We start from the raw sequence: 57,671 nt of genomic DNA, 5'->3' as shown, positions 1-57,671 counted from the left end.
CGGCTATGTGACCAGTACGGGACCCTGTTTTGCGGATATGGGTTATGATCTCAAAACGGGTTGGCTTCTCCGTGGCAAGGGAACCAACGTGGCTTACGAGTTGGACGGGCGTCGTCAACAGGCCATCGCCGAGCTGATGGGTGGCGTTTTGGCCATCGTCATTACGGCTCTTTTTATGAATATGCACTTTAAACTGGATATGATCCCTCCTGTCAGCAAAGTTTTCGCGACCACTATCCAGGCGGGGATCCAACCAAGCATATTGCCTCAACTGATCGGGGGCGCCGTTTTCGGGGCATTGCTCCAATTTATCGGAGGCGCCAAGAAAGCGCTGGGCATCCTTTTCGCAACGGGTCTCTTGATCAATAATCCCGTTTACGGCATCGGATTGCTCGTCGCTCTTTTGATTCGTTGGCCGCTGGAGAAAAAGTACAAGGCAGGGCTGGAACTTTACGGCGGCGGTTTTGTGGCGGGAGATGGCATCTATGGCTTCATCAACGCCCTCATCCGTAGCTTTTCGTAGTCCGCACACCGCATTTTGACTTGCGGTAACCCAACGCTGATATAGTAGAGATATAGGAGTATAGGTATATACCTGTTGGGCTATCCGATTGGGCTATCCGATGGAAAGGCATGGAATAGGTGTTGATGTAGGAATTAAGGAAACAGCTACGGTTTCTAAGCATCAGATTTTTAGCAATATATAGCAATACAAACAAAGCATCCAGAGTTAAGAAATTAAAACGCGGGCTTAAACGAGAGCAACGTAAATTTTTTCGAAAAATTAATTCTTGACGGCTGTTGATCGAAATCTGTTGATAAAAAATAGAAAGAAGGTGAAACCTGCTACTGTAAAATTTGCGAACCGCGATTTGAACGCGGCTATAAACCTATAGTGTAATGTTATGTACCGTGGGCTACACGGAAATTTAAGCTTTTGGACTTCCGTATAAACTTGAGTAGCTTTGGCGAAAGAGGGAAGGATGAAGCAGGAAAAATAAGGATAAGGAAAAATAAGGATGAAGAAGGAAAAATCTGGACTATTACACATTTGCATAGGTTTTCAGTAGCAGAAGAAAATATGTCCATGAAATACACGATTGAAGCATATGAATTGCTGGATAGCCGTTCCGTCTCCGGGGAAAGCGTCAAAGAATCCCTCGTCGTCGCCGGAGTGGACAAAAACGCCGTGACGGTCAAAACTGTTCAAGGCCCCAAGGGCCGCACGGATTTCGTTAAGATCTGGCTAAAAGGCTCGGAAGGGAAGAAAAACGGCGGCAAGGCCCCAACTTTGGGGATTGTGGGGCGTCTGGGCGGAATCGGAGCGCGACCGGAGCGGGTGGGGATTGTTTCGGACGGTGACGGAGCGATCGCGGCCTTGGCTACGGCCATGAAACTGGGAAAAATGGCTCAGATGGGCGACGCACTGAAAGGAGACGTTTTCATCTCCACTCACATCTGTCCCAACGCTCCAACGTGCCCTCACGATCCCGTTCCCTTCATGGACTCCCCTATCAACATGTCCATTGCCAACGCTGAGGAGATAACCGACGATCTGGACGCCGTGCTTTCCATCGACACGACCCGCGGAAACCGTATAATCAATCACCGTGGTTTCGCTCTATCTCCTACGGTAAAGGAAGGCTACATCTTGAGAATCAGCGAGGACCTGTTGACGCTGATGAGCTACGTCACGGGCCGGGACCCCGTGGTCTTCGCCCTCACAACCCAGGACATCACACCCTACGGCAACGACCTCTATCACCTTAACAGCATTCTTCAACCCTGTACCGCGACAAAGGCCCCGGTGGTTGGCGTGGCCTTGACCGCGGAGTCGGCGGTGCCCGGTTGTGCTACGGGTTCCTCTCAGGTCGTGGACATTGAGCTTGTGGTCCGTTTTTCCATCGAGGTCGCCAAAGCCTTCGGTGAGGGCAAGATTGCGTTTTACGATAAAAAGGAGTTTCAGCGCATCGTCAATTTATACGGCTCAATGGCCCATCTCCAGACCATGGGTACCGGAAAACAAAATGTGAACAAAACGTGATTAATATTTTTTGATGAAAGTCCCCGGATCTTCTGGGGACTACATATAGTATCTGAATAAGCTATAATATATTAATATTCATTAAAATTCATTAAAAGATCGGTCAGGATAGTTCTTCTTGATATTTTCCCCGCACGTTCTTTCGTTCTTCTTCGAGAAGGGCGAGCTTTTTTCGGTATTCCGACGGTGTCGAACCCGTGAATTTTTTGAATTTCTTGCCGAAGTAATGGCCTTCGTGGAAACCCACCGAGGTTGCGATATCCGTTATGGGGTCTTCTGTCTCCTCCAGCGTCCGCTTGGCCGCTTCGAGCCGTTTATGGAGGACATACCGCGAGAAGTTGACCCCAACCTCTTTCTTGAAGAGTCTGCTGAAATAGTAACTGCTGAGAGAAACCACATCTGCCACGGAGTCCAAACTGATGTCCTCGCCATAGTGGGCGTCGATATAGGCCAACGCCAGAGTGATTTCCCGCGACATGATATTGAGGGGGTAAAACTTGAGGTGTTTTTTCATCTTCGCGGGTATGCGCGCACTCGACTTGCCGCGTCCGCCGCGTTTCAGAACGATTTCCCTGATCGTCTCCGCTCGTATTGGCTTCAAAAGGTACTCGGCGATGTTCAGCGGCGTGTGACGTTCGTCCTTGTCCTGAAAGTTATCTTCATCTGCGCTCGTCAGAACGATGACGACGTCTCTGTCTTTCAGGCGGATCCGCGCGGCGGCTTCTAATCCTCCGAAGGCCCCCATGCCGCAATTGAGGAAAACGATGTCTGGCTTCAGCACAGAACAAAGCTCGACAGCCATATCTCCGTTGCCTCCCTCACCGACTACCTCTGTATTTTCGATGCTGCGGAGAACTTTTTTGATAAATTCCCGCTCTAGATATTCATCATCGACTACCACAATACGGCACATTTTTGCCTCACTCGACCTGAGCCGGCTTACGCGCGGCTATTTCCAGCCGGGCTGTCACGCCGCCCTCCGTGTTTTCGGAAAATTGAAGTTTGAAACCATTCTCCCAGAAATACCGCAGCCTTTTACGCAAATTATAGATCCCATCGGCTGAAAAATTCGTGGGCAGGGTATTCAGGTCCCCCATGCCGTTCAATAATGTCAATCGATCTTTGGAGGCGCCCGCCCCGTTGTCGCTCACCTCGAAACAAACCATGCCGTTCTCCTTGAAACCACGCAATCTAACATTAACATAGCCAAGGCCGTTTTTTTTCTCCAGCCCGTGATGCATGGAGTTCTCTACCAACGCCTGAAGGGACATGGAGGGTATGAGGCAATCCCGTATATCGGGCTGGACGTCGAAAGTAAACGAGAGTAGGTCACCAAAACGCACTTTCTGGATGAAGAAATAGTTTTTCACATTTTGCAGTTCTCGTTCCACCGTCACGCGGGGTTCGTCATTTCGCATGAAGTAACGGCACATGTCAGCTAGCGCGTAAATGACGTCTTCCGCCTTCCGCGCGCCCTCCATGTGTGCCTGACGCCCCGCGACGTTGAGCGCGTTGAAAAGAAAATGAGGCGATATTCGCGCGTGGAGCAACATCATCTCCATTTCGTCACGTTGGCGGGTGAGTTCTTCCTGTCGCTTTCTGTCCTCCAAAAAGCGGGTGTCGCGTCTTTGGGAGTAAAATTGTTCCACGATGAAGTTGACGATCCTATTGAGCAACTCGGCTGTTTCTTTGATGCGCCGCACCGGTAGCACGGGTATTTTGTCGTGCAGGGCGCGTAGTTCCGGCCTGTCAGTAAAAATGTCGTCGCTCTGTTCAAGGAGGCGGGTCTTAAGCGCCGTATCGTCGTCGGCTTTCACCTGGCCGCACATGACGGAGGCCATGTACTCGCCATCGACGATAATGGGAACCGCGAAGTCGATCAGGCCCGCGTGACATCGGTGGATGCACAGAGAACCCTTGCGCACGGCTTCGAGCCCTGAGTGGGCGTCGGACTGACAACAATAATAGTGGAAAAACTCGTCCTCTCTTAATTTCAGACAAAATTGTGAAAAATTGCTATATTTTAGAAGCGGTTTTCCTTGAAAGTCGACCGTAATGGCGGCAAACCCAGTAGCAGAGGCAAAGCAGTCTTGAATCTCCTGCAACAGATCAGGTGAAACGATCTCGAACAGCTTCAAAAAATCCACCTCCCTCCGCTTCGAACCCGCCTCGAACCCGCTTCAAAGCAAATTGAAATAAAAGACTTAAAGTTAGAATAGTCAAAGCGATTTCGAGCGTTTGAAATTCCCTGGCAATTGGCTGTGAACTCTCGAAAACTATTATATACTGAATAGCCGCAAGGTACACACATCCCTTAAGCGCGCGTTTGCCCTGATTTGATCTCGCGGATGGAGCGTTGCGCGTGCGCGTGCGCGTGAAATACCCGGCGATGATGTCTTTGGGTGCCGGATAAACTGCGCCTCTGCCCCCAAGCGTCGCGTCTCCGCTGCGGAGCGTAGGGTAGCGCCGCCGTGACGACGCGCTTAACGCGCTTGACGATGGGGCGTTGGTCGGGAACGCGCTCGGGAACGCAGGAGCCCGTATACACTGCCATACCTCGAAAGCCCGCTGCTTGCTCACCTTGTCCACCTTGCGCGGGTCAGGATAGTTCGCCAGTTCCACTGGCTTACTGGCTTTTGTCGGCTTATTGGATTTTATTGACTTTAAAAGGTCCTCGGCTGGGGGGCGCGCAACCGCAGGTTGCGCATATTCTTTTTGCGTAGGAGCAAGAGTAGGAACAAGAGCAAGAGCAAGAGAAGAAGCCGGGGCCGTCGCCGGCGAGTCGCCAGCGTTCGCCGCGCGCGCGCCAGCGTTGACCCCGGCGAGCTCCTGGAGGGTTAGTTCAAAGGTTAGTTCAAGAGTTGGTTCAGGGGTTGGTTTGTTAGCGTTCGCTATCGATGGCACAAACGTATGGTCACGCGTTTCTACGTTCTCGTTTTGCGTCGCCAGAACAGAGTCCTTCCATAGAACAGAGTCCTTCCATGAAGCATAATCTAGAGCATACTCTGAAGCATAATCTAGAGCATACTCCGAAGCATAATCTAGAGCATACTCCGAAGCATACTTTTTATTTAGTCGTGGGAGTATGTCAAATGGAACATAGTCTTTCCATTGTTGATATTCTTCTTTGGAAAGAGAAGTTACTTTAAGCTGTTGAAGTTCTTCATAAGCCGCTCTATTGACTTGCTTCAATTTTCCTAGACGAGAAGCGTTGCTTCGATCATCGGCTCTGGCGGCCCACGGATTATGTTCTATCCAATCGTGTATTGCGTAACGCCCGTTTTCTTCATCGATCCATCCTAAGGCAACCAGGAATTTTATCAGCGTTCCCGGTTCACCTTTCCACTCGGCGGCAATTTCGATGTCCTCGGTATCCAGTCCCCGCAAATCCCCATCAGGACGATTACAGGCAACCCACGCCCAAAGGATCAACAAAGACTTGACGCCTTCGAGTCCAACGCAACGTTCAAGTTTCACTGTTTTGGGATGTCGCCAAAATTCAACGGATATTCTAATATCGGTATTCATGATCACACTCCGAGCTCTCTAGGGCCGTCCTTGTGAACAGCCTTCTCAACTTACAAACACTTTGGTATGATATCTAAAGATACCTTCCGAGGTATGATATCTAAAGAGACCTTCCGATAGAAAACATTATTCGCCATATTGGCGAATACGTCAAGGGGATGAACCGTAAAAATGGCAATAAAAGATCAGCTCTATATTTTGCGAAAATATTTGAAATACAGTCAAAAAGATTTTGCGAAGATTTTAGGCTTGCCCAATAGAACATATTGGCGCTATGAAAAAGAAGAGGGGGATCCACAATCTACCTTCCTTCTTAAGCTTATTGTGCAATATGATGTATCTCCTTCTTGGCTTCTGACTGGAGAGGGAGAAATGTTTAGGACCATAAAAAAAGAGAAATCCCAACATTTATCGAATGTGATATCTGGTGATGTTCGGAACAACGCCTTTATCCAGGCAGGGAATGATAATACCGTCTTCGTCAACAGAGAGAATGAACGCGCGATAACCGAGGAAATTATGGAGTTGACGCGTATCTTTGAATCGTTAGATATGAAGCGGCGTATATCTCTATTCGGGAAGGCTTACGCTCTGGAAGAAGAAATGAATAAATTTCGAACGGTTTAAACGAAGGAGATGAAGAAGAGGCGCGCGCGCAAAGTAGCGCAACCGGTCGATGACCTCTCTCAGAGCTTGTTTTCCGCTTCTATGTTAAAATAAAAAAGTTGTTACAGGTCGCTAACTGTCGCTAACTTAAGGAGGAATCGCGCCATGCCTATGCAAATAGGTCTCGATGAATTGCTTTCCGTACTTTTAGCTCGCGTGGACGGAATCGTTTTGGATGCCGAAAACCAGAAAAACCGTTTCAATATCATGTTCCGCGTTCTCTATAAAAAGGGACTGATTACGGACGAGGACGTTTTCGACTCTGTAAAGGAAGAGTATCGAATCCTGAAAGATTTGGGTATGATCGAGGAGATGCCCGCTCCGGAGGCATTGGAAAACGTCACCCAGAGCCTGCTGCTCTGGCTCAAGGGCGACGCGAAGGCCATTAAAAAAACAATGGAAGATTACCAGAAACGCGCGTCCAACACTATGAACAAGCAACAAAAGCCACGGATCGACGTAGCCCCGGCGGCAGTTCTGAACCAGCTCGACCGAATGGGTGGGCAACAGCAAGGCGGGAAAAAGCTCATCCTTTAATGCTAACTTCTAATGCCAACTTCTAATGTCAACTTCTAATGCTAACCTCTTGACGCCGATTTTTATGGAAGAGCGTTTCAGTGTGAAAAAGAGTTTCAGATAGAAGAGCGTGCCAGTGTGAAAAAGAGTTTTAATATAGAAAAGAGTTTAAATACAGAAAAGAGTTAAAATGCAGAAGAGAGTTTCAATGTGAAAAAGAGTCTTTCATGCGCGACACGTTGAACGAAGTGTTTGATATATGGAAAAATTTGGCGGGACACGGGTTTATCGTGGCACTGTTAGATTTTGTGTTCCTCGCTTTTGCCGCTTACTTAGGTTACGCCATTCGCCTGACGCTTTTCATCCCTCACGTCAGCCTGGTGGACTTGGCGCGTGTGGTGTTTGTTTTCTCCTCTTTGATGGTTTTCGTTTTTTTTCTGGGTGGGCAATATTGGACTCTCTGGACTCAGGCCGGGTTGGAGGATTACGTCCGCTTCGCCCGTCTTTACTTCGCCGGTGCGCTTGTCTTCACGGCTTTCAACTTCTCGACACGCTTCGCTTTTCTGCCTCGCACATCGTTAGCCATCATGCTTTTCGCGGGAATAATTTTTTGTGGGGGGCTCCGTGTCTCCTGGCGGTTGACAACTCCTTCCTCCTATCCTGGACAGACCTCCTATCCTGGACAGGAACAGTTGGAGACCCTGATTGTGGGGGCGGGGGAAACAGGGACCCTATTGGCGCGAGACTTGCTGAGACACTCAGGAAATTTACGCCTCCGGGGGTTTGTCGATGACGACCCACAAAAAGACGGTAAACGCATATCCGGGCTCGAGGTACTGGGAGAGACTAAAGACCTTCCCACCTTGATACGAGAATACCGTGTCAAGGTGGTATTGGTGGCTATGCCCTCGGCGACCGGCCGAAAAATACGCGCCATTTACGACAGATTGGCGCCCTTGGGGGTCAGTGTGCGGGTGCTTCCCAGCCTCCGAGAACTGGCGGACGGCGAGATCTCCGTCAATCGTCTGCGACAAATCCGCCTGGAGGACCTTTTGGGGCGCGAACCCGTGCAGATCGACATCCAGAAAGTCGCCGCTTATTTGAGGGGACGCAGCGTCATGGTCACCGGCGCCGGTGGTTCCATCGGCAGCGAAATCGTTCAACAGATCTTACGGAATGACCCCAAAGAAGTGATCCTTTTAGGTCACGGCGAACAGTCCATTTATCTTCTTCTTGAATCTTTCCGCAAATTGCCGGTTCGCGTTCCCCTGCGTCCCATTGTCGCCGACGTGGCGGACGAGATCGCCATGAGAGCCGCCTTCCAGCGCTGGCAACCCCAAGTGGTTTTTCACGCCGCCGCTCACAAACACGTTCCTTTAATGGAAGACAATCCTCGTGAGGCTCTCCGCGTCAACGCCCTGGGAACCTTGACAATAGCGGAATTGGCGGGAGAGTTTCGCGCCGAAAGGATGGTCTTGATCTCTACCGACAAGGCTGTCAATCCGTCGAGCGTCATGGGAGCCAGCAAGCGGGTGGCGGAACTGCTGTTGGGGGAGACACAGAAGCGCTTTCCTGAGACGATCTACATGGCGGTGCGGTTCGGTAATGTTTTGGGCAGCCGTGGCAGCGTTGTACCGAAGTTCGAGGAACAGATCGCCAGCGGTGGCCCTGTGACCGTCACAGACCCCGCGATGAAACGTTATTTCATGTTAATTCCAGAGGCCGTCAGTCTCGTGATCCAGGCGGGAGCCATCGGCCAAGGAGGCGAGCTATTCGCGTTGGACATGGGAGATCCCATCTCCATCGCCGAAATGGCAGAGATCTTGATTCGCCTGCACGGGTATGAGCCAGGAAGGGATATCGCCATCACCTACACGGGGATGCGCCCTGGAGAAAAGCTGTTTGAAGAGCTTTTTTACGACCCGGACACCGTTCACCCTACGGCGCATCCCAAAGTATTCGCCTCGACTTTGGATACGATCAGCGAAAACGCCGAAACACGCGGCCTTGCGTTGCTTTTGCGGCAGAGCTTGCACAAATCCGATAGCGCGCTCTCCCTACTCCACGAAGCCGTTCCAGAGTACGCCGGTTCTATAGTGAATCAAGATTAAAAACCTAAAGGTGTATTAAAGATTATATAAAAGCCTAAAGGTTGTATAAAAGCCTAAAGGTTATATTGAAGATTAAAGGTTATATTGAAGATTAAAGGTTATATTGAAGATTAAAGGTTATATTGAAGATTAAAGGTTATATTGAAGATTAAAGGTTATATTGAAGATTAAAGGTTGTATTGAAGATTAAAGGTTGTATTGAGGGAGGTTTTTTCATGAACGTAACGGTAGCGGTCGCAAAAGAATTGCGGTTGACGGAAGCTCAGGTATCCGCTGTTCTCGAACTCTTTGAGGAGGGGTGTACAGTCCCTTTCATCGCTCGCTACCGCAAGGAGGCTACGGGTTCCCTGGATGAGACGGTCGTCACGGCCATACGCGACCGCAACGAAAAAATACAGGAGATAGAGAAGCGGAGAACCGCCATACTGGAATCCCTGGTGGAACGGGAGCTTCTGACTGACGAACTCAAGGTGACGATCGATGGAGCTCAGACCATGACAGCCTTGGAGGACGCTTATCTTCCCTATCGCCCCAAGCGCAAAACCCGTGCCTCCGTGGCGATCGAAAAAGGATTGAAACCCTTGGCGGAAAAGTTGCTCGAACAGCTTGACGCTTTCGACCCCGAAAAGGAAGCCGTCCTTTTCTTGTCGGAAGAAAAAGGCGTGGCTTCGGTAGAAGATGCTTTGGCCGGGGCCCAGGATATTCTGGCCGAGCGGTTCAGTGAGGATACGGAGGTCCGTCAGCAAACGCGGAAAGTCTTCGCTCGTAAGGCCATGCTCGCCAGTGCCCGCGCCAAGGCCGGCAGCTCCAAAGAGGATTTGAAAGAGGATTTGAAAGAGGGCGCTAAAGCCACTTCCAAAGAAGACTCCAAGAGCGACAACTACCGGGATTATTTCGAGTGGAGCGAGCCGGTGGTCTCCATGCCCTCCCATCGGGTGCTGGCCATTTTTCGCGGTGAGCGGGAGGGGTTTCTCTCCATATCGGTGGAGCCGCCGGAGGAAGAGTGCCTTTCCCTGCTAAAGCGAATGTTCGTCAGGGGCGTGAATCCAGCGTCTCGTCTGGTGGCTGAGGCCGTCTTGGATGGTTACAAGCGCCTCCTGAAGCCGTCCATGGAAAACGAGCTGCGCAACGCTCTCAAAAAACGGGCGGACGCGGAGGCAATCCGCGTCTTCGCCGGCAACGTGAAGGAGGTCCTGATGGCGGCTCCCATGGGGCAGAAGGCAACTCTGGGCATCGACCCAGGTCTCCGCACGGGTTGCAAGGTGGTTTGCCTGGACGCTCAAGGAAACTTTCTCCACAACGACGTGATTTTCCCTCACACGGGCGAACGGCAGAGGAGCGAGGCCGTGCGAAAGATTGTAGAACTTGTCAAAAAGTACCGGATTCAGGCTATCGCTATTGGAAATGGAACCGCCGGGCGTGAAACGGAAGCCTTCGTTCGGGGGTTGGGCTTGCCTCCTGAGGTGATCGTCGCCTCGGTCAACGAAAGCGGCGCTTCGATCTACTCTGCTTCGGAAGTGGCCCGTAGGGAGTTTCCCGACCAAGACGTGACGGTGAGGGGCGCTGTCTCTATCGGTCGCCGCCTTATGGACCCCATGGCTGAGCTGGTCAAGATCGACCCCAAATCCATTGGAGTGGGGCAATACCAGCACGACGTGGATCAAAAAGAGCTGAAACAGTCCCTGGACGACGTGGTGATGTCCTGCGTCAACGCCGTGGGCGTCGAGGTCAACACCGCCAGTTTGGAGATCCTGTCCTACATTTCCGGCCTGAGCAAGCAGGTGGCGGGGCAATTGATCAAATATCGGGAGACCAACGGCCCTTTCGCATCCCGAGATACACTGAAGAAAGTCCCTCGTCTGGGACCGAAGACCTTCGAGCAGGCGGCGGGGTTCTTGCGCATCCACGGAGGGAAGAATCCCTTGGATGCGTCGGCGGTTCACCCTGAAAACTACTCCACCGTAGAGCGGATGGCGAAAGAATTGAAGTGCACCGTTGCCGATTTGATGGCCTCCTCCGAGCTGAGATCGAAAATCGATTTGGAGCGGTTTGTCTCCGAGAAAGCGGGATTGCCGACCTTGAAGGATATTGTTCAGGAGCTGGCGAAACCGGGACGCGACCCGCGGGTGGCCTTTGAGGCCTTTGCCTTCGACCCTGACGTCCGAGAGATCGGAGACCTACGGGTGGGTATGGTTCTGCCGGGAATCGTGACCAACGTCACGGCCTTCGGGGCTTTCGTGGATCTGGGCGTCCACCAGGACGGATTGGTACACGTCAGCCGCCTGTCCGATAGTTTTGTGGAAAACCCCCAGGCGTTCTTGAAGCCAGGTCAGAAGGTGAAGGTTGCCGTGCTGGAGGTGGACGAACAGCGAAAGCGTGTTTCTCTCTCCATGAGAAAACGGGATCTAGAGGCTGACCCTTCCGAAACGGCTTCGAGGACGGCTTCAGATTTCCCTCGCCCCATTTTCTCTCACTCCATTTTCTCCCACTCCATGGAATCCATGGAAAAAGCGCAAGGCAACCAGCGACGCCAGGGTGGAGAGCAGAATAAAAAACAGGGTGAAGAGAAGAATAAAAAAAATGAGGAAACAATCGACCTATCTCTGGGCTCTCTTTTCAAGCAACAACTGGCGGACGCTGACCTATCCAAAGGTCGCGGGAAACGCTAGCCCGACTGGAGGACTGGAGGAGGAGATGGAGCGTTTCGACACAATCGTGATCGGGGGCGGCCCAGCGGGATTGATGGCGGCGGGCCGGGCTGCGGAGATAGGAGAACGGGTACTTCTAGTGGAAAAGAACGATTCCCTAGGTGTCAAGTTGCTTCTGGCGGGAAAGCGCCGTTGTAACCTCACGAACGCGGAACCGGATATGGAGACGTTTTTGTCGCGTTACGGAAAGAACGGGCGTTTTCTTCACGGGGCCTTTAGCCGCTTTGAGCCTCGCGAGATTCGGGCTTTTTTCGACCGGCAGGGAATCCGAACCAAGGTGGAGCGGGGTAACCGGGTGTTCCCCGATCTGCCGCCGGAGGAGGCGACGCAAGGAGCTCAGAAAGTCCTGAATTGCCTTTTGCTTTATTGTAAGAAAGGAAAGGTTCGTATCCTGCGCAAGTCGCCAGTTCAGGCGATGAAATTGAAAAACGGCCGCGTGGATCGTCTTGTCACCGCCGTCGAGGAGCTTACTGCCGACCGCTATATCCTGGCGACGGGGGGGCAATCTTACCCTAAGACGGGCTCCACCGGTGACGGGTATCGGTTAGCGGCCCAAGTGGGGCATAAAATCATTGAGCCGACTCCCGCGATCGTACCCATCAAGACCAGAGAAACCTGGGTGAAACTGGCCCGAAATTTCAACCTGCGTAACGTCCGCCTCACGGCCACGGTAGACGGGCAAAAGGTAGACGAGCGCTTCGGGGAAATGGAGTTCACGAACTTCGGTGTCAGCGGACCCATCGTTATGGACCTGAGTTCTTACGTCTCGGACTGGATGAAACCGAGTGAAGGGCGTTCTTGCTCAGCTTTACCAACAACAGCTTTACCAACAGCTCTATCGACAGATCTACCGACGGTGAACTTGATCCTGGACTTGAAACCCGCTCTTCCTTTGCCGGCACTGCTTTCGCGCGTCGAACGGGATTTCGAGAAGTACGAGGACCGAGTGTTTGGGCGCGCGCTGGTGGACCTTCTGCCGAGCGCTCTGATTCCTATGATTCTGGAGCTGTCAGACATCCCCGAAGACAAACCCGTGTCCTACATCTCACCGGAGGAGAAGGAAGAACTGGCGAGTCTGCTTAAAAATATTGTCTTGACCGTGAATGGTCTTTGGAGCTTCGACTACGCCATCGTGACCAAGGGAGGGGTTTGTCTTACGGAGGTAGACCCCGCGACATTGCGCTCGAAGCTGTGTGAAAACCTTTACTTCGCGGGCGAAATTTTAGACCTCAACGGCCCAACAGGAGGGTTCAATTTACAGGTATGTTGGAGCACCGGTTACGTAGCCGGACAGGGCGAGACTTTTTAACCTATGGCAAATTAACCTCCCTATGGTAAACTGACCCTGAAATCACGAGCTTTAATTTAGCTCATGGAAGGATGGTATCATTGAATTTACCCCGTCTAATCATTGCCGATGAAATTAACGAGGGAACGGTTTCTCCGGGAGTGTTTCTGGTTTACGCTTTAAAACGCACGGGCGTGAAAATCAAGGTTTTTACCTGTGCACGTAGTGAAACGGACCTGCGTTTGCTGAAACTTCTTCTGGAAGAACCCGTTATTTCTTTGGATTTGTACACCTGCGGTACTGTCAAGAACCTAAAAACGCTGTTCCAGAAAACGGCGGATTCCGACGCTTTGAACGTGATCCTCGTCCCCTTGGGGACGCGTCCTGAGGAAAATTTTGTGCAGGTTCACCCCGAACCCGCTGATCTGGCCAAAGCTCTTTCCTGCGGCATTGTTCTTGTGCTTGCTGCGTCGACTTCCGCCGTTTTGACCGCCAATACCGCGTCCGCTGTCGTGTCGACCTTTGATGGAGCAGAGGACAATCCCGTGCTGGGAATCCTTTTCGCGTCGGTCAAGAATCCGCGGGAATATCAGCTTTTAGAGCAGGACTACGGTAGAAAAAGCGCCCTTTTGACCCTAGGGTATATTCCCAAAGAAATCGAACGTCCCTCGCCCACATTGCAAGACCTTTACGATACAGGGGCAGCCACACGGATCATGCAAATCAAGAGCGCGGTTCTACAGTTGATTTCTGTCACCCGTCAAGTCGATTGGGAAATCCTTGACGCTTTCGGCTACCTGAAACGAGATTGGACTCCCCCTCAGGAGACCGGGTATATCGAGAAAAATTTCAAAATCGCCATTGTGGGAGACCGAGATTTTTCTCTGGAAGACAATAACAGTAGGGAACTTTTTCAGTTTTTGAAATGTGAGGTCGCGGATTACAACCCATGGCAAGACCCTTTTCCCCTGGACGCGGAAGCCTTCTATTTTCCCCATTCCATGGTGGGCGTCTACGTGGACAAGCTCATGGCTCACAGGCCCTTCGTCTACGGCATAAAGCAGAGCCTCATCGCGAACAAGCTCATTTTCGCGAACGGCGCCTCCTCCCTTTTGTTTGGCCAACACTTGACCACCTCGAATAGGGTCAAACACGAGGCACTGAAGATTTTTCCTTTTTGGGGAAGTTATACCTCCGTGAAAAAGGGAGACGTGTCTCGCAGGATAGAGGTACGTGCCACAGTGGACTCGATTTTTACCAAAAAAGAGGAAAAAATGCGGGGGTACGCTTTGGATGGTCTCCATATCAGCAATCCTGGCAATGTCGTTCCGCCCGTTTGGGCTTATCGCGATACCTACAAGGACGCGGAGCTGGGGACCTCTGGATGGGTCAAGGGGTATTGTTTCGTTACAGACCTGAACCTTGAGCTCTGGAGCAACATTGACGTCGTCAACCGATGGCTTTCCCTGCGCAAACGTTGATTTCCTGTTGACGAAGGTCTTATAGTTTTCATATGTCGATATATTATGTTGATACATGTCGATATGTTGCTTTTGTATAGAATTAGATGATACAATTAACGATATAATAAGATATATGATCAATAGTCAGAAAAATAGTTAAAAAAATAGCGTGAAGAAATGAGAAGCATAAAGAGAAGCATAAAAAGGAGAATGGTGTCTATGAAAGCCGTTTATGTCAAAGAACCGAAAAGTTTAGAGATCGCGGAACTCCCCATTCCCCAGGCCAATAAAGGCGAGGTGCTGGTGCACGTACGCGCGGCCGGAATATGCGGCTCGGATATGCACATTTACCATGGGACGAACCCTTTGGCAGAGTATCCGCGCGTTATCGGCCATGAGTTCGCGGGCGAGGTTGTGGCCTTGGGCGAAGACCTTCCCTCCGAAAAGCAGGGTCTTGCGGTGGGGGATCATGTCGCGGTAGATCCAGTGACGAGCTGCGGCGTTTGTTATCCCTGTTCCATTGGACGTCGTAACGTCTGTTCGCGGTTGAAGGTTTTTGGTGTGCATCAGGACGGAGGAATGGCCGAGTACGTCGCGGTTCCTGCTGCTAACGCTCACGTGGTACCCCCTGAATGGTCCTGGGAGAAGGCCGCGATGATCGAGCCTTTTTCTATCGCCGCGAACGTTTTATCGCGTACCGAGTGTGTCGCGTCGGATCGAGTGTTGGTCATGGGCGCCGGTCCCATCGGCTTGACCGTCCTTATGGGGGCGGTTCTTATGGGGGCGCGGGTGGCCGTGGCGGACGTGCTGGATTCCCGCTTGGAAACCGCGCGAAAACTGGGCGCAGAGCTGACGATCAACAGCAGCTGCCAAAACCTGGAAGACGAGACGCTCAAGTGGGCGAAAGAGGGCGTTCCTCTGATCGTGGACGCGGTGTGTATTCCCGCGCTTTTCTCCTCTCTCCTCAAAATGGCGTCGCCGGCGGGGCGCGTCGCTCACCTAGGCTTTTCCGAGCGCCCGGCGGAGATCATTCCCCTGGAGATCACAAAAAAAGAACTCTCCATTATCGGCTCTCGACTCAATTGCAACATGTTTCCCCAGGTCATCGAATGGTTCAAAAAGGGCCTTGATCCGGAAAAATTGATTTCTCACAAATTTCCATTTATGGAAACTCGGAACGCCTTCGACCTTATCGAGACAAAACCCCTCGAAACCTGCAAAGTTCTTCTGACTTTTTGAAACACGAAGCAAATTTCTGCGGCGACCGTTTTTTTGAGTATATTTCCGGTCGCCGCTATTTTATACGCGAGGAGGTTAGGAATGTGTGGAAAAAGCAGTTAGAACGATTTCTGGGGTGGACGTCCTCATTATGTTTTGTGGGGCTGGTCCTTGTGGTGCTGCTGCAGGTTTTCGCGAGGACATCGTTATGGCCTTACGCGCCTCCCCATTGGACTGAGGAGGCGTCTCGTTTCCTGATGCTTTACATGGTGGCTTTTTCCGCCGGCCTAGCGGCCAAGGAACGCGCTTACGTTAACGTCGATGTTTTTGTGAATCTTCTTTCGGGACGCTCTCGCGCGTTCATGCAGTTGCTCATCGACATACTGGTCATCGTGCTTATGGGAGCCACGGCGTGGTATGGCTGGCAAAGCGCCGCCGTCGGGCGTATCCAGACCTCGGCATCCCTGGGGATCCCCATGCACCTCATCTACGGCAGCATGGTGCTGCACGCCGGAAGTGCCCTGCTCTACACGGTCGCTCTCGTCTTCGAAGACTTTAAAGCTCTTGTGACTGGAGAGGTGAACTATGGTAACACTGCTGTTTCTTAGTTTCGTCGTTTTTCTTTTCGCGGGTGTTCCCATCGCCTTCTCGTTGGGCCTCTCGTCCTTGATCTACCTGGTGGGGGCGGGTATTCCGCTGTCGGTGATTCCCCAGCGTATGTTCTCTGGGATCAATTCCTTCACGCTTCTGTGTGTGCCGGGCTTCATCCTGGCGGGGAACTTGATGAACCAGGGAGGGATCTCCGACCGCATCGTCCGATTCGCCAATGTCTTAGTGGGTCATATCCGTGGAGGGCTTGCCTTGGCCAACGTAGTGGACTCCATGGTCTTCGCCGGCGTGTCCGGCACGGCTGTGGCGGACGTGGCGAGCCTGGGGACCATCATGATCCCCGCCATGCACAAGCAGGGGTATGACATGGGCTTTTCCTGCGCCATAACGGCATCCACCGCGTGTCTGGGTCCCATTATCCCGCCGTCTATGCCGATGATCATCGCGGGGACCCTAACGGGTCTCTCCGTGGGCAAGCTTTTCCTGGCGGGGGCCATACCGGGGCTTTTGACGGGAGGCATTATGCTAGTGGTGACCTACTGGCTGGCAATTAAACGTGGGTATCCCAGACAACCCAGACCGACGTGGGCAATCTTCTGGCAGGAATTTTACGGAGGCATCTGGGCGCTGCTGATGGTGGCCATCATTTTTGTGGGGATCTTGAGCGGCTGGTTCAGCCCCACAGAAGCCTCGGTGGTGGCTTGTATCTACGCCCTGTTCGTGGGGGTTGTCATCTACAAAGACCTTCGTGTTCAGGACATTCCCAAAGTTTTGAAGGAATCCGCCATCATGTCGGCGTCGATCATCACCCTAGTGGCCTTTGCCAACGTCTTCGGCTGGATCATGACCAGCGAACAAATTCCGCAGTTGATTGCCAAAACGATGCTCTCCTTCACCCAAAACAAGTTTCTGATTATCCTGATCGTCAATATATTTCTTCTGTTCGTAGGCATGTTCATGGAGACGATCGCGGCCCTGATGACGCTTTTCCCCACGCTTTTGGCCGTGCTGAGCCAGGTGGGTGTAGACCCAATCCAGGCCGCTATGATCTGCGTCCTGAACTTGGTGATCGGTCTCATCACTCCTCCAGTGGGAGTGTGTCTCTTCGTAGCCGCCAGCATCGGAAAGATCTCCATCAGCCGTATCATCAAGGCCAATATGCCCTACCTCCTCATCTGCCTTTTCGTCCTGGTTCTGGTGTCCTATATTCCGGCGCTCTCGACCTGGCTGCCGAACTTTTTGATGAAGTGATTTCGCGAGTTTTTGGGGTTTGTTTGTATACGGGTTCCAATATCTTATAAGGAGGCGTTTTGTATGAAATGGAAAGTTTTTGTTGCCGTGTTGATGGTGTCTGTTCTGTCGGTTTTGGCGACGCCTGCGCTGGCGGCGCCGGAGTACACGTTGAAGCTGGGGCATTTGAGCAACGAGGAGCATTCGTGGCACAAGGCGTCTCTCAAGTTCGCGGAAGAGGTTGAGAGGCTTTCTGGCGGGCGTATCGTGTGTCAGGTCTTCGCCAACGAGCAGTTGGGCAACGAGGTGGACACAATCCAAGCCATTCATACGGGCATAGCCCACATGGTCATCACGGGAGAGTCCATGCAAAACTGGGCTCCCAAGTGCGCTTTGATCGCCGTTCCTTACATGATCCGTGACATGGATCACCTGACGAAAGTTCTTACGAGCGATATCGGTAAGGAAATCGAGAAAGATATCATCGATAAGGTGAAACTGCGTCCCGTTTCCTCCTTCGTCCGCGCTCCGCGCAACTTGACCAGCAATCGCCCCGTCACGAAGCCCGATGAGCTGAACGGCTTTAAGATCCGTATCCCGAACGTGCCCCTCTTCGTGAAGGTGTGGGAGGCATTCGGCGCTAAACCCACCCCCATGGCGTTTTCCGAGGTTTTCACCTCTTTGCAGCAACACGTCATCGATGGGCAGGAGAACCCTTTGGATCTCATTCGTAGCGGCTCGCTCTACGAGGTGCAGAAGTACGTCGACCTGACGGAACACGTGTATGGGTGGATCTACTTGGTAATCGGCGAGGACTTTTTCCAGAAGCTGCCTGAGGACCTTCAAAAGGCCGTCGTCGACGCGGGTAAGACCGCCGAGACTTACGAGCGTGAACTCTTCCTAGCTGACGTCGCCGCCAACGAACAGTTCTTGAAGGAAAAGGGAATGGAGTTCGTTACCGTTGACAAGGCCGCCTTCGCCACTCTGGCGGGACCCGCTGTGGAGGAGTTTTTGGGTACTAAGCCCGCCGATGTCCTGGAGCTTTACAAGAAGATCGTGGAAACAAAATAATACGCTATCAAAAATATATCAGGGGGCTTGTCCCCCTGATATACTGTGATAAGGCATAAAATCATAATAGAACCATAATAAATCCATAATAAAACTATACGCGTAAAGGGGTTATTGCTTTTTTTGCCTTATTACTTTCTTACTTTCTTTCTTACTTTCTTTCTTACTTTCGCTACTTCATTACTTTCGCTACTTCACGCTGAAACTTTTAGCGCTCCAAGACTTGCCCCGTTTGATTTCGCCCGAAACAAGTTCCATATAACGACTGAAGCACTTAGGACACCGTTTTGTTGGCTCGTCAGCGTCCATGTCCACCTCGGCCTTACACTCAATACAACGAAACTTCGCCACGTGACCTCGCCTCCCTTATTTTGAACACCGATTTCCTACTCATAATAGTCAAAGACCCGCCCGCGGTCAAGTCCGTAGCGTCCTCAAAGTCGGCAAATCCGAACAAACCCTTTTTCTTTAGAGTTAGAATTTTCTTCTTTATAATATTCCTCTTTATAATTTCCCTCTTTATAGTGTTCCTTTTTGAAACTCTCCGTCATTTCAGCCACAGAGCGATGGGTGACCGGGTCAACCCAGTCGGGAAGGATTTGGGCTAAGGGGATCAACACAAAGCCCCGTCGGCGCATGTCCATGTGCGGGACACGCAGGGTAGGGGAGTTCCAGATCAAAGGACCCATCGCCAGAATATCCAAGTCGATCACCCGCTCGCCCCAACGCCGCGTTTCTTGACGTCCCATCCGGGCTTCGATGTTCTTCAACAGGGTCAATAATTCCTCCGGTGGCAAAGTACACTTCGCTGTCAAGCAGGCGTTCAAAAAATGCGGCTGGTCCGTCACACCCCAAGGAGGGGTCTCGAAGACGTCGCTGGTCTGAAGAACCTCGAACGTCCCGGCGTGTTCCGCCTTCACGCGCTTCAAGTCCATATATTTTAAAGCGGCGCGTAAATTCAAAAGCCTGTTGCCCAGGTTGGAGCCTAGCCCCACCGCCGCGATGACCTCCATCACAGCGGTTCTCGAACGGCTCGCGCCATCAGAAGAGCGCGAAGGTTTTCCTTAACGTCATGTACTCGCGTCATCTGGACACGGCCCTCTAAAAGCGCCGAGAGAGCCACGGTTCCTGTCAGGCGGTCATCCGTATCCGCATCCGCCGCGCCCGTGACGGTCCCCGTGAACCTTTTGCGGGAATACCCCACAAGCGTGGGTAGTCCGAAAACGCTCAGGCTCTCCACCTCCCTGAGAATCAAAAGGTTATCCTCCATTTTTTTGCCGAAACCCAGCCCTGGATCGAGAATCAGCCGTTTTCTCGGCAACCCCGCACGTTCCGCTTCCTCGATCTTCTCCCTAAAATAGACGTTGAGTACGCCCAAAAGGTCTTCGTAAGGAGGAACATTTCGCATGTCCGCGGGTGTTCCTTTAATGTGGGATAAAACGTAAGGCAGACCGGTCTCCGCAGCGCAACTCAGCATGTGAGGATCCAAGCCGAACCCGCCAACATCGTTGATGATATCGGCCCCAGCCTCTGCCGCCGCTAAAGCGACCTTGCCCTTATAGGTATCCACAGATAAAATAGCGTTGGGAAAGGACTCTCGAAGCGCTTTCAACGCGGGGATCAAGCGGGTCAGTTCGTCCGACTCAGGAAGTGGAGAGGAGCCGGGACGAGTAGATTCCGCCCCCAGATCCAACACGTGAGCGCCGTCCTGTAACAGAGAAGCGGCCCGCGTCAACAAGTCGTCCAGATTTTTGACGCGGCTCTGGGCGTGAAAAGAGTCCTCGGTCAGGTTCAGTATCCCCATGACCTTCGTGCGGGAGTCCAACACAAGTTTGCGTCCTCTGGGCAGAGATAAGGTCCAGGAAGCTGCTTTCGTGTTCAGCAAAACGGCGCGCAGCTCGTTACGCAGCTCTTCCAGTCCCCAGCAGTTCATGGCCCCCATCTTGCACGACAACGCCTCTAGTTGGCCGTCCGTTCCGATCAGGAGCGCGTCGCTGTGATCAGCGGATCCATCGATCACATGCCGGGAGACGACAGCGTCTCCTCCCCGCGCCAAAAGCTCTTGTTTCATGTACGCGGCGGCCCGAAAGTCCACCTGGCTGATAAAAAAGTGCCGCTTGCGCCTCTTGGGCTGAAAATAAACCTCCGATCGCTCGTCTGCTCCGACGCGGACGATGGCGGCCCGAAGTTCCTGTTCGGACCGAATGTTTAAAGGGTAAATCGTCATAAACCTTCAACCTCCTAAATCCTCGCGCGCTTTTTGTCGAAGCCAAGTCTAAGCTGAAGCTAAAACTAAAGTCGAAGCTAAAGTCGAAAAGGCGGCGATGATCTTAGCTTTCGTTTTGTGTTAATATTTTACGATAAAGCGATGAGAAAGCCAACGGCTTCAGCCATTGGCTGAGATTGGATAAGATTAGCTGAGATTGGATGAGATTGGATGAGAATCGCAACGCCGCCAACGGTGACGTTTGTTTTGTATTTGGTTTCTTGCCATATGTCTACTTTCATGTTAAACTCCTTTTATGGCTTATCAACGCGAGATGCGGAGCGGAACACGACCGGGACATCAATCGGGATATAAATCGGGATATCAAGGCGGCTGTAAATATTCTCAGAGTGGGGGCATCCACTCTTAAAGGAGAAGACGAAAGAAAAAGACGAAAGGAGAAGACGTAAGACCGGTTTCAGTCGGCTGTCTTTGTCGATCTTAGAATCCCACAACTTTAGTTTTAGTCGTGGGAGTATGTCAAGCGAATTTCTATCAGAGGAAAGATATGTTACGTAATTTAAACAGGGGAGGGTGTTTGAGGGATGAATATCGACGATAAGGCATACAAGGTAATGCTGGAACGAAGACCTTTGAATGTCAGGGCATTATGGGAAAACGAAAGCGTCGGTCTGGTGAGCGGACGGGATATTTACACCGCGGCCAAAGAGTTGGGTTGTGTCGTCCTGGCGGCCAACTGCCGCTGTCCGTTGACGGCGAAGGGTGTCCTGCGAGCGGCCAAAAAACTGAACGCCGCCGTTGTGCTGGAGATCGCCAAGTCCGAGACGGGCTATTGCCTTGGCAACTTCGATAACCTTCCGACCTACGCGGCGAAGTACTCCAGAGAACTGGGCGACGGGGTCATTTTCGCGATGCATGTGGACCACTATGGTATCAAAGGAGCGGCCGACATCAACAAAGCCGTGTCCCATTTACCGGCTCTAGTGGCTCAGAGCTGGACTTCCCTGGCTGTGGATGCTTCGCATCTACAAGATTACGATAATCTTTGCGCTACCCGAGACGTGACCATGAGCATCCCTCCTTACCTGGGCCTTGAGGTGGAAGTCGGGGAAATCAAGGGCGCCGGGGAACTGTCCACGGTGGAGGAGGCTCTTTTCTTCATCGGCGGCTTGAACTCTTGGGGCGTTTACCCGGATCTTCTGGCCATCTCCAACGGTTCGTTGCATGGCACTTACGACGCGTCCAGCGGCCAGCAGGAGGGGATTGATCTGAACCGCACCCTCGAAATCGCCGAAGCAATCGCCCCCTATGGCGTCTCCATCGCCCAGCACGGTATTTCTGGAACGCCGCTTCACAAAGTGGAAGAGTTCCATAACTATCGTATCAATAAAGGCAACGTAGCGACGCTCTTTCAGAACGTGGCCTTCGGCTTGAAGATGGATCCAGAAACCGGCAACGCGGACACCTCTACAGGCGCTTACGTGAAGGAATCCGAGCGCGGCGTTAGTGACGCCTTATGGAGCAAAATTATAGCCTGGGCGGACGGCAATAAAATCAGCCGCAAGGGAGGCGATTATAAAAAGGCAAATCTCCCCTTCGGAGAGGCGATTTTGCGCGAGACACCGGAGGTGGTGGAGCGCATTGTTGGAGAGACCGAAGAATGGGCGTCCCGTTTCATCAAGGCTATGAAAGGAGAGGGAAGTGCCGATAAGGTTTTGGAGGTCATCAACCGCCGCCTCGATCACAACGCCGCGCCTGAGCGCAAGCCATTGCGCCCTCGGTCCGATTACACGCTCGATAAAGCGCCCAACAAGAAAAAGAATGATGGAAACTTCGACGATTGACGCCTTAAGGGCGGATATCGAGCCTCTTGACGGCCGAAGCGTAGAAGAGGCTACCGCGTATCAGAACAGGTTGTTGAAGCCGGCCGGCAGTTTGGGACAGTTGGAAGCTCTTGCCATTCAGATTGCGGGCATCACAGGACAATTACACAATCGCGTCGATCGTAAGGTTCATTTCCTCTTTGGCGCCGACCACGGAGTGTACGAGGAAGGTGTTTCCGCCTCGCCTCAGAATTTCACTCGCGTGTTAATGGAGTTCTATGCAAGAAACGAAGGGTGCGGCATCACGGTGCTGTGCGAACACGCCGGAGTCGATTTAAAGCTGATCGATATGGGAGTCAAGGACCTGGCGCCCCATCCCGCTATCGACAGGCGTTTTCGCCTGATGTCGGAGGGAACGGATAACTTCGTTCGGGGAAATGTCCTCGCGATGTCTAGGGAGGTCGCGGAAAAAGCAGTGGAGGCGGGAATCCAACTGGCGAGCGAAGCCAAAGAGAAAGGTTATAAAATTGTGGGAACGGGCGAGGTCGGCATGGCAAACACAACGCCGGCCGCGGCCTGTATTATGGCAGCCTTGGGGGTCGATGATCCCGACCTTGCTGTAGGACGTGGAGGCGGCCTCACCGACGAGGCCTTTGAGACAAAAAAACGTGTTATTCTTCGCGCGCTGCGAGAGCACAAGCCCAACCCAGCCGACCCTCTGGACATTCTCTCCAAGGTGGGGGGACTCGACATCGCCGGAATGATGGGTGTTTTTCTTGGAGCCGCACGCTACAGGCTCCCCGTTGTTATCGATGGGGTCATTTCCATTGCCGCCGCGCTTCTCGCCATCCTGGCTTCACCTTTGACCAAAGGTTTCATGATCCCCTCTCATTTATCTCAGGAACCCGGTTATGGCCTGGCCATGCGCCATCTGGGCTTGACGCCCCTTTTAAACCTAGGTATGCGCCTGGGAGAGGGCAGCGGATGTCCTATCGCCATGCAGGTGGTGGACGACGCTTTGGCCCTGATGAACTCTATGAACACCTTTGACGGCGTCTCGCTGGAGTCGGAGTATCGAAAGGGTTTGAAGGCGTAATTTCACAATAACAATCCCCTCTCCTGTTGCGGAGGGGGGATAAATTTTAAGAGATCGTTTATGTATGGATTATATGGATTATCCTGAGCGACGAAACTACCGCCGATGAAATGGTGCTGCAACTTATCGTAAAACACAAGAGGAACGAAGATGTCAGACGCATACGAATCCTCACCGATGACCCGTGAAGAACATTATCTATATCTCCGAAAGGCACTTGTCGCAGTCTTTCCCGCAGATTGTTTCCTGCTCCATACTGTCCCGCGCCCATTGCCAAAGTAATGTGACAGACGGCAACAGAGTTTTCCCTTTTTCGGTCAGAGTATATTCCACCCGCGGCGGCACTTCGTTGTATTGCTCACGATGGACAATCCCCGACGCTTCAAGTTCCTTTAACGACTGCGCCAGCATCATGTTGGTTATATCGCCCAGTTTGCGCTTGAGGGTGCTGTACCGCGTAGGGTTGCCCTTTTCCAGCATGCAGATGATGGGCAACTTCCACTTGCCGCCAATCACATTCAGCGTATAACGGATAGGACACGTCAAGTCCGCTGCTTGCAGCCTGTCTACAATTCTCTTGGCTGTGCTCACTATTGGCCGTCGCCTTTCATAGTATGTATTTGGATACTTTATCAGTAAATACTGCGTTCTTATAAAAAATTCATTTTGTACTATGATCATACTTATGATCAATACTTATGATCATACTATAGGCCAAATCAAGTTTTTTGAAAAGGAGCGTATCAGCGATGGAAGAAAGATTGGAAGAAAGACTGGAAGAAAGATTGAAAGAAAAATTGGATTTTTCGCAAGAAGCAGGGATTTGTCATTCGGTTGGCGGCAGTGTATTGAATATTCGACAAAGTGAACTGGACGCGTTGGAAAAAGCCTTCCAACTCATGTGGGGAAAATTCCCAGAAGCGGTTCAATTGACTTACAAAAATCGAGAGGTCATTGCCTTGAACGACGTCAGCAAAAAATTAGGGCGTTCGACGGGAACGAAGTGTTCCGCCCGCGGGAAGCCGGAAGATCACAAAGGCTGTTTAGCCAATCAGGCGATGAGTACGCAACAGCCGATATTCAGGAAAATAAAATACGAAGGTAAAGAAATCGTTACTTATTGGCTGCCAATAGATGGCTATCCAGATTTCTTCATCCATTTCGCTCTTGGTAAGGCAATTGATTACGCTAATCTTCCAGAATACAACTGAACGCAATCATTCAAACCTCACCCATCCAATTCCCATCTGACTCAGATGGGAAAAAGTTTTCGTTAGGGAATACAGGGAACTGAAAAGGCGGTTTGCTAACGGACCGCCTTCACACTTCCAAACACATCAAAAACTCTAGTGCATAATCCCTATAGTATATTAGGCTTAAAGAGCTATGGCTTATTCATGTTTCCTCGCGGATTCTCATGTGGATTTCTCACAAATTGACAAGCGTATAAAAAGCCGATAAAATGTCATAAATCTGTGGTTTATCTGTGATTTATAAGTTATTTTATTCTAATCAGAGGAGTTGCTAATATGAGAAGGGCTATCTTATTACGCGCAATGTTTCTTCTGTTGATTTTTGCATTGGTTCTGACCTCGAATTACGCTTCAAGCATGGCGTTCGCCGCATCTTCCAGCAAAGGCTATGTGATAGGCTTTTCAAACTCTTATAACGGTAACACATATCGTCAAGCAATGGAACGTTATGCCAGAGAAGCCGCTGACGTATTGATCGCGTCAGGCGAACTCCGTGAACTGATCTTCGCCGAATCAAATCAGAACAACAGCGTACAGGTGCAACAGATTCAGAATTTCATAGTTCAAGGTGTGGATGCGATAATCATTGACCCCGGTTCTGCCACGGCGTTGACGGGCGCCATACAGGAAGCGTCGGATGCAGGAATTCCATGTATTATCGTTAACGATGGGCCTGTGACGTCGAAAGCGGAGCTGTGCTATCAGATCAACTTTGACACCATCGCCCAGATGGGCGAATTGACGGAGTACGTCTGTAAAGCCATCGGCGGCAAAGGCAATATCATTGAGCTTCGCGGTACAGCCGGCAGTGAATTTGACCATATAGCCCACGAAGGTGTCCTGAAAGCACTCGCCAAATACCCTGATATTAAGGTATTGGCGGAAATTTACACTGACTGGACTGGCTCAAAGGCCCAGGCGGAGCTAGCTTCAGTTCTTCCGACCCTCGACAAGATAGATGCTATCGTGACTCAGGGAGGAGACTCCTACGCAGCGGTTCAGGCATTTCACTCGGCAAGGCTTGCTCTACCTATAATCGGCGGCGACAATCGCGGTTATTTCCTGAAGTGGTGGGCCAATGAAGCGCCAGAGGGCTACGACACTATTTCCGTCTCGTCCAACCCTTGGGACGGCGCTTCGGCGGTCTATGTCACGGTGGACATCTTAAATGGAATGGACGTTCCAAAGGAGATGACGCACCCCTTCGGTATCGTCACCAAAGACGAGATCAAGGATTTTGCAAATGTGCCGGATGAAGTGATTGCCTGCCCCACCTACGACCGCGAATGGGTGCGCGCCAATCTTTACAAAAAGTAGAAATACCCTGAGCCATTTGAATTAGGTAGGCTGTCGTCGCGTAATCACGGCGGCCTATTATATTTTTTCTCGTACTTTTTCTCGAATAAGGAGAGATTGCCATGCGTGAATCGTACATAAAGATGTTCGAGAACTTGAAGGCTAGTGCACGGATCGTGGACCTCTCTTATACGCTAGAAGAGGGGATGCCTGTGTGGCCAACTCAGGCCCGTTACGGCGGGACGTTGTACGAATCTTACGATTACGGCGATGAAGGGTTGCATTCAAGAATCGTCATGTCAGAGCACACCGGCACACACATTGACGCACCCAAACATTTCATGCGTGGCGGATGTCCCATAGACGAAATGCCGGTCTCCGCGATCATGGGACGCGGGGTTAAGATAGACGCCATGAGTACGCCTGAAAAAGGATTATTTTCCCTGGAGGAAATTCGGCATTTCGAGGCGCTAAACGGCGAGATTAAGCCTGGGGATATCGTGATGTTGCGTTTTGGCTGGGACGAAAAATACGGGCTGCAGCCGAACTGTGCTGGTTACCTTCGGGATTGGCCGGGTTTGGATCAAAGGGCAGCCGAATACCTAGCCGGACGAAACGTGGCAGCCGTGGGTTGCGACACGCTTTCTTTGGACGCCTACGGCCTGTCCGGAAGCCCGTGTCATCATACGTTGTTGGGCAAAAATATTCCGATCATAGAGAACCTGTGCGCTCTGTCGCTAATACCTGTTTTTACCTACCTCATCGGCCTGCCGAACAAGTTCAAGGGCGGTTCCGGGTCTCCGATTCGCATCGTCGCCTTCTCGGAAGAGTTCAACTCGGCGGCAGAGTGAGGTTTCGAGAATGCATGCTCAATCGTCCCCATACATTGAATTGAAAGGTATTGACAGGTTTTTTGGTATCACCAAGGCTCTCAGCCAGGTGGATTTTCGGATTTACAAGGGAGAGGTTATTGGTCTCGTCGGGCCCAACGGAGCGGGCAAGTCAACACTCATAAAGGTACTAACGGGTGTTTTACCTCCGACATCTGGGCATATTTTTTCAAACGGTGTTCAAATGTCGCGGTACACGGCGAAAGAGGCAAAAGACTCTGGTATCTCCTGTGCTTATCAGGACATGTCCTTATGTACCAACCTGGCCGTGTACGAGAATTTCGCTATCCTCAATATGTCGCGCAACCTTCTGGGAAAAGTCGGCTGGCGCAGGCAGAAGAGGAAGGAAACTAGCGATTTACTGGAGCGATTTTTCCCTGGAAGCAGCATCGATGTCACAAAATCGGTGGGGATCCTCGCACTGGCAGACCGTCAGATCGTCGAAAACTGCAAGGCTTTTGTGGCGGAGGGACTGAAAGTTTTAATTTTAGATGAGCCCACCTCCGCGCTCTCAACTGATAGAGCGATGCAACTGCACAAGGTTGTGCGCGAACTGCGCGCTTGCGGAGCGGCTGTAATATACATATCGCACAAATTGGACGAGATAAAGATGGTCAGCGACCGTATCATTCTGATGCGCAACGGCAGAGTGGAGGGGGAATTCAACGCGAACGACACTACCAAGGATGAACTGGTACATCTTATGGGCGGTGAAGTGACGCGACGCGTGGTCGAGGAAAAGATGAAGAAGAGCGGGCAGCGCGTGGTCGATATTAAGGGATTGTCCAACCGGACGCTTTCGAATGTGAACATGTACGTAGAGGGTGGCGAGATCGTTGGTGTTTCAGGACTCGCCGGATCGGGGCAAAAGGAGATTCTCTCCGCGATCTTTGATGCTGGCACACAGCGGATGTCACGGAGAAACAGAAACAGCGTGTCGGTTTTCGGAAGCGTCTCCTACATAAGCGGAGACAGGACTGGAGAGGGGATATTCCACCTGTGGAGCATCTTCGACAATATCCTTATCACGAGCCTGGACAGAGTGAAAAACAGTTTCCTCATAGCTAGAAAGAGATCCGAAACACTAGTTCAACATTGGTATGACAAACTCAAATTCAAGGCTGAGGGCATTCACAGCCCTATCGCCTCCCTAAGCGGCGGCAACCAGCAGAAAGCGCTACTTGCACGAGGCATAGCGTCCGGAGCGAATCTGATATTGTTGAATGACCCAACGGCTGGCGTCGATGTTGGAACCAAGCAAGAGATATACGAACTCTTACGAAATGCCAAAGCAGAGGGCAAATCTATGATCCTATACAGTACCGAGGATGCTGAGATGGAGATATGCGACCGCGCTTACGTCATGCGCGGCGGGATGGTTGTCGCCCACCTCTCCGAGGAGGAAATCACTGCAGCGAATATTGTGCATGCCTCATTCGAGGATACAGACGGCAAGGTCAAATCCAGTACATCGGAAAAAAACAGACGAGAGGGCATACTGTCGTCAAGAGCCGCACTGCCCGTTGCAACCATGTTGTTGATGATATTGGCAAATGTGTACCTGAATCCGAAGATACTCAGCTATGTCAGCATCCGTATGCTGGTCGGCACGGCGGTTCCACTGGTTTTCGCGAGCCTCGGACAGATGTTCATTGTTCTGGCCGGTGATATTGACATGGGCAACGGATACTCCATAGGACTGGTAAACGTCCTGGTGGCAGTCGTCTTGACTGAGAATCCCCTATTCGGCGTCATCTCCATTGCAGTGTTCATATCAGCCTACATTTTTATGGGCGCGTTAATCCATCTGCGGAAGATCCCAGCCATAGTCGTTACACTGGGAGCTCAATTTATCTGGCTCGGAGTCGCTCTGATCTTCAGCCCTACTCCGGGCGGCCACTGCCCAGAATGGCTGGCGGCCTTCTATAGACAAAGGATCTCATTTGTGCCCATGCCGGTCATCCTGTGCCTGCTGGCAGCCCTGTCCTGTTATTATCTGCTTTATAGATCCCAATATGGAATGATCCTACGTGGTATAGGCAACAATCCAGAAGCTGTTGAGCGCTCCGGGTGGTCCCATTTAGCCGCAAAAATGACTAACTACGGTCTATCGGCTTTGATGGTCGTATTGGCAGGAACCACATTTACCGCTGTTTGTCTGAGCGCCGACGCAAACAGCGCCGCGTCTTACTGTATGATGAGCATAGCGACGATCATTCTCGGCGGGTGCGAAATGTCGGGAGGAATCGTGGAACCCGTAGGTGTAGTGGCTGGCGCGATAGCCATGTCGTTCATCACAACTCTGCTGGCGTTTTTGAAAGTGGCGTCGAATTATCAAACTGCCGTTATGGGGTTGATTTTAATACTGGTTTTAACAGTCAAGCTGGTTACCACTCGATGGAGAGTAGTCGCATGAGAAAATTTCTCCAGGGACACCCGTTTATCTGGCCCATGTTGGGCTCCGTCATTCTTTGGGGTTTGATCGGCGCCGTCTCCGGTAGGCTCAATTTCGCCCTGCTGTATACCAGCGCGAAATTATCAACTTTCGCCCTACTACTGGGTCTGGCACAAACGGTAGTGGTCACCAGTGGCGATGGCGCCATAGATTTGTCGCAGACTTACATCCTGACGCTCAGCGCGTATATTTCCTGTACGCTTACAAACACTGCTCCCTTGACCGGCTTTCTCGCGGCGACGATAGTAGGTGCGGTTTGCGGATTGGCAAACGGCTTAATCAATGTATACCTCAAAGTCCCCGCTATGATTGCGACGCTCGCCACCGGATATATCATATTTTCCATTATACTCGTGGGAGCACCCCATATGAAGGCGCTACCAGATCCGGCTTTGGTGGCCTTTATCAATAAAAATCCGGCGGATATTTCCATGCTTACTCTGATTGCGATCGCCCTGGCTCTTTTGCTCTCCGTAGCGCTTTACAAAACGCCCTATGGCAAACGTCTTCACGCAGTCGGGCAGAACAAGACGGCGGCTCACTACGCCGGAATAGCGGTCAATCGCGTCGTTGTAACGGCGTTCGTCATCGCAGGCTCCATATCGGGGATCGCCGGGGCACTGTGCGGTGCCTTTATTGGCGGAGCCTTTCAGGACATGGGCTCCACCTACTTCCTACCGTCGATCGCGGCCACGTTTGTCGGAGGAACATCTGCCGCTGGAGGCAGATCCAGTGTAATGGGCGTCTGCTTTGGAGCGCTCATGATGTCATTCATGTCGACTTTTTTGAACGTGGCCAAGATTTTGCCAGGCACTCAAAGGCTGCTTCAGGGTGCTTTTCTGGTGCTTATCCTCGTCGCTTCAGTATCGGGCTCAAAGAAAAGATAAAGAGAGTATTTAACTTGGGGCCCTAGAATAACCGCCTCCTTTTCCTTCCTCGATCTCCTGCCTCCGATCTCCTGCGACGGAAGCCAAAGGCGACAGACACAGCCGACTTCAAACCAACCTCAAGGCCGGCTATACTGTTTCCAATATATCAATTCGACAGCTTTTCTACCTCTTTTCTACCTCGATTTCATATGGGCGGTGCACTGCTTGATATCATCCTTAATATCATCCTTAATATTATTCTCGATATCCAAATGCGGCAGGCATTATACCGGAGCCGTGAGACCTTTTGCCCTGACGTCTCAGAGGAAAAGCGTCCCTTATTTGAAGGTTTCACACCCTAATTTTTCGAATTTTTCGGCTAAAATACACTGAAATACAGTTGAACGGATTGAGCGATGAGATAAAAAATAGGCAATGTGAGAGAAAGTGAAAGAAAGTAAAAAAAGTGAAATAAAGTAAAAAAAATGAAAGAAAGTGAAAGAAAAAGATGCGTAATATCTACTTTTACCTTATCGTCATTTTTTATGTCGCGGACTTTATTTGGGAGGAGGTACTGTCGTACCTGAACCGGACGCGAATGAGCCCAACCATGCCGAAGGAGCTGGAGGGGATATACGATTCTGTGGAATACGCCAGACAGCAGAAATACCAAAAGGAGAACGACCGCTTTGAGATGATTTCCGGTGGATTCTCGTTTGTGGTCGGTCTGCTGATCCTGTGGTATGGAGGCGCGGGATGGCTTGACACGTTTCTTCGAGGGTATACCGGCAACACTATTTTGCTGCCTCTGGTGTTTTTGGGAACAATATCCATTGGGGTGTGGATTATGGGCATCCCATTCAATTGGTACGACACTTTCGTCATAGAGGAGAAATTCGGCTTCAACAAGACGACGCCTCGGACGTTCGTGGCGGACCAACTAAAAGCGCTTGCGCTCGCGTTGGTTCTGCAGAGCGTGCTAATAGCGATCATCGTGATTGTTTACCAATATGCTGGAGATTGGTTCTGGCTGCTGGCGTGGGCTGCCATCGCCATTTTGACGCTTACGATCACGTTTTTTTACTCCGAGTGGATTGTCCCGATCTTCAACAAGCAAACACCGCTTGAAGAAGGCGAGCTTCGTTCCGCAATCGAGGCTTTCGCCCAAAAGACGGCTTTCCCCATTCGAAATATCTACGTTATAGACGGCTCCAAGCGGAGCGCAAAATCCAACGCCTACTTTACGGGTTTTGGGAAGAAGAAGCGAATCGTTTTGTACGATACGCTGATTAACGACCTGGCGGTGGAGGAAATTGTTGCCGTGCTCGCGCACGAGATCGGCCATTACAAAATGCGGCATGTGATCTTCATGATGACGATTTCCTTGGGTGTCACGGGGTTTATGCTTTGGGCGCTGTCGATGTTCCTGGAGAATCCGGAGATAGCGTATGCGTTAGGAGGAGCGGTTCCGTCGTTCCATTTGGGTTTGGTCGGTTTTTCCCTGTTGTACACGCCGCTGTCCAATATACTGGACTTCGCGACGCATTTTCTATCTCGCAAACACGAATACGCGGCCGATAATTTCGCCGACGTTTATGGAATGGGTGACGCGCTCATTACGGGACTCAAAAAAATCTCTTCAAAAGCGTTGAGCAACCTCACACCTCATCCGTTTGTCGTTTTCTGGTCTTACTCTCACCCAACGTTGCTACAAAGAATGCGGAATATCCAAAACGTACGGTCTGGGTCTGTGAACGGTCGTTAGCCTCTATTGCAACTAATAAAATAAACTGAATGCAACTAATAAAATAAACTGAACGCAACTAATAAACGCGACCAATAAACGCAACCAAAACGGGAACCCCTCAAAAAAGAAAGGGTTCCCGTTTATTGTCACGTCATTATTATACCGGACTCCTTATCGGATCTCCAGGTTCTCGCCTACGGAACCTACGAAACGGATATCGGGGTCGTACATGCCCTCAGCCGCCAGAGGGGGAACAGCGAAGTTCCCTCGCGTGACGGCTCGCATCGTAAACTTGTACTCGGTCGCCTGGGTCAAATGGTCGATGAAGATCAACAGGCGGTCATCGCGCGCATCATAATGGACACCTTGAGTTTCTTGTTCCTCTTCCTCTTCGTCGCCTCGCAGGCGCGGGTTCTCCAGTTCCAGGCCTCCCGGCAGAAGATAGGAAATCACCACGTCGTTAAGGGGTAAAGAAGGGCTGAGAGTCAAGGTTGCCAAAATCTCTGTTCCCTGCTCCAATGGCGCGGACAAGGGCAAAGTCTCTCCCTTGCGGTTCGCCCAGTGACATTCCAGAATCAACCCCTTGCGCTCTGGAGACGGGGCCTTCGATGGCATCCCCGTGACGCTCCAGGCATAGTACCCTCTTCCAGTCCCCATGACGCTCAATGTCAAAGGAGAGGCAGGCAAATCCGCCACCTCCAGCGAAGTTTTTTCACCGCTACGGAACGAGGCGATTTTTTTCTCTTCTTTTTTCTCTTCTTCTTTCTCTTTTCCTTTCTCTTCTCCTTCTTCTTCCCCATATTTTAAGACACCTTCGAGCTGGCTTTTCTCGTAGCCTGCCCGAGTCACATAACGCGCCAGCGCCATGGTCACGGTCGCGTTTTCCTGGGTACTATACCATTGGTTCTGCTTTCCCCAGTTCAGAAGCGTTTGAACGAGCTTCACCGCTTCGGGAGACTTGGGCTCAATCTCCGCCCAGATCGAAAGCAACTGCGCCGCGTTGCGCACGTTGGACTCCAGGGTTTCGTACAGGGCTTCCGGCTCCAGGAGGTCGCCGTTCCAATTCCCCAATTCCCGCAGAACGTCCGCCTTGCCCTCGGTGAGAGCATAAGCGCCGGCTAGCCAAATCCGTCCAGAAGGCCACATGAATTCTTTGTTTTCTCCCAGGTACTGCATCCAGCCCAAAGGCTTCTCTCCATTCAAAGCCAGCACGTAAACGGCATAGGCCTTGGTGGTGAAATCGTCTCTCTCCCGATATTTGTACCCGCCACTACCAGGCATGGAGGCCAGGAATTGCTTCAGCCAGTTAACCGCGCTGACCAACATTCCCTCCGGGTAATCCACACCGGCTTTTCGAGCCTCGACCAGAAAATGCGTCGCGTAGACTCCGCCCCAGTTGTAGGGGGTGGCGTCTCCCGGCCATTTGGCGAAGGAGCCGTCATAGAGCTGCATCGACTGAAGGCGGGTAAGAGCGTAGTCCGTCTTGAGCTTGACGGCAGTGCTGTTGACCAAAAGCGGGTCAATCTCGGCAATAGCGTCGGGCAAAACCAAGAAAGGCCACGCCGAGGAGAGGGTCTGCTCCAGGCACCCATAGGGATAACTCGCGAGAAAACTGGTGGCTTTCGTCAGGTCCACCAAAGGCGTGTCAGAAAAGACCAGTTTTCCCGTGGTTGCCCCAAGAAAAGAATCTTCTCTCACCTGGATTCGCGCGTCGCCGCTTGCAAAAGAACCTGAACCGGACAAAGTGATCACCGGGTAAGGAGAACGCACCGGCATGTCGATGCGCTGTTCGTAGACCTTATCCTGTCCGCCTTCTTGCCACAAGGTTTTCACAACGTAGACAGCCTCTCCCGGCTCCAGAGCTTTCAGGGTCACGGCCCATTTACGGGATTCCCCTGCGAGAACTGTTCCCGTCAGCTTATAGGGTTGGCCGGTATTGGTTTCGTTAGGTTTATCGGAAGCTTCTAACAAAAGCTCTCCTTCCGTCGAAAGCTCGACCGTGATGTCCTTCGGCTCCTCGCTGGAGTTGAACACCGTCAGGGGAACGGTAAAAGCATCGCCCGGCGCAGCGAAACGGGGAAGATCCGCCTCTGCGACAATATCTCTGGCGATTTGCACCGTCTGCTGGGTCACTCCAAAGCGAGGCCCGGACGTGGCGACAGCGAACAGGCGGCCACGCCCGCTGAACTCCGGCAGGTCCAGCTCCACTTTGACGACACCGCTGACGTCCGCCGAAAGCAGCCCGTCAAACAGGGAGAGGATCTTGAATCTTCTAGCCTTGACGGCCGCGCCAGCAAAAGCATCCAGTGCCATACCTCCTGATGGATGCAGCAGCTCCGTGTTTCGGGACTCCAGCGGCATCAAGAGATCGTAGATGTCATAACCTTCCGAGTTGATCTGCCGCTTGCCCAAGAAATGATCCAGCAGGTCCGGTACTTTGAAGTCCGTCAGCCGCAGCACAGCATCGTCCACCAAAGCCAAGGCCACTTCACCTTTCGCTGGCATCCCTTGAACATCGGTCAAAGTCAGGGTTATGGGAAGTTTGGTCGCCGGATCGACCTTATCGGAAGCCGTTAGTTCCACGTTCAAGCGAAACGTGCTGGTATCCACTTTCAGCACCTTGACCCCGACAGCCCGATGAGAACTCCAGGTCTCACTTTCCGTCACGGGACGAATCAGCCAAACAGTACACCAAGCGTTGGGGGTCATTTTCGCGGTGACCGGGAACTCTACCACGGTGTCCGCACTATCCACGCTCAGAATTTTGCGTTCAATGGGTCCCATGCCCTCCACGCCGAAGAGCAAGAGCCCTTTAAAGGGCGCTCGTAACGTGGCCTTCGCTACATCGCCTACTTTGTAAAGTTCTTTGTCCAAGTCGATCTCAACCCGGTCCAGCAGTTGAGAACCTCTATCCGCGTAGGAGGGATCGTTAGTGTAGAAGCGGATGGAAGCGCTGACCTTATCCTTGCCATCCTGGACCCGGACCACGTAAGTACCCCACCGCGGCGGTTTGAAGGAGACCGTTCCTACTCCCTCCGTCAAGGAGACGGTTTTACTTTCGATCTTGTTGAACTCCTCACTGCTCTGCCATCGAGTGTAGCCATCCAGTTCCACCAGGTTGTAGTTCCACCTCACATGATAAAGGGTCGCGGTGAGTTTGCCGGGGTCGGCAGGCTCCTCCTTCGGTGTGAGCGCCGCCACTCGGAATGTCAGGTTTTTACCTACCAACAAGTTCTCCTCGGGCGCGGCCAGACCCAAAATCCAAGGCAAGGGATAGAAGGGCAGGACCATTCCATCGGAAACCCAGCGTCCCCCTTCCTCCATAACGCGCCCCGTTATCGACACGTCCACCACGGGAACGTTCCAGTTGTCAGGCAGAGTCAGCGAAAATCCTCCCTCTCCCTTTTCATGCAGGTTATCGCTTCCTGCCTCGTCGGTGATGCGAGTAAATTGCCGCGCCTCGTCCTTGAAAACATAGGGAGCCCATTTGCTCTGTTTGGGCGTGAAAACACCTTCCCTGGCGCTCCAGGTCGACTCCCACCTCAACCCCGTGCCGTCCGCACCGAAGAGGTAGCGAGCGGAGATATCAAAGCTCGCCTCCTGGTCGGGGAACAGGCTTTTGACGTCTGTGTTTAGGTGAACCTCAATGCGGGGTGGAGCGAAGTCCTCTACACTGAAGCTCATGCTCGCCAGAGGTCGGTCCTCGTTGCCAGGGATGAAAAGCGCGACGTTCCACGCGCCAGTGATGGCGTTGCTTGGCAATTCCAGATTGAAAAGCGCTCCGCCCTCTTCGCTCAGAAGCTCGATTCCTCGCTTTGCCGCGCGGCCCAGAGGATCATGGACGACGAACAGAACGGGGAAGGCATCGGGAGTAGACAGGTCGTGGTGCCGGACAACAGCTTTGAAAGAAGCTTCTTCGCCCGTGCGGTAGATGTCTCTGGCGGAAAAAATCGCGGCGTCATAACCCTCCCTCAGCCAGGGACGACCAGAGGTGTCGAAAGTCTCCTGGGATAAAAGCCCCCGGGTCAGCTTCACGAAAGTGACGTCCTGCCCTTTGGAAATCGTGGCGAGGTAGGGGCTTCTGCTCTGATCCTTCTCCCAAAGGGTATCGCGTTGCAGATGCCACACGCCGTCCGGTCCAGTCTTGCCTTCGGCCAATAACTGGTTCGCGTTGCTGTAGACGCGAACCTCAGCCCTCTCCACGGGTTCGAGTCCCGAAAGGGTATTGACCCACATCAGGATTCCATCCTCCCACAGGCGAGCCACCGCGCCCAAATCGCTCAGGTTCACGATCTGGTCACGTTCGTTCCAATAGGTGCCGGGGATCGAAAGCGACAGCAAAAAGAGCCCGCGGTTCTCGTTTCCGCCTTGATCATTACTCAAGAGGTCATCCAGGGAAATGCCGCGGCGCGTTTTTTCGTTGAAAGGAAGGGAGAGTTGAAACTCTTTGCTGGCCACGCGTCTGGCCAAGTCTCGCTGAAAATACGTGTACTCGCCCCGCATGAGGTAGGGAATGTTGTTTTCGTAGAGCCGCCAGAGATCGATTTTCAACTTTGAGATATTGACCAACTCCACTGGAACTAGGCCACCCGCCACAGGCGAGAGAAACATCCCCGGAGCGGGGAGCTCGATGGATGGCTCCAGGTCCGGCATGATGACGGCTTGAGTGTGGTCTTCCTGCAGAACGGAGCCATTTTGGGAAGGCAGCCCTTTTTTGAAAGTGAAAGTAAATCGCTCCCGCGGCTTGAAGTCGCCGCGAATGTTGAAGGACCCCGCGTAATAGGAATCGATGGAAAAAGGAATTTCCGGTTCTACTTTGATAAAGCTCTTCACACTCTCGTCGAAACGGACGCTGCGACTTGTTCTGACTTGCACGTGGGGTCCCTCGTAAGAGTTTCTGCCATTGAGGCTCTCGATCCTCAGAGTGGGACTGAGCTTAAATTGGTAAGTTGATGATTCCGTCAATCCTAAATCCCCTACTTCGCCGGTGAGTCCTTTGATCACGCCTACATTCAGAAAAACCATTTCGTCAGAGTTGCCAATATAAGCCATAGCATGGAGAGTTTCTGACGCTGTTCCAGAAAGGTGATAGCGTATGTTGCTGCCGCGTATGTCCTGAGGAGGGGGACTATTGGAATAAAAGCTGTTGATGGAGAGAAAACCGCGCAGGCGAGTGGGGGAAACGGGTATATTAAAGTCAAACTGGATGTCCGCCTCTCCGTTGCGCGTCCCGACCGCGCGGACAGACAGAAGTTTTAAGGGGTCGGTCTGGAAAACGTATTCCTCTCCCTTGATCTCGTTACCTCTTGAGGTTTTTAGTCCCTCTTTGATTTTGGCGGTATAGGACGTGGCCATTTCCAAGGGGGCCAAGAGCGACGCTGAGAAGCGCTGTTGATCCATCCACTTACCCTCGGCCTGAATCGCGGGGGTTACAGTGAAGGGAAAATCAGCGATACCCAAGGTTTTACCCACTTCTCTTTCCTCGACCATCTTGTCTTGAAAGTCGATGTCGAACGTGACGCTATTGGAAACTCTCCCCATAGGAGCGAAAGAGACCGCTTTTGTCTTTACTTGACCTAAAGGCCACAGCCTCATAGACGACGCCTCCGCGCCCAAGGTGAAAACGAGGCCAAAGCAAAGCCCCCACAAGATCGAAGAGAGCCACCTGCTCCTCAGTGGAGCGTTTCGCGTCGGTTTATCATCCATAATCTTCCCTCCTATCAATTCAATAATCGTGATATCGAATCTATGATATCGAATCTATAATGGATTATAGACGATGTTTAGTAGGAAAGAAGGAGCTCATTGTCGTTACGGGGTATACCGAAACGTTAGGAGCTTATCTTGAATCCGCTTTTGAGGATGCTCTTTTCCTAATTTTGACTCGATAAAATTCGCAGGCTCAATTTTGGCTACGCAAATTTTGAATTTCCCTCACAGTCAATCCCGTAATTTTGGAAATCAAGTCGGGAATCATTCCCTCGGCCAACATCGAAAGCGCCGTCTCCTTTTTACTTTCAAGTCTTCCTTCAAGTTTTCCTTCAACCACTCCCCATTCATAAGATTTTCGTTTTAGAACTTTTTCCACTATAGGCGTTTTTATCGGCATGGATTTCACCTCCTCGAACACTTCATCTATTTCCTTCTCGAAATCCTCTAGAAGTTTTTTCGCGCTCAGGCTGCTTACTCCTTCAATAAACTGACTCACCTTATGACGCACTTCTAGAGAATACCCTCGGCTCTTCAAGAGACGCAACATTTCTCTAGCGTACTCAAAACGCCTCTTTTCACTCTTCCCAGCCTTCAGCATCCGCGAGGCCGCTAGCACCGCTAACGCTATCGGGTTGTCCGTCATTTTCAAAAGATGTTCTTCGTCCATCTGATCGATAAAAACAGTACGATAATCATAGGTGTTCCGAGACTCGAAGCATTGGGATTCATACCGCAACTCTTCGGATTTTCCTTTGGGCGTGGTACGTATCGCCAATGCCGTAAAAGGACGTCCCATACGGAGCACGATCAGACAGGAGTACTTATACATCCTCACATGAAAAGTTTCGCCGCGAATTTCGCCTTGGAGTTCCACGTGAAGGAGCACGCAGATCTTCTTTCCTGTCTTCAAGGGCACATCCACTAGAAGATCCAGGATTTTCTGTCCTCTACGCACGCCGGGTATACGCAGCTCCTTGTTCAGAAAAACAGGTTTTTGACTGTGGTCACATGCCTGATAAAGAGTCGGATAAAACACCTCAAGCGCCGCATAGAAAAAAGACTCCAAGAGTTCTTTCCACAACAGATCGAAACGAATTACTGGCTTCTTTTTTTCGCGTAACGTTTTTTGTCGCATCATGAAATGATTATAACTCAAGCCTTTATTGAAAGAATAGTTCCCCCTTGACAACCAAAAGATTCTAGATTAATATGCTCGATAATCCTATTGTAGCATTGTATACAATATGATAATAATAAAAATTATGAAGCGAGTGTGCAATGATGTTCGTCCCAGATGCCAAAAATGAACGAAACAACCCTAAAAGCCAGAGCCTAGGACTTTTGCATAAGAGCCTCGTACAGACGATTGTCGAGAATATCGAGGATCGCATTCTCTGTGGAGAGCTTCTACCGGGAGAACGGCTTACGGAACAGAGTATGTGTGAGCTTCTTGAGGTCAGCCGGTCTCCTCTGAGAGAGGCGTTTCGCATTCTCGAAAATCAGGGGTTCTTGGAGAACAAGGCACGTAAGGGAGTTTTTGTGGCGAAGCTCAACCGCAAGGACGCCATCGATATTTACGTTATACGAGCGAACCTCGAAAGCCTCGCTACTTTTCTCGCGGTGGAGAAAAATGGCCCCAAGCTGGCCGAAGACCTTCGCCCCCTCCACGAGAAAATGAAACAGTCCGTAACCGCTCAAAATCTCGACGAATACCAGCGATACAACGCTCAGTTCCACCAAACCCTCATAGCCGCCTGCGGCAACGACATCCTCGCGGATATGCTCGAACGCTTCGACAAGCAGACTATGAGGTACAGGCTGAGGATTCTCTGCAACGAAGGTCGCCTCGAAGAATCCCTCAAGAACCACGATGCCCTCATCCGATCGATAGAGGTTGGAAACGCCGCCGCCGCTGAACAAACGCGCAAGAAAGCAATCCTGAACAATATAGCTTTGGTCGAGAAGACTTTCGACAACGACGAGGAGGAAAAGAATCTCAAATGAGAATTGACGTGGAAAAGTGCGTTGGTTGCCGCGCTTGCTTACCCTACTGCCCCGTGCATAGCATCGCGATAGGAGAAGAAAAAGCGCGCATCGATGAAGAAGAGTGCGTCGAGTGTGGTGTGTGCCTGCGGGTCGATGTCTGCCCCAAAAAGGCGATCTACATGCCCAAAGAATCCTTCGAGTATCCCAGGGCCATCCGAATGCAGTTTAGCGACCCTGGGGTCCAGCATCCCAATCTCAAAGCGTGGGGACGCGGCACCGAGGAGGCCAAGACCAACGACGTTACGGGCAAATTCGGACGCGGCGAATACGGTCTGCTTTTGGAGTTCGGACGCCCAGGAACCGGGACGAGGCTCACGGAAATCGAGAAAGTGGCAAAAATTGTCCGCGAGATGAACATATCGATACTGGAAGATAACCCACTCTACGGTCTCCTGGAAGAAGACATGTCGGGCAAGGTCAAACCTGAGTACGTCAACGAGAAAATCCTCTCCGGCATTCTCGAAATACGCATCGACAGACCGGAGGATCTGGAAAAGATTTTGGGACGCATTCTCCCCATCCTGAAAGACCTGGACACCGTGGTGTCCGTTGGGCTTGTGAGCCGCTTCGATGACGACGCCACGCTTCCCGTCATCGACCGATTGAAAAAAATAGGCTTGTCCGTGCGTCCAAACGCCAAAATCAACGTCGGTCTCGGACGTCCAATTGTAGACAGATAATAAGGAGGCGCGAAGAACATGAGTCACTCTTTACACCGCTTTGGTTCCGCCGAAAGCCTCAAAAACGACTTCTGCATCTACACGCGCGCGGCCAAAGGCGTCAATCGCGACAACTGCGGCGACAAGTTGCGTAAAATCCTCTCGATTTACATCTCTGAAAACCCGGATAACTTCGGCTCCAGCCACGCCGGGAAAAGTTTTGTAGCGGGGCTGAAACCCGATGAATATGCCCAAACTCTCGACAACTCCTACGGGATCATCGCCAATTTCGATGACGCGGAGAAGGTCAAAGGCGTCCTCAAGAAAGCGAAAGAGGCCGACGTGGGTATTTCGATAGTGGTCAGCGGATTGATCGACGACGTGGTGCAAATTGCCCACGATTGTGGACTCAAGCCTCACACGGCCTCCCTATCCCTGGGGGTCTTCGGCAAGACCGAAAAACTGCCGGGAGAAGTGACCACTCCCGCTCTGAACGAGGAAGGGGCTCCAGAAAACGAAGTCCTCGAAATGGTGACCATGTGCGGGCATTCATTGATCGCCTCCAATTTGGTGAAGGATGTGATCGAAAAGGTCAGAAAAGGAAAGCTATCCCCGGAAGATGCGGCCATTGTGATCGCCAAACCCTGCACCTGCGGAATCTTCAACGTGACCCGTTGCGCCAGGCGCCTCAAGGAAATCCTGGCCAGAGACGGATCAGCCCAAGGAGATAAAGTCAAAAAGGAGACAAAGTAAAATGAGCGCCGCCTCGGCTCCCCTCATCTTGACACCAGCGAAAATCGGCCCGGTAGAGATACGTAACAGGCTCATCACTTCCTCGATGTGTCTTTACTTTTCAGGCAAGAACGGGGAAGTGACGGACAAAATGATCGCGTTTTTCGAGAATCGTGCCAAGAGCGGAATGGGCGCGTTCATCCTTCCAGCCAACCCTCATGGCGACAACAAGCGGGCGCGAGGCTCTCTGGCCGACGATTCCCGCATCCCCCAGTGGAAGCCGCTGCTAGACGCCGTGCACAACGCGGGCGCCAAGGTTTTCTGTCAGATACATCCGTCAGGCATCCAGTTCGGCCGTAAGGAATTTAAGAGCGAGGCCTCGCCTTTCGAGTTAACGACTGAAGAACTCCAACAGATCATCGAGTCTTACGCGGTTGGGGCATTGCGCGCGAAAAAAGCGGGGTTCGACGGAGTGGAAATTCATGGCGCCCACGGCCACGAAGTGGCTCTCCTGCTCTCGGAACTTCTGAACACGCGAACCGATCAATACGGCGGAAGTTTGGAGAACTGCGCTCGATCCGTACAAGAGATGATCGTGCGCATGAAAGAGCTTTGCGGTCCAGAATTTCCTGTCATATTACGCCTCAGCGGCGAGGAGCGCATTCCTGGAGGGCGTGAGCTGCCGGCTTCCCTGAAAATATGCAAAATCATGCAAGACGCGGGAGTGGACGCCATTCACGTCTCCTCTGGAATGCCGGAAAGCGAGGAGTGGGAATGCCCACCCTCGGAGGTTCAACAGGGACATCTCGGATGGATGGGCAAGGCCTTGAAAGAAGGGCTGAAAGTCCCTGTCATTGTCGTGGGCCGCGTGGTAGATTGGGAGGTGGGCGAGCGCATGATCGAGAACGGCGAGGCCGACTTCATCGCCGTGGCCCGCACCTCTTTGGCGGAAGCGGATTGGGCCGGCTCCATATCCCATCTGGCCAAGGGTGAACTTTACCCCATACGCAAGTGCATCGGCTGTAATCAAGGTTGCCGCACTCGCAGAGAGCAGAACAAATCCATGGCCGCCTGCCTGCAAAACCCCATACTGGGGCGTGAAGAGCTGATCCACATCACCGAGGACCTGAAGGATAAAAACCTCGACATAGCGGTGGTCGGCGGTGGAGTGTCCGGTCTTGAGGCCGCCAATATCTTATCGAAGCGCGGGGCTCGAGTGACGTTATTCGAACGTGGAAACAGACTCGGCGGAACCTTTTACTGGGCCTCTAAAGCCCCGGGCAAAGCACCCTACACCAATGTCATCGACTATTACGAAAAACTTCTTCCCTCCCAGGGGGTTAAAATCCTCCTGAATTCAGAACTCGACGCCATACCCCAGGGAAATTGGAACCTCGTCGTCCTGGCGACGGGAGGGAGCCCTATCGTTCCTCCAATAGCGATCAACAAAAAAATCAAAGTCTGGAGCGCCCTTGAATTCATTGAACGGGGAACGTTCAACGCTGACTGCTATGTCATCGTGGGCGATGGAATCGTTGGATACGAAGTTGCGGACGCCATTATCGAAAAGGACAAAAAGGCCATCATCATTGGCAACGACCCCCGGGAACAGGTTGCCACTCTGGGTGTGGCGCGCTGGCACTTCATGGAGAAGCGTTTCGCAGAAAAGGGCGTCATGCTCATCCGGCACAGCACAGTCCAGAGTATCGACGCGGCAGGTCTCACCGTGAAAGACAAGGAAGGAGCAGAGCGCCATGTCGCCATTAATGAACCCAATGGCTCCTTCGAGTGCGTTCTCGCGTGTGGTTACAAACCAGCCACGCCGGAGGATATTCAAAAGTTTCAGGGAATTGAGATGATTATAGTTGGCAATGCCGAAAAGTCCGGCGACGCTATGGACGCGATACACGACGCCTTTGAAAAGGCGCTTGCCGTTAGTTTTTGAGGCGCAAAATGCCCACGGAAGCGGAAAAGATTCTGGCGAGGGGATGCGGACGGGCGCGAACTCAGGCGGGGGAAATCGTCGAGGTCGAGGTTGACCGTGCTATGGTTCATGACAACAACGCGGCGCTTGTCATCGAGAACTTCGGCAGGATATCTGGGGCTTCCGTAAAGCATCCGAACAGGGCCGCGTTTTTTATCGACCACCACAGTCCATCGACCACGGTGAAGGCAACCCTGCATCACGATTTGATGAGGCGATTCACTAAAGAGCATGGTATAGAGCGCTTTCACGATTGTGGCTGCGGCATCAGCCATGTCACGATGCTGGAAGAAGACTTGGCGCGTTCGGGAGAAATCGTCGTGGGCACGGATTCCCACACCACTGGCGAGGGAGCGAGGGGAGCGTTCGCCACGGGCATAGGCGCGACGGAAATGGCGGCGGTTCTAGTGACGGGACGAATATGGTTTCGGGTTCCTGAGACTATTTGTGTGATCTTCGAGGGAACTTTGCCAAAAGACACCTGCGCACGCGACTTGATGAATTGCGTTCTGTCGCGCTTTGGGCCAGAGGGGGCGAATTACCGCTCCGTGGAGTTTCAGGGAGACGGCATTGACGCTCTGTCCTTTGACGACCGCATCATGTGTTGTGTCATGAGCATGGAGATGGGAGCGAAGAACGCGATGTTTGTTCAACATCCCGACCAACATCCCGACCCGGACGCGGAATACGTTAGAACCGAGCGATTCGATTTGAATGGCATCGAGCCCAACGTCGCGGTTCCGTCTTCACCAACCAACGCTTGGCCTCTTTCCGAGATAGAGACGCAAAAAATACGCATCAACCAGGCTTTTATTGGCTCCTGCACGGGCGGCTTACTTAGCGACATCGAAAAAGCCGCCGGGATTTTGCGTGGTAAGAAGGTCGCGAAAGGTGTAAGACTTCTCGTGATTCCGGCCAGTAAGAAAATTTACGGTGAAACCCTTTCCCTGGGTTATATCGAGGCGTTACACGACGCCGGAGCGATCATCGGTTCTCCGGCGTGTGGGGCATGTGGCGGGCACGATGTCGGCATCTTGGCGAAGGGCGAGGTTTGCGTCGCCAACTCGCCCCGCAACATGAAAGGAAGAATGGGCGCGGGGGGAGCGATCTACCTTGGAAGCGCCGCGACCGTGGCGGCCTCCGCAATGGCGGGTTACGTGACGGCGTACAAAAGCGACTCCAACGGAGGTTATGACTGATGAATCGCTGCTGGAAGCTGGGCGATAACGTAGCGACAGACGAGCTGCTACCCTTTCAGTACATGACCCTGACAAAACCGTCGGAGTTGGGGCTTCACATCCTCGAAAACGTCCGCCCTGGGTTAGCGGCGAAGCTCTCACCGGGCGACATTCTGATCTGCGGAACCAATTTCGGCTGCGGATCCAGCCGCGAGCACGCGCCCCTGGCTCTGAAGGGAGCGGGAATTGGAGCGGTCGTAGCCAAATCCTACGCGAGGATTTTTTTCAGGAATTGCGTCAACATAGGCTTACCCGCGGTGGTTTGCCCCTCCGCGAGCGAGGAGATCGAGGAAGGCGAATCCGCAACGCTGAACCTCACAGCCGGCAAGATAGAGACCCACAGCGGCAAAAAATTCACCTTCGAGCCATTTCCGCCGTTCCTTATGGAATACCTCTTGAACGGCGGTCTCATCAACACACTGAATCAGAGCCGAAATATCTGAACGTCGTAAGTCCCTTCGTGGGACTATACGCGTCTATTGTTTTTGTTTTTTATGATGGGGATTATCAAGGGTCTGGGACCCTTGAGCGGGGTATGGGGCAGAGCCCCAAATATTACAAATATTACTTAAGAGGGAGGTAGTGTTATGAGAAAGTGCTTCGCGTTTTTAACAGCGCTGTTGTTGGCGGGGTCAGCGTCTGCGGCGCCTGTGGCGAGCGTTCCGCAAGGAATTCACGTGAGCGACGTCACATCTCTTCAGTCGTGGGGATATTTTTTCGTCGGCGGCGAGTATGAGCCGGAACCGGAACATGCGGAAGGGCTCAAGGGGGAGACAGAATCATTGGTGATGCGAGGGCAAATGTTCATTGAGGTCTTCGTGCCCAAAGAAGTCACTAAACCTTACCCGCTGGTATTTTTCTCCGGCAACAACTCCACGAGCCTGGCGTGGCTGAACACACCGGATGGCAGAAACGGCTGGGCCCAATATTTCTGGGAGCAAGGTTATATTGTGTACGTCACGGATGTTCCGAACCGCGGCCGAGCTGGGGCGTTGCCGCGGCCTGGGCAGTATCTGTCTACGTCCTCCGCGCAAAGGAGCGAAGTGATGTTCGCGGGCAAGGGGGTCGAGGGAGCGACCCAGTTCCCTGGAAAGCCCGATATGGGTGATCCCATATTTGATACTTTTTACGCCACGGTAGCTCCGGCTCTGAACGATAACAAACAAATGGAAACCTTCGCGCAGAAAGCGGGCGCTTTGCTGTTGGACAAGATTGGCCCCGCGATTCTCGTTTCTCATTCGCAGTCTGGTCCGTTCGCGTGGTTGATTGCGGACGCGAGACCCAATCTCGTGAAGGGGATTGTGAATCTCGAACCCAAAGGCCAGCCGTTCCACAATAATCCTCGTCGTGGCTCCGTGGAGTACGCTGTTTGGGGACTGACGGAGATTCCTATGACTTACGATCCTCCCGTTACCGACCCGGAGAAAGAGCTGATTCCGGAGCTGCATACCCCAAAAGACAAAACCCTATTGCCCGGCAATTTGCAAAAAGAACCGGCGAGAGTTCTGGTGAATCTCAAAGATATTCCAATCTTGGTGGTCACGGGATCCGCGTCGTATCACTGGAATTACGACTACCTCGTGCCGCTTTACCTAAAACAGGCTGGGGTGAAAAACGTCATGTACACTCATCTTCAAGATGAGGGGCAAATAGGCAACTCGCACTTTATGATGGTCGAGAAAAACAGTCTAGACATCGCTAAAATCGTGCAGTCCTGGATCGAAGGCAATATAAAGTAGCGATAAAGTAGCGAGATTTTCAACATTCATTTCAACATTCAAGTGATATTTCTCAACAAGAGGGAGGCAGTATTATGAAGAAAGTTGGAAGCGCAGTCAGGCGTATCGCGTTGCTGGTGGTCATCGCAATGGTGGCCTCATGCGGAGTCGCTTACGCGGCAGAGTGGCCCGAGAAGAGAATCGAAATGATTTGGCACTCGGCGGGGTCGGGTGGAGATATTTTCCTCAGAGCTCTCGCGAAGGCCGTAAGCACTAAGATTCCCACGCCGGTGATCGTAAACAACATCACGGGCGCGTCTGGGGCGAACTCCTGGACACACGTCGCCAGATCGAAACCCGACGGTTACACCATTCAGGGGGTATCATCGACATTCATAGCAAGCCCTATCGTTAACAATATGAAAGTGAGCTACAAGGACTTCGACGCCGTGGCGCGGATGTTCATTGACGCTGTCGCGATCTACGTGGCGGCTGATGCGCCGTACCAAACATTGAATGACTTCCTCGATGACGCGAAAAAACGCCCCGGCGAGCTGAAGATCACCGGCGGCACGGCTGGTAATATCGAATTTGTCGCCACGCGCGAGCTGATGAAAGCGGCGGGGGTCAATGTTGCGCTCGTGCCTTTCGAGGGTGGTGGAGACGGCGTGGTCGCGGTACTTGGCGGACACATAACGGCTGGTGTTGGGGAGTTCGCGGAGATGCTCTCGTCCGTGGAGGGCGGTAAGATTCGTGTTCTAGCCACATTCAACAAAATCCCCGGCTACGACTATCAAACTGTCGCGGAAGCGGGGTTTCCGCAGGTCACAATAGAAAAATTCCGCGGACTGATCGTCTCAAAGGGTACTCCCAAGGAAGTTCTGGAGAAATTGCGGGAATATTTCAAAGCGGCTTATGACAACCCGGATTTCAAACAATACTACGAAAGCTCGCACCTTGTCCCCGCGTGGCTTTCAGGGGAAGAATTCTACAAGGTGATGGAAGAGCAGGACGCGGCGATCCGTACATCGCTCGGTAAATAGCGTATCTTAATTTCGCGGTCGCGCGCGTTGACCGCGCGGCCGCCGCTCCAGATTAGTTTGGAAAGGGGAATATTTATCTTGTTCAAACGAAATGACTGGATTTTTGGTTTGATATCTCTGGCACTTGGAGCAGCGACGTTGTACTTTGCCCGCGATGTCGCGTTGGTGCAGTCGCTGGACCCTGCCGGACCGGCTGCCATGCCGACCATCATCGCGTGGATCATGGTAGCGATAGGCGCTGTGCACATTTGGGGAGCTTGGAACATAATCAAAAAAAATCCCTCTGCGGCTGAAGTGGAAGAAAACAGCGGCATGTCTAGGATCGTTATCATCTGCGTCGCCTGCCTAGTCTATTATTTTTTCCTCGACGACATCGGTTATATCGTGATGACTCCCCTTCTGATGATCGTCGTTATGGCAAGCGTCGGCTCGCGCGACGTTAAAAAAATACTGGGAATGTCGCTGGGCACGACGGCTGTGCTGTTTTGTATCTTTTATTTTCTCCTCAAAGTCAACATGCCGCTTGGAATTTTGCAGCCGTTTTTTAATTGAAAGCGGGGTAAGGTCATGGAAAACTTTCTTATCAGCATAAACGCGCTTTGCTCCTGGGAGGCTATCCTCGCCATCTTCGTGGGGGTCATATGGGGTACCATCGGCGGGATCATTCCCGGCATCAACGCCACGATCGCTATGGCCCTTCTGCTACCGTTTACCTGGGGAATGGAGCCTCACATCGCGGTGATGATGCTGGGCGGTGTTTACTGCGGCGGCGAATATGGCGGTTCAATACCGGCTATCCTGATCGGAACGCCGGGGACAAACGCCGCCGCCGCGACGGTGTTCGACGGATTCGAGATGCACAAAAAGGGGGAAACCGGACTCGCTCTTTATCTGTCGCTCTACTCGTCCGTATTCGGCGGGCTCTTCGGCGCGATTTCCCTTATGCTGCTGGCGATACCGCTGGCTTCGATAGCGCTGGCCTTCGGGCCGGCAGAGTACTTCATGCTGGCGTTGGTGGGGCTCACCTTGATTTGTTCTTTGGGGGAGGACAACATTCTCAAAGGAATATGGGCCGGGCTTCTGGGTATTCTGCTCTCATGTATTGGATTCGACCCGTTTGCCGGTTCGCCCAGATTTACTTTTGGCTCCATGAACCTTTCCGACGGGTTGGAGATGGTCGCCCTCATGATGGGACTTTTCGCCATATCGGAGGTCTTGCAGCAGGCGCAGAACTTTGACATCAAGGACACCTATGTTTTCGACGAAAAAAGCGACACTTCCATGCCGACGTGGAAGACCTTGAGAAAGTACGACAAGACCAATGTCCTGTCGTCGATCATAGGGGTTATCGTAGGCGCGATGCCGGGCGCTGGCGCTACGGTAGCGTCGTTCATCTCTTACAGTTGGTTCAAAAAAACAAGCAAAGACCCCGACTCCTTTGGCAAGGGCAATCCTGTGGGAGTGGCCGCTCCGGAAGCCGCCAACAACGCCGTCACGGGCGGCGCGATGGTTCCTTTGCTGGCCTTGGGTATCCCTGGTTCCAATTCCACAGCCATCATGCTGGGTGCGCTGATGATCCACAACGTCAGGCCGGGTCCCATGCTCTTCATTGACCATCCCGAAATTCCCTATGGCATCTTTTCGTCCCTGCTCGTCGCCAATATCTTGATGTTTTTCGTGGGCGTCGTCTGTATCAAGGGCGCGATCAAGCTCACGAGTATCTCGAAGCCGGCTCTTTTCGCCGCCATCATCACTCTGGTGTTCACCGGGGCGTATTCGTTCAACGCCGAGCGTTTCGATGTTCTAGTCGCACTTTTGTGCGGCATTCTTGGATTATGTATGCGTAAATTCAAGCTGCCCCACGCGGCAACAGTTTTGGGGTTTGTTCTGGGTTTCATCATGGAGGCAAACTTGAGGCGGGCTCTCATACTGACAAACGGTAGCTACATGGGGGTCTTTACCAACTCGAAAATTACGATAGTTCTCGTATTGATCGCTCTGCTGTCTCTTCTTTTACCGTTTTTACAACCGTTGCGCAAAAAATTCGTGGTCTCGAAAACGTATTGAATTACTTGCAGCCCTCCGGCTCAGTCGGGGGGCTGCGGTGTTAATTGAGATGGTGTAAGATTAGCGTGGGGGTGTGAGAGTATTGGGATTTCCAGGAGGACAGGTCGTCGCTTTTTGTGTCGCGTTTATGGTGGGTGCCGTCGGTTATTTTGTCTTTCGGCTTTTGCGGGTTCCCAATCCGGCGTTGTTGGGCTCCATGGTGGCAACAGGAGCTTTGAGCGTAACCGGCTTGTATCCTCCATTGAATACGAGACCCGTTTCGTTCGTCGCTAACGTTTTGATCGGCATCTCGATAGGGCGTCAGATCGATAGGGCAGTTGCCAAACGGATGCTACGCATGATCATGCCCGTGGCGATTCAAACAGTGGGGATGCTGCTTTTGTCTCTGATATGCGGATTGTCGATGCGTCTCATGAGCGGCCTAGACCTCGCGACCTCGCTCATCAGCGGCGCAGCGGGAGGAATCGCGGAAATGGTTGTCTTCGGTATGTCTATCGACGCGTCCATCTCTGTTATAGCGTTTGTCCAGCTTTTCAGAGTCGTCACCTTCGTGGCGTTGATCCCTTATCTCGCTCTCGTAGCCGAAAAAATCACGGGCATCTCCCAAGAGTCGCGTAGCTCGAATAATGCGGCGAAGGGTACGTCTCTCGCGTTTTTCGCGAAACAGGATTATCTGAAGCTGGTTCCCTTGGCCTTCGTAGGGGGAGCGTTCGCGGCGTGGCTTAAAATTCCCACGGGGGGCATGTTGGGAGCAATGCTTGTCGGAGGAGGGCTGGCTCTGCTCTGGGGCAAACGGTATCGATTTGATGATCGGATCCGCCTCATGGCGCAGATCGGGCTCGGCCTCGTGACCGGCGAGCGAATAACGCCGCAAATAGCCGAACAGCTCGGCGCTCTGTTCGTCCCGGCTATTGTTGTAACTTTTGTTATGCTGCTCGGTTGTACCCTGCTGGCCATTTTGCTTTATAAAACGTCGGATTGGAGCCTGACGACGTGCCTTCTCTGTGCCGCTCCGGCCGGCTTGAGCCAGATTGCCTCGTTCGCCGAGGAGGTTGGGGCTGACCCGCTCACCGCGTCCGTATTTCACACGGCCCGTATTGTTGGTATCGTTACGTTATACCCGTGGATTGTCCTGCCTTTGGCGGGTTCTTAGCGATGAAGGGATATGTTGTTAGCGATAAAGGGATATGATAAAGGGATATGATGAAGGGATATAAGGAACATGGGATGAAACCCCCTAGCGAAAAACCCTATCAGAAGGGCGTTAGCATTGGGGGTTTGAATGATTATTGCACGATTATCTTGCACGATTATCTTGCACGATTATCTGAACGATTATCTTGAATCTTTGTCTTCGGCAAACCAGAAAGGACGGAGCAGTCGCAGGCCACAAGTCTCGCCCACCTCCGGTCCGGGAGCGCGGCGGCCCTTCTGGACGCGCGTCTCCTGACCGTCGATCTCAACCCGATAATCGACGATCTCCCCCAAGAAAGCCCTGCGGGTGACAACCCCCCTCAACCCACCCTCACCGACGAAATCAATCTCCGACGGTCGGCTCGCCAGCAAGAAAGTTTTTGCGTTCTCATCCGCGCAGCCTGGGATCAGTTTCGGTGGAACCAATTCCGATGGCAGGGCACTACCTTCGCGAAGAGCGACGCTGTCGCCGGACCGGACAACCTCTAGAAAATTGGAGAGCCCGATGAAGCTGAACACGAACTTGTTTGCTGGGTTGTTGTAGACCTCCAGCGGCGTGGCAATCTGTTGCGCGACGCCGAGCTTCATTACGAGGATGCGGTCGGAGAGGGCCATCGCCTCGGATTGATCATGGGTTACGTAGATAATAGAAAAGCCGTATTTGCGCTGCAAGTCTTTGATTTCAAAGCGCATTTCCTCGCGCAAGTGAGGGTCGAGGCTCGAAAGAGGCTCATCCAGAAGCATTACGTCTGGGTTGATCGCTAGAGCTCGGGCCAGAGCCACGCGCTGCTTGCCGCCACCGGAGAGGTTCGCCGGGCTGTCGCTCGCGGCCCCCGTCAAGTTGGTTGACGCGAGGGCATCCTTTGCGCGTTTTTCGATCTCCGAAGTCGGAAGTTTGCGAATACGCAGCGGAAAAGCCACGTTCTCGTAGACCGACAGGTGCGGCCACACGGCGAAAGCCTGAAACACCATGCCAAAATCGCGTTTTTCTGGAGGTAGGTAGTAGTTTTTCTTTGGGGAGGAGATCAAGCGTTCACCGACATGAATTTCTCCGTCGTTCAGATCTTCGAAGCCCGCCACCATGCGCAGGGTCGTCGTCTTACCGCAGCCGGAGGGACCCAGCATGGAAAAACACTCTCCCTTTTCGATTTCCATGTTTAGCGAGTCCACGGCGGTCACAGAGCCGAAACGTTTCGTCACATTCACCAGTCGCACATGGGACATAAGGTTATTCCCTGCCTTTCTCGGCAAAACGGTTGATCAGTGTCTGACCAACAACGATGAGGATCAGGGCAATGCCCGCCAGCGCCGCCGACCGGACGGTCTCCCCATCTTCGTTCAGCGTGTAGATGGCCACTCCGATGGTGCGCGTTGTGGGCGCGTAAAGCATGATGGACACCGTAAGTTCTCGCAACGACGGCAGAAAAATAAGGAAAAAGGCCGCGATCATGCCCGGCCGCACGAGGGGCAGCACGATGTCCTTTAGCGTTTGCCACATCGTTGCCCCGCAAACGCGGGCGGCCTCCATCAGCGAATCGTGCACCTGTTCGAGAGCCGCGCTGTTCGCCCTGAGCGAGAAGGCCATGTAGCGGGCAATGTAGGCCACGAGGATGATCCATACGGTGTTGTAGAGGTTCACGCCGTATTTGCCGCTCCAGGCGAGGATAACGCCCAAGGCGATGACGGAGCCGGGCACGGAGAACGGCAGCATCCCCAAAAATTCCAGAATCCCCTTGCCGCGCACCTTCATCTTCACGATAACGTAGGAGATCATAACCCCCGCGAACATGGTGATGACCGCCGCGGAGAAACCCAGTGTCACGCTGTTCCAGATGGCGTCCTTCGTGAGTTTGTAATTGAAGAGGACGAACTTGTAATTGTCCAGCGAGAGGTTTTCCCACGTGAAGGGCAGCCCGTAGGTCCTGAGCCCACCCACCAGGAAGATGACCACGGTCGGTAGCACGATGGTGAAACCGATGTAGACGACACAAAAGAGAAGCAGGGGAAAACGCAGAGCGCGAAGCTTGAGTTCCATTGGGCGGAAACTTTTGCCCGCGATGATCTGGTAGTGGCCATGGTTTAGGATTTTACCCTGAAGCCAAAGGATGAGGGCAGCTGAAATGACAAGCGCCGTGGCGAGCACCGTCCCGGTGCGGATGGACGCGAAATTTCCCCCGCTCTGGTGGATACGCTGATAAATGAGCGTCGGAATGTTGAAAATGCCGTTTTCGATTCCAAGCACCGCAACGGTTCCGAAGTGCGCCATCGAGTAGAGCATGATGAGAAGCGCCCCCGAAAGAATACTGGGCATCACCAGCGGGATCGTGATCTTCCGCGTGATGGTGAAAAGCCCCGCTCCGGAGATACGAGCCGATTCCTCCAGTGTCGGGTCCATGCGTTCGAGAGCGCCGCAGACCTGAATGAAAACGAAGGGGAAGAGATACATGACCTCGACCAGAATAATCCCCATATAGCTGTAAATGTTGAAAATCGGTCCGTCGAACCCCAACTGAGTCATGAAAAAACGGTTGATGAAGCCCGCTCTGGGTGAGAGCAGCATTTTCCACGCGAGCGCGCCGATGAAGGACGGCAACATGAAAGGCACGAGAAACATGCTTTTCATGAAACGTTTGTACGGAAGATCTGTGCGCGTCACCAACCAGGCGAAAAAAGTTCCGACAATCGTGCTACCGATGGTCGTTCCCGTCGCAATGATCAGAGAGTTGACGAGAGCCTGCCATGTATCCGGCTCCTGGATGATTCGGGCGACGTCCCGGATGTTGAACTCCCCGTTCACCCAGAAGGCGTTGAAAAAGATGAGTAAAACCGGAACCGCCACCACCACCACCAGTATAGCGACGGACAGGAAAAGAATAATCTGTGCCGTTCCGAAGTCACGGCGCCGCTCAATGCTGTTCATGACTTCACCTCCGACAAAGTCCCGGCGTCGAACCAGAGCAGGTTCCGAAAGCTCACCACGCAGCTTTCGCCCTCATCGAACATCAACCCTCTAGACAGCGCCTCGTGGGTTTCCAGTGCGGTCCGTAGGCTCGCGCCGTCAACCTCGATGAGGTAATCTATCATGGCTCCTAAAAAGCTGGCCCGCCGAACCACGCCGCGCAAGCCCTCGGAACGCTGTTCTCCAGAAACCCCCTCACGAGCAATCTCCACGTCCGAAGGGCGGAAACCCGCAACCCATCCCGACGCAACCCCTCCCGAATTGGGCGTGGAGTCCGTCGGAGGAATCCACGGCATAACCTGCGTACCGTTTCCCACGCGGTAGCTCATGCCCTCGCGCTCTGCTGAAACGTGTACTGGAACGAAGTTGGCGATGCCCATGAAGTTGAACACGAAAGGATCCGCAGGCTGTTCGAAAATTTCCCAGGGAGCGCCAGTCTGCCGGACGCGGCCAGAGCCATCCATAATGGCGATCCGGTCGGAGATGGCGAGCGCGACTTCTTGATCATGCGTGACGTAGAGTACCGTAATATCAAGCTTATGCTGCAATTCTTTAATTTCGAAGCGCATTTCTTCTCTCAGGTTGGCGTCCAGATTGCTCAGAGGCTCGTCTAGGAGCATGAGCGATGGGCGCGCGACGAGTGCGCGGGCCAAGGCCACACGCTGTTGTTGACCGCCCGAAAGCTCGGAGGGCAGGCGCTTTTCCAGGCCGCTCATGCCCGTCAGGCCGATGGTTTCCATGACTCTCTTTGTCAGCTCGTCTTTCGGGGTTTGGGCCAGCTTGAGAGGGTAAGCGACGTTGTCGAAGACCGTCATGTGCGGCCACACGGCGTAGTCCTGAAAAACCATGCCGATTCCTCGACTGTCGGGGGAAATATGGATGTTCTTTCCAGGATCCGAAACCACAGTTTCGCCGATGCTTATCTTCCCGGAGTCGGGCGTCTCAAAGCCGGCGATTAGGCGGAGCAGAACCGTCTTACCGCACCCGGAGGGACCCAACAGAGTGAAACACTCGCCGCGCCGGATCGACAAGTCGAGGTTCTTATGAACCTGATGTTTGCCGTAACTTTTAGCGATACTTTCAATTTTTATAATGTCCATGATATTGTCCGGCTGTCCTCTCAAAAAACAAAAACCTTGGGCTCTGCCCAAACCCGCCAAGGCCATCAGGCCCTGGACCCATTATTTAGGCCCTGGACACACTATATAGAAACGTGAAAGCATAGAAACGTGAAAGCAGGGAAACCCCAAATTTTACTTTATCCTCTGCCCTGCAACATACCCGTGAATTTTTTAACCGTTTCTTCTTTTATCGTCACCGTCTCTTCTCTGATCGTCCCTTCTTTCATCTCTTTTTTGATCATCTCCTCTTTTATCATCTCTTCTCTGATCGTCCCTTCTTTCGTCTTTTTGATCATCTCTTCCTTTTTTATCGTCTCTTCTTGGATCATCTCTTCTTTTGTGAATATCATCTGCAGATGGCCGATCTTGATCGCGCGCTTCAGGGCGTTGATCGCGTCGGGAAGCATGAAGCCTTCGGGTGCCTTGCAACGTGTCTGTGAATTTTTTGATCGTCTCTTCTTTTGTGGACATCATCTGAAGGTAGTCAATCTTGATCGCGCGCTTCAGGGCGTCGGATGCATTGGGAAGCATGAAGCCTTCGGGGTTCTTCACGTCGGTGCGGACAGACAAAGTTCCCTCTCCCGCAATCAGAATTTGTGCCTCCTGAGAAAGGAGGTAATCGACAAACTTTTTAGCGGCTTCGAGGTTGGGGCTCGCTTTGAAGATAGCGACGGGGCTAGGCGCCATCAGGAGTTCCGGGGGGTAGTACAACGCGATGTGGGCGCCTTTCGAGATCTTGTCGTTAGTGATATAGTCTACAGCGAGAGACGCCGCCAACTCGCCGGAGGCTGTGTCGTCCACCACCTGCCCGGAGCCCTTACCGATACGGGCCTGGTTCTCATGAAGTTTCTCGAAGAACTCCCACCCAAGCAGAATAAACGATTTTAATCTTTTTAGAAAATTATAAAAAAGGTAATAATGAAAGAAAAAGGGGTAATATTATAAAGACAAGTTTTGATGTGTTGAAAATGGATAATGGGCCGAACGTGTTGAGTAGATTTCAACCGTTGATGTCGGTGTTTTCAGGAAAGCGCGTCAAAAGTGCGTCAATACGTTGAACTACTACCTAAAATTATACAGAAAAGGTGAGATCATGTTATTCAAGAAAAAAAGTATTCAATTGAAGTTATTGGCTACTCTTGTTCCCATGGTAATCGTGTCTTTTCTAGTACTGTCGATCGTGAGTTACAAACTGTCTAAAAACGCTCTAACCTCCAGCACGATAGAAACCGCTATCGCGACTGGCTATCGTTACGCCGAAGAGCTCAAGGCCAATATGGACTTGATTTCGGGCTATCTCAAAGTCATAGCGAACATGCAACCCATACAGGAGGGCAAGGATAAAGAACAAATTCTAGCCATTCTGTCCATAATGTTCGACAAAATAGCCCTGTGCGACGTTCTTTTTTACGCCTGGCCAGACGGTGAAGCGCTTCGCTCGAACAACACGATATTCGATGCCGGCATACGGGAATATTTCGATAAAGTAAAGGAAACAAAAAAACCTTACGTTTCCGACGTTTTGGTAGCGAGATCGTCCGGGAAGACATCGGTCGTCGTTTGTGAACCCGTTATGAACGGCAACGAGTTTGCTGGAATGCTAGGAGTAACATATAACTTGGAAAGGATGGACAAGCTCATTGAGAATATCGAGTTCAAAGACACCGGCTATGGCTGCATTCTGGACAAAACGGGGCTTATCATTTCCCATCCCCGGTTTCCTGAATTTGTCGGAAAGCTGAACATCAGCTCGAAGCGTGTCGATCCGACAATGAACTTAGGTTTCAACGAGATTGACGACAATTTATTGTCCCTCTTTAAGCAAGTTTCTTTAAACTGGACTGAGGCGGTAAGGGGAAATTACTTCCTGCGCGGTATTGATTACGATTGCGTGCTGGTTCCCGTCAATCTTCAGGGGGGGCAGCACTGGGCTGTAGGCATAGCGGCCCCGATCGCGGAAGTCAACAAGGAGGTTGTAACGCTCTTTGAGGTTATGGCGGCTATCTCGATGGGGTCTATCGTCCTCGCTCTCTTTTGCACCATCGTTATCAGCAGGAAAGTCACTCGGCCCATTTCCACGATCAGGGACGAGTGCCTCACTATGGCAAACGGTGACCTCAGAAAGCGTCCGCTCAACGTCTATTCGAATGACGAGGCAGGAGAACTGGCAGAGGGGTTTGCCGTCATGAAAAAGAACTTGTCCAACCTCATAACGAATGTGAAGTCCGAGGCCGAAACATTGGCGTCCTCCAGCGTGGAATTTCAGGCTGAGTCGCAAAACTGCGTCGAGAACGCCGAGAAAATGAGCCAGGCGATGGTCGAGGTCGCGGATCGCGCGAAAATACAAGCCGACTCGATGAAAAACGTCTTTTCCATCGCGAACGAGATATCCGGCATTACCCAAAGCGTCACGGCTCTGATCCTGGATGTGCACGCCATCGCGTCGAAAACTTCGGAAAGCGCGACTGAGGGGCAGAACGTGGTGAAGCAAGCTATGGACCAGGTGCAGAAAGTGAGCGCTGGTTCCTCCGCTGTGGAGGACGCCGTCAGGAAACTTGCCGAGGGATATCAAGAGATAAGAGAAATCGTGACCCTGATTTCCTCCATAGCCAGGCAGACTAACCTGCTGGCGTTAAATGCCGCAATCGAAGCGGCTAGAGCCGGACAGTACGGCAAAGGCTTTTCTGTCGTCGCTGAGGAGGTTCGTAGTTTGGCGGAGAGTTCAAGCCGAGCGGTGCAAGAGATAGCGCTTCTCATTTCCAACAACGAACAGAAAATGACCCAGGCGGTGGAAACCGCGCAATCCGCAAAAAGTGATGTTACGGCGAGCATTGAGGCCGTCAATTCCGCGGGGAAAATTTTTTCTAGAATTGTCTCATCGATCTTTTCTTTGTCTGGCCAGATAAAGGAAGTATCTTCGTCCGCCGAAAAAATTTCTTCCGACAATCAGAACCTTGTCGCTCTCATCGGTGACATCGAGGAAATCAGCGGAAAAAACATCGCGGAGGTAAGCGACACTATCGAACAACAACTGGCTTCTATCGAAGCGATTGCCTCATCTTCCGACACCTTAACTGAGGTAGCCATCAA

46 protein-coding genes and 1 pseudogene (1 of these 47 running past the window's edge) are annotated in these 57,671 nt (G+C 52.2%); 32 read left to right on the top strand and 15 right to left on the bottom strand.

All coding sequences use genetic code 11. The features are described from left to right. Both LBJ36_01110 and LBJ36_01105 read left to right on the top strand, forming a co-directional pair. A protein-coding gene (locus tag LBJ36_01110) for an OPT/YSL family transporter (GenBank protein MDR1377641.1) crosses the window boundary here: on the top strand, window positions 1-523 show its 3' portion. The gene continues 1,166 nt to the left of window position 1, outside the view; only the last 523 of its 1,689 coding nucleotides appear in the window; its start codon lies off the left edge, out of view; its stop codon occupies window positions 521-523. A 564-nt stretch (window positions 524-1,087) separates the two neighbouring features. Beyond that, window positions 1,088-2,044 (top strand): DUF1177 domain-containing protein, encoded by a 957-nt coding sequence (locus LBJ36_01105; GenBank protein MDR1377640.1) that lies wholly within the window; start codon window positions 1,088-1,090, stop codon window positions 2,042-2,044. Between the two features lie 103 nt (window positions 2,045-2,147). Here the strand turns inward: LBJ36_01105 and LBJ36_01100 are convergent, their stop codons facing one another. The 3 genes from LBJ36_01100 to LBJ36_01090 are packed head-to-tail and all read right to left on the bottom strand — an operon-like array spanning window position 2,148 to window position 5,521. After that, window positions 2,148-2,957: a helix-turn-helix domain-containing protein gene (locus tag LBJ36_01100; protein MDR1377639.1), complete on the bottom strand. Its 810-nt coding sequence runs from the start codon at window positions 2,955-2,957 to the stop codon at window positions 2,148-2,150. Between the two features lie 7 nt (window positions 2,958-2,964). Beyond that, window positions 2,965-4,182, bottom strand: a complete 1,218-nt coding sequence (locus tag LBJ36_01095) for a PocR ligand-binding domain-containing protein (protein MDR1377638.1) — start codon at window positions 4,180-4,182, stop codon at window positions 2,965-2,967. Next, window positions 4,154-5,521 carry a hypothetical protein gene (locus tag LBJ36_01090; GenBank protein MDR1377637.1) on the bottom strand — a complete coding sequence of 456 codons (1,368 nt, stop codon included), beginning with the start codon at window positions 5,519-5,521 and terminating at the stop codon, window positions 4,154-4,156. The genes LBJ36_01095 and LBJ36_01090 overlap by 29 nt, the downstream gene beginning before the upstream one ends. 222 nt (window positions 5,522-5,743) lie before the next feature. Between LBJ36_01090 and LBJ36_01085 the strand changes: the two genes are divergently transcribed. The 10 genes from LBJ36_01085 (at window position 5,744) to LBJ36_01040 (ending at window position 18,452) form a co-directional block, all read left to right on the top strand. Next, the gene (locus tag LBJ36_01085) at window positions 5,744-6,199 is read left to right on the top strand and encodes a helix-turn-helix domain-containing protein (protein ID MDR1377636.1); all 456 of its coding nucleotides are present in this window, start codon (window positions 5,744-5,746) and stop codon (window positions 6,197-6,199) included. A gap of 144 nt (window positions 6,200-6,343) precedes the next feature. Further along, a complete protein-coding gene (locus LBJ36_01080; protein MDR1377635.1) occupies window positions 6,344-6,775 on the top strand; it encodes a hypothetical protein in 432 nt (143 codons plus the stop codon). 206 nt (window positions 6,776-6,981) lie between these two features. Next, complete coding sequence (locus tag LBJ36_01075) at window positions 6,982-8,865, top strand: polysaccharide biosynthesis protein (protein ID MDR1377634.1); 1,884 nt, start codon at window positions 6,982-6,984, stop codon at window positions 8,863-8,865. A 215-nt stretch (window positions 8,866-9,080) separates the two neighbouring features. Further along, window positions 9,081-11,534, top strand: a complete 2,454-nt coding sequence (locus LBJ36_01070; protein MDR1377633.1) for an RNA-binding transcriptional accessory protein — start codon at window positions 9,081-9,083, stop codon at window positions 11,532-11,534. A 25-nt stretch (window positions 11,535-11,559) separates the two neighbouring features. Next, window positions 11,560-12,882, top strand: a complete 1,323-nt coding sequence (locus LBJ36_01065; protein ID MDR1377632.1) for an NAD(P)/FAD-dependent oxidoreductase — start codon at window positions 11,560-11,562, stop codon at window positions 12,880-12,882. A gap of 80 nt (window positions 12,883-12,962) precedes the next feature. After that, the gene (locus LBJ36_01060; GenBank protein MDR1377631.1) at window positions 12,963-14,342 is read left to right on the top strand and encodes a hypothetical protein; all 1,380 of its coding nucleotides are present in this window, start codon (window positions 12,963-12,965) and stop codon (window positions 14,340-14,342) included. Window positions 14,343-14,543: 201 nt separating this feature from the next. Beyond that, window positions 14,544-15,563: a Zn-dependent oxidoreductase gene (locus tag LBJ36_01055; GenBank protein MDR1377630.1), complete on the top strand. Its 1,020-nt coding sequence runs from the start codon at window positions 14,544-14,546 to the stop codon at window positions 15,561-15,563. Window positions 15,564-15,646: 83 nt separating this feature from the next. Continuing rightward, window positions 15,647-16,150, top strand: coding sequence for a TRAP transporter small permease (locus tag LBJ36_01050; protein MDR1377629.1), 504 nt, complete (start codon window positions 15,647-15,649; stop codon window positions 16,148-16,150). Then, window positions 16,128-17,402 carry a TRAP transporter large permease gene (locus tag LBJ36_01045; GenBank protein MDR1377628.1) on the top strand — a complete coding sequence of 425 codons (1,275 nt, stop codon included), beginning with the start codon at window positions 16,128-16,130 and terminating at the stop codon, window positions 17,400-17,402. The genes LBJ36_01050 and LBJ36_01045 overlap by 23 nt, the downstream gene beginning before the upstream one ends. 63 nt (window positions 17,403-17,465) lie before the next feature. Beyond that, window positions 17,466-18,452, top strand: a complete 987-nt coding sequence (locus LBJ36_01040; protein ID MDR1377627.1) for a TRAP transporter substrate-binding protein — start codon at window positions 17,466-17,468, stop codon at window positions 18,450-18,452. 189 nt (window positions 18,453-18,641) lie between these two features. Here the strand turns inward: LBJ36_01040 and LBJ36_01035 are convergent, their stop codons facing one another. The 4 genes from LBJ36_01035 to LBJ36_01020 form a co-directional block, all read right to left on the bottom strand. After that, window positions 18,642-18,803 (bottom strand): hydrogenase expression protein HypA/HybF, encoded by a 162-nt coding sequence (locus tag LBJ36_01035; GenBank protein ID MDR1377626.1) that lies wholly within the window; start codon window positions 18,801-18,803, stop codon window positions 18,642-18,644. Between the two features lie 83 nt (window positions 18,804-18,886). Then, complete coding sequence (folK, locus tag LBJ36_01030; GenBank protein ID MDR1377625.1) at window positions 18,887-19,465, bottom strand: 2-amino-4-hydroxy-6-hydroxymethyldihydropteridine diphosphokinase; 579 nt, start codon at window positions 19,463-19,465, stop codon at window positions 18,887-18,889. Further along, window positions 19,465-20,679, bottom strand: a complete 1,215-nt coding sequence (gene folP, locus LBJ36_01025; GenBank protein MDR1377624.1) for a dihydropteroate synthase — start codon at window positions 20,677-20,679, stop codon at window positions 19,465-19,467. Before folP ends, folK begins: the two co-directional genes overlap by 1 nt. A gap of 128 nt (window positions 20,680-20,807) precedes the next feature. Beyond that, window positions 20,808-20,960: a hypothetical protein gene (locus LBJ36_01020; protein ID MDR1377623.1), complete on the bottom strand. Its 153-nt coding sequence runs from the start codon at window positions 20,958-20,960 to the stop codon at window positions 20,808-20,810. A 303-nt stretch (window positions 20,961-21,263) separates the two neighbouring features. Between LBJ36_01020 and LBJ36_01015 the strand changes: the two genes are divergently transcribed. Beyond that, on the top strand, window positions 21,264-22,523 hold the full coding sequence (locus LBJ36_01015; GenBank protein MDR1377622.1) for a class II fructose-bisphosphate aldolase: 1,260 nt from the start codon (window positions 21,264-21,266) through the stop codon (window positions 22,521-22,523). Further along, window positions 22,501-23,598 carry a nicotinate-nucleotide--dimethylbenzimidazole phosphoribosyltransferase gene (gene cobT, locus LBJ36_01010; GenBank protein MDR1377621.1) on the top strand — a complete coding sequence of 366 codons (1,098 nt, stop codon included), beginning with the start codon at window positions 22,501-22,503 and terminating at the stop codon, window positions 23,596-23,598. The genes LBJ36_01015 and cobT overlap by 23 nt, the downstream gene beginning before the upstream one ends. Before the next feature lie 198 nt (window positions 23,599-23,796). Here cobT and LBJ36_01005 read toward each other — a convergent pair whose 3' ends face one another. Then, window positions 23,797-24,189, bottom strand: a complete 393-nt coding sequence (locus LBJ36_01005; GenBank protein ID MDR1377620.1) for a helix-turn-helix transcriptional regulator — start codon at window positions 24,187-24,189, stop codon at window positions 23,797-23,799. A gap of 158 nt (window positions 24,190-24,347) precedes the next feature. Between LBJ36_01005 and LBJ36_01000 the strand changes: the two genes are divergently transcribed. The 6 genes from LBJ36_01000 (at window position 24,348) to LBJ36_00975 (ending at window position 32,126) form a co-directional block, all read left to right on the top strand. After that, on the top strand, window positions 24,348-24,809 hold the full coding sequence (locus LBJ36_01000; GenBank protein MDR1377619.1) for a hypothetical protein: 462 nt from the start codon (window positions 24,348-24,350) through the stop codon (window positions 24,807-24,809). A 318-nt stretch (window positions 24,810-25,127) separates the two neighbouring features. After that, on the top strand, window positions 25,128-26,168 hold the full coding sequence (locus LBJ36_00995) for an ABC transporter substrate-binding protein (protein ID MDR1377618.1): 1,041 nt from the start codon (window positions 25,128-25,130) through the stop codon (window positions 26,166-26,168). 101 nt (window positions 26,169-26,269) lie between these two features. Further along, the gene (locus tag LBJ36_00990) at window positions 26,270-26,998 is read left to right on the top strand and encodes a cyclase family protein (GenBank protein ID MDR1377617.1); all 729 of its coding nucleotides are present in this window, start codon (window positions 26,270-26,272) and stop codon (window positions 26,996-26,998) included. Window positions 26,999-27,038: 40 nt separating this feature from the next. Continuing rightward, window positions 27,039-29,453, top strand: a complete 2,415-nt coding sequence (locus LBJ36_00985) for an ATP-binding cassette domain-containing protein (protein MDR1377616.1) — start codon at window positions 27,039-27,041, stop codon at window positions 29,451-29,453. Further along, complete coding sequence (locus LBJ36_00980) at window positions 29,450-30,379, top strand: ABC transporter permease (GenBank protein ID MDR1377615.1); 930 nt, start codon at window positions 29,450-29,452, stop codon at window positions 30,377-30,379. The genes LBJ36_00985 and LBJ36_00980 overlap by 4 nt, the downstream gene beginning before the upstream one ends. Before the next feature lie 490 nt (window positions 30,380-30,869). Then, entirely contained in the window at window positions 30,870-32,126 is a 1,257-nt protein-coding gene (locus LBJ36_00975) for a M48 family metallopeptidase (GenBank protein MDR1377614.1), read from the top strand. Window positions 32,127-32,279: 153 nt separating this feature from the next. On the opposite strand, the gene LBJ36_00970 is transcribed toward LBJ36_00975, so the two are convergent. Continuing rightward, the gene (locus tag LBJ36_00970; protein MDR1377613.1) at window positions 32,280-37,814 is read right to left on the bottom strand and encodes a hypothetical protein; all 5,535 of its coding nucleotides are present in this window, start codon (window positions 37,812-37,814) and stop codon (window positions 32,280-32,282) included. Window positions 37,815-38,010: 196 nt separating this feature from the next. After that, window positions 38,011-38,958 (bottom strand): hypothetical protein, encoded by a 948-nt coding sequence (locus LBJ36_00965; protein MDR1377612.1) that lies wholly within the window; start codon window positions 38,956-38,958, stop codon window positions 38,011-38,013. Between the two features lie 140 nt (window positions 38,959-39,098). Here LBJ36_00965 and LBJ36_00960 point away from each other — a divergent pair, with 140 nt between their 5' ends. From LBJ36_00960 to LBJ36_00910, 11 genes are all read left to right on the top strand, one after another. Then, the gene (locus LBJ36_00960; protein MDR1377611.1) at window positions 39,099-39,824 is read left to right on the top strand and encodes a GntR family transcriptional regulator; all 726 of its coding nucleotides are present in this window, start codon (window positions 39,099-39,101) and stop codon (window positions 39,822-39,824) included. Beyond that, window positions 39,821-40,546, top strand: coding sequence for a 4Fe-4S binding protein (locus LBJ36_00955; protein ID MDR1377610.1), 726 nt, complete (start codon window positions 39,821-39,823; stop codon window positions 40,544-40,546). Before LBJ36_00960 ends, LBJ36_00955 begins: the two co-directional genes overlap by 4 nt. An 18-nt stretch (window positions 40,547-40,564) precedes the next feature. Further along, window positions 40,565-41,278, top strand: coding sequence for a hypothetical protein (locus LBJ36_00950; GenBank protein MDR1377609.1), 714 nt, complete (start codon window positions 40,565-40,567; stop codon window positions 41,276-41,278). A 1-nt stretch (window position 41,279) separates the two neighbouring features. Continuing rightward, the gene (locus tag LBJ36_00945) at window positions 41,280-43,202 is read left to right on the top strand and encodes an NAD(P)/FAD-dependent oxidoreductase (GenBank protein ID MDR1377608.1); all 1,923 of its coding nucleotides are present in this window, start codon (window positions 41,280-41,282) and stop codon (window positions 43,200-43,202) included. Further along, window positions 43,199-44,440, top strand: a complete 1,242-nt coding sequence (locus LBJ36_00940; protein ID MDR1377607.1) for a 3-isopropylmalate dehydratase large subunit — start codon at window positions 43,199-43,201, stop codon at window positions 44,438-44,440. Before LBJ36_00945 ends, LBJ36_00940 begins: the two co-directional genes overlap by 4 nt. Further along, complete coding sequence (leuD, locus tag LBJ36_00935; protein MDR1377606.1) at window positions 44,440-44,922, top strand: 3-isopropylmalate dehydratase small subunit; 483 nt, start codon at window positions 44,440-44,442, stop codon at window positions 44,920-44,922. Before LBJ36_00940 ends, leuD begins: the two co-directional genes overlap by 1 nt. A 144-nt stretch (window positions 44,923-45,066) precedes the next feature. Beyond that, window positions 45,067-46,218 (top strand): hypothetical protein, encoded by a 1,152-nt coding sequence (locus LBJ36_00930; GenBank protein ID MDR1377605.1) that lies wholly within the window; start codon window positions 45,067-45,069, stop codon window positions 46,216-46,218. A gap of 74 nt (window positions 46,219-46,292) precedes the next feature. Beyond that, complete coding sequence (locus LBJ36_00925) at window positions 46,293-47,240, top strand: tripartite tricarboxylate transporter substrate binding protein (protein ID MDR1377604.1); 948 nt, start codon at window positions 46,293-46,295, stop codon at window positions 47,238-47,240. Between the two features lie 78 nt (window positions 47,241-47,318). Next, window positions 47,319-47,792 carry a tripartite tricarboxylate transporter TctB family protein gene (locus LBJ36_00920; GenBank protein MDR1377603.1) on the top strand — a complete coding sequence of 158 codons (474 nt, stop codon included), beginning with the start codon at window positions 47,319-47,321 and terminating at the stop codon, window positions 47,790-47,792. Window positions 47,793-47,807: 15 nt separating this feature from the next. After that, window positions 47,808-49,307, top strand: a complete 1,500-nt coding sequence (locus LBJ36_00915; GenBank protein ID MDR1377602.1) for a tripartite tricarboxylate transporter permease — start codon at window positions 47,808-47,810, stop codon at window positions 49,305-49,307. Between the two features lie 73 nt (window positions 49,308-49,380). After that, on the top strand, window positions 49,381-50,460 hold the full coding sequence (locus LBJ36_00910) for an AbrB family transcriptional regulator (protein MDR1377601.1): 1,080 nt from the start codon (window positions 49,381-49,383) through the stop codon (window positions 50,458-50,460). 182 nt (window positions 50,461-50,642) lie between these two features. Here the strand turns inward: LBJ36_00910 and LBJ36_00905 are convergent, their stop codons facing one another. From LBJ36_00905 to LBJ36_00885, 5 genes and pseudogenes are all read right to left on the bottom strand, one after another. Beyond that, complete coding sequence (locus tag LBJ36_00905) at window positions 50,643-51,725, bottom strand: ABC transporter ATP-binding protein (GenBank protein ID MDR1377600.1); 1,083 nt, start codon at window positions 51,723-51,725, stop codon at window positions 50,643-50,645. A gap of 4 nt (window positions 51,726-51,729) precedes the next feature. Beyond that, window positions 51,730-53,421: an iron ABC transporter permease gene (locus LBJ36_00900; GenBank protein ID MDR1377599.1), complete on the bottom strand. Its 1,692-nt coding sequence runs from the start codon at window positions 53,419-53,421 to the stop codon at window positions 51,730-51,732. Continuing rightward, entirely contained in the window at window positions 53,418-54,626 is a 1,209-nt protein-coding gene (locus LBJ36_00895; GenBank protein MDR1377598.1) for an ABC transporter ATP-binding protein, read from the bottom strand. The genes LBJ36_00900 and LBJ36_00895 overlap by 4 nt, the downstream gene beginning before the upstream one ends. Window positions 54,627-54,718: 92 nt before the next feature. Next, window positions 54,719-54,988, bottom strand: a complete 270-nt coding sequence (locus LBJ36_00890; GenBank protein ID MDR1377597.1) for a hypothetical protein — start codon at window positions 54,986-54,988, stop codon at window positions 54,719-54,721. A gap of 145 nt (window positions 54,989-55,133) precedes the next feature. Beyond that, window positions 55,134-55,454: pseudogene (locus LBJ36_00885) on the bottom strand (extracellular solute-binding protein). A gap of 283 nt (window positions 55,455-55,737) precedes the next feature. On the opposite strand from LBJ36_00885, the gene LBJ36_00880 reads away from it, so the two are divergent. Next, window positions 55,738-57,671, top strand: a 1,934-nt coding sequence (locus tag LBJ36_00880) for a methyl-accepting chemotaxis protein (protein MDR1377596.1), incomplete at its 3' end; no start/stop codon positions are given.

It is taken from the genome of Synergistaceae bacterium (assembly GCA_031267575.1).
In the GTDB taxonomy this organism is placed as follows: domain Bacteria; phylum Synergistota; class Synergistia; order Synergistales; family Aminobacteriaceae; genus JAIRYN01.
Note: the sequence above shows the minus strand (reverse complement) of the source record. Positions and strands in the feature narration are given on the sequence as shown.

Bases quoted from the DNA above. Each gene is read 5' to 3' on its own strand.
- LBJ36_01105 (MDR1377640.1), top strand. From the start codon at position 1,088: ATGAAATACACGATTGAAGCATATGAATTGCTGGATAGCCGTTCCGTC.
- LBJ36_01100 (MDR1377639.1), bottom strand. From the start codon at position 2,957: ATGTGCCGTATTGTGGTAGTCGATGATGAATATCTAGAGCGGGAATTT.
- LBJ36_01085 (MDR1377636.1), top strand. From the start codon at position 5,744: ATGGCAATAAAAGATCAGCTCTATATTTTGCGAAAATATTTGAAATAC.
- LBJ36_01080 (MDR1377635.1), top strand. From the start codon at position 6,344: ATGCCTATGCAAATAGGTCTCGATGAATTGCTTTCCGTACTTTTAGCT.
- LBJ36_01075 (MDR1377634.1), top strand. From the start codon at position 6,982: ATGCGCGACACGTTGAACGAAGTGTTTGATATATGGAAAAATTTGGCG.
- LBJ36_01070 (MDR1377633.1), top strand. From the start codon at position 9,081: ATGAACGTAACGGTAGCGGTCGCAAAAGAATTGCGGTTGACGGAAGCT.
- LBJ36_01065 (MDR1377632.1), top strand. From the start codon at position 11,560: ATGGAGCGTTTCGACACAATCGTGATCGGGGGCGGCCCAGCGGGATTG.
- LBJ36_01055 (MDR1377630.1), top strand. From the start codon at position 14,544: ATGAAAGCCGTTTATGTCAAAGAACCGAAAAGTTTAGAGATCGCGGAA.
- LBJ36_01045 (MDR1377628.1), top strand. From the start codon at position 16,128: ATGGTAACACTGCTGTTTCTTAGTTTCGTCGTTTTTCTTTTCGCGGGT.
- LBJ36_01040 (MDR1377627.1), top strand. From the start codon at position 17,466: ATGAAATGGAAAGTTTTTGTTGCCGTGTTGATGGTGTCTGTTCTGTCG.
- folK (MDR1377625.1), bottom strand. From the start codon at position 19,465: ATGGAGGTCATCGCGGCGGTGGGGCTAGGCTCCAACCTGGGCAACAGG.
- folP (MDR1377624.1), bottom strand. From the start codon at position 20,679: ATGACGATTTACCCTTTAAACATTCGGTCCGAACAGGAACTTCGGGCC.
- LBJ36_01020 (MDR1377623.1), bottom strand. From the start codon at position 20,960: ATGAAAGTAGACATATGGCAAGAAACCAAATACAAAACAAACGTCACC.
- LBJ36_01015 (MDR1377622.1), top strand. From the start codon at position 21,264: ATGAATATCGACGATAAGGCATACAAGGTAATGCTGGAACGAAGACCT.
- cobT (MDR1377621.1), top strand. From the start codon at position 22,501: ATGATGGAAACTTCGACGATTGACGCCTTAAGGGCGGATATCGAGCCT.
- LBJ36_01000 (MDR1377619.1), top strand. From the start codon at position 24,348: ATGGAAGAAAGATTGGAAGAAAGACTGGAAGAAAGATTGAAAGAAAAA.
- LBJ36_00995 (MDR1377618.1), top strand. From the start codon at position 25,128: ATGAGAAGGGCTATCTTATTACGCGCAATGTTTCTTCTGTTGATTTTT.
- LBJ36_00990 (MDR1377617.1), top strand. From the start codon at position 26,270: ATGCGTGAATCGTACATAAAGATGTTCGAGAACTTGAAGGCTAGTGCA.
- LBJ36_00980 (MDR1377615.1), top strand. From the start codon at position 29,450: ATGAGAAAATTTCTCCAGGGACACCCGTTTATCTGGCCCATGTTGGGC.
- LBJ36_00975 (MDR1377614.1), top strand. From the start codon at position 30,870: ATGCGTAATATCTACTTTTACCTTATCGTCATTTTTTATGTCGCGGAC.
- LBJ36_00970 (MDR1377613.1), bottom strand. From the start codon at position 37,814: ATGGATGATAAACCGACGCGAAACGCTCCACTGAGGAGCAGGTGGCTC.
- LBJ36_00965 (MDR1377612.1), bottom strand. From the start codon at position 38,958: ATGATGCGACAAAAAACGTTACGCGAAAAAAAGAAGCCAGTAATTCGT.
- LBJ36_00960 (MDR1377611.1), top strand. From the start codon at position 39,099: ATGATGTTCGTCCCAGATGCCAAAAATGAACGAAACAACCCTAAAAGC.
- LBJ36_00955 (MDR1377610.1), top strand. From the start codon at position 39,821: ATGAGAATTGACGTGGAAAAGTGCGTTGGTTGCCGCGCTTGCTTACCC.
- LBJ36_00950 (MDR1377609.1), top strand. From the start codon at position 40,565: ATGAGTCACTCTTTACACCGCTTTGGTTCCGCCGAAAGCCTCAAAAAC.
- LBJ36_00945 (MDR1377608.1), top strand. From the start codon at position 41,280: ATGAGCGCCGCCTCGGCTCCCCTCATCTTGACACCAGCGAAAATCGGC.
- leuD (MDR1377606.1), top strand. From the start codon at position 44,440: ATGAATCGCTGCTGGAAGCTGGGCGATAACGTAGCGACAGACGAGCTG.
- LBJ36_00930 (MDR1377605.1), top strand. From the start codon at position 45,067: ATGAGAAAGTGCTTCGCGTTTTTAACAGCGCTGTTGTTGGCGGGGTCA.
- LBJ36_00925 (MDR1377604.1), top strand. From the start codon at position 46,293: ATGAAGAAAGTTGGAAGCGCAGTCAGGCGTATCGCGTTGCTGGTGGTC.
- LBJ36_00915 (MDR1377602.1), top strand. From the start codon at position 47,808: ATGGAAAACTTTCTTATCAGCATAAACGCGCTTTGCTCCTGGGAGGCT.
- LBJ36_00905 (MDR1377600.1), bottom strand. From the start codon at position 51,725: ATGTCCCATGTGCGACTGGTGAATGTGACGAAACGTTTCGGCTCTGTG.
- LBJ36_00900 (MDR1377599.1), bottom strand. From the start codon at position 53,421: ATGAACAGCATTGAGCGGCGCCGTGACTTCGGAACGGCACAGATTATT.
- LBJ36_00895 (MDR1377598.1), bottom strand. From the start codon at position 54,626: ATGGCCTTGGCGGGTTTGGGCAGAGCCCAAGGTTTTTGTTTTTTGAGA.
- LBJ36_00890 (MDR1377597.1), bottom strand. From the start codon at position 54,988: ATGCTTCCCGACGCGATCAACGCCCTGAAGCGCGCGATCAAGATCGGC.